Here is a 56,629-nt window from a genome sequence, read left to right on the forward strand (position 1 = left end):
TGCTTCTTTGTTTGCCAGTTCCACAGACATCACCTGTCCAATAAACTCGCACACAGTGCGAATATTGTAAGAAATATATTTGGGCGAAGAATGATGACAGGCAATCAATCCCCAAAGCTTTTTTTCGTGCATCAGGGAAATAGACATAGAGGCAACAACGCCCATATTTTGCATATACTCTAGATGAATCGGAGAAACACTCCGCAACACCGATAGACTGAGATCGAGCGGTTGATTCGTTACCGGATTGTTCACTGGAATTAAGGCGACAGGCTGGTAACTGGCATCTGGAATTAGCCTTAGCCAATTAAGAATGTATAGCTGTCGGGCTTGCTTGGGAATGTCAGAGGGCGGATAGTGCAAGTCCAGATAGGGCGTTTCCTGATTGGTGTCTTCAGCGATGACACTGCCTGCCCCTTCCCGATCAAATTGATAGACCATGACGCGTTCAAAGCCAGTAATTCGCCGGACTTCTGTCACCACAATCTGGCACATTTCCAGTAGCGTGGGTGCTTTTTGAATGCGGGTGATGGTTCCTCTTACCTGTTGATAGAAGTCAAAAAAGCCTATTTGTCCCTTCGCTTGTTTCAGTTCCAATTCCAGAATAACGATCCTATCTAAACGATGTACAATACCATCAAAATAGATTGATTTATTCAGACGCTTGATAGACAAGTTGAGGGGATTGATGCTCTCAAAATCCTCCGCCAGACATTGTTGAATTAGCTTAATCTGCTTGGCATTGAATAAGTATGACAGAGGCTTACCCAGCAATTCTTCTGGTTGACGCGCAACAAATTCCTGGGTATTGCTACTCACCTGAAGAATTTCCAAAGTGGGATTTTGCAAAACCAATAAAACCCCGTGAGGCTGGATCAGATTTGGAATGTGGATCAGTTCGCGATCGCAGTTCGTTAAATCAATCGTCTCATCAGTCATTCTCAGCTTCTCAAACCCCTAATTGGAACTCTGGCAAGTAATCAGAAATGTTTAATTAATTGAAAACGGAGATTTACATTATTTCTTTTTAGCTTTTTAATTATATTTAACTGACTAATTTAACTACTCTGGCTTCTACTCTTCACTCAAAGTTTCAATCAACAAATCCACCTGCTGCTGTCGCTGCTGCAAAAAACTTTCACACTGACGCAAATACTCAACAGCACTTGCAAATTGGTCAAACACCGCTTCCAATTCCAACTCACCCGCCTCAATGCGAGTAATAATGCCCTCTATTTCAGCAACCTTCGCCTCATAATTCCAACCTTCTACTAAATCAGAACTAGAGGGACTTTTACGTTTAACCATTAAACTCTTCGCGTCCTTCGCGCCTTCGCGGTTTGTTTACTTCCACAACCTTTACTTTAACCCCACCCTGCCCCAACTGAATCACTAACTCTTGCCCCACAGCCAACTCCGCCGCAGAACGAGCGATCGCTCCATCTTCCCTTCTCACCACTGCATAACCACGCTGCAACACCGCTTTCGGGTCAAGACTAGCCAACTTTTGCCGTAATAATTCTAAATGCTGCGCTGCTTGCTGCGATCGCCCCGTGGTAATTTGCACTAAATGCTGACGCTTCCAAGCTAACTTTTCCACCTCCTGCTGCACTTGCCGGTCTAACCGCAAACGGCGCAAACGGTTTCGCAATCCTTGCAGTTTATTCTCAGCATTTTCCCAAGATTCATGCACCGCCTCATGTAAAGCCACAACTCGCTGCCGATGCTCAGTATACAACTCTGAAAGGGCTGGCACAACTCTTTCAGCCGCCGCAGTTGGTGTATGCACACATACATCTGCAACTAAATCTGCCAACGATTCATCCCGTTGATGGCCGATACCAGTAATTACCGGAATAGAACAACTAGCCAGCGATCGCACCACTCGTTCATCATTAAAACAAGCCAACTCTTCCACCGCGCCACCACCCCGCGATAAAATTAGCACTTCGGCGCGTCCATCTCTTTCCACCCGCTCAATTGCTTTGACGATATATTCTGGTGCTTGCTCACCTTGTACTGTCGCCGGAGAAAATAAAACGTGTAAACCTGGATACCTTTGCTTGAGAGTTTTTTGAATATCACCCCAAGCAGCAGCCGTTGGGGAAGTGACAACAGCGATCGTTTGGGGGTGGATGGGGAGCGATCGCTTTCTTTGCGCGTCAAATAACCCCTCAGCCAACAAGCGATTTTTGAGTTGTTGATAGCGCAACGCCTGTAAACCAACACCAGCAGGTAAAGTCTGCCAAACTGATAACTGATACTCTCCCCGTTGTGGATATAAGCGAATACTACCCAAAATAATTATTTGCTCACCGGCAACTGGCATTTGGGCGAGTTTTGGCAATTGGCTATTCCATACCACACATTTAATTCCAGCGGTGCGATCGGTATCTTGCAGCGTAAAAAATAAACCACTGCGATGGTGGTTAGCACTAGAAACTTCGCCAGTTACCCAAACTTGCCGTAATTGTTCATCTTGCTCTAACAGCAAGCGGATATAGTCAGTTAATCCAGATACTGAAAGCGCTGTATCGAGAATCAGAGAGTTGGAAAGGTCGAAAGTCATCAAAAATATGTAAAAGCCTAATCAAATCTTAGCAAATAATGTTAATTGATAGCTATTGTGTTGAATTATCAAATTTGAAATATTAAAAAATTCCATTAAACATAAATCATGCAAGGAATTATTTAAGTTTTATAGATTGATAAGAAATTTATTCACCAATTTTTCATTACAAACAAACAACTCTGCACTTCTAACAAATATTTGTGCCCCACTGCACCGCCATTAATGCTGAGTTATACTAGGCTAATTGACCCTAATAATTGATATGGGAGTTTAAAACATCATGGAAAAAATAGAACTTGAACTAGATAGACTCACCTTTGAGCGAGCAAAAACTCTGGCAATAGTCAATCAATCAACTCTATCAGAATTGATTACTTATGTAATTGAGCGTTTAGCAGAAATTCAGGAGAAAAAAGATCCATTAATGGGATTATATGCTGATGTCCCAGAAATTGTTGATGAAATTGTTGCTGAGGCGATGGAAAAAAGAGGATATCCTGGATCAGATGAATAAAGGAGAAAAGTCCCTACTTGATACAGATATTCTTTCAGAAATTATAAAACGAGCAAATCCTCGTATTATTGCCAAAGCCAATAATTACCTAAACCAATTTGATAAATATACAATTTCTGTAATTACAGTTATGGAAATTGTAGAAGGTTGGCAAAAACGTAAGCAATAACAACGCCTTCAGCAATTTTTAACTATCCTGACTTCACAGGAAATATTATCCTTTGATTTGACAGAAGCAGTATTAGCAGGAAAAATCTACGCTGATTTAGAGACAACCGGAAAAAGAATTGGTTATCCTGATTGTATGATTGCAGCAATTGCCATCAGTCATAATCTAACTTTAGTTACTGGTAATTTATCACATTACCAAAGAATTCAAGATTTAGATTATTCACTAAGACTAGATAATTGGCGTTTATAGTAACAATGCTGATGAATGATTTGGTATCAAGTCTCGCCATTAGCTAAATGCTCTAATGCAGATGTATTTTACAACTTAATTTTTATACCCTGTATTACAGTATGGATGGGTTATCTGTCCGTTATCTACACTTGCTAATCCGCCATCTTCCTTGCGCTGTATATGATCAATCGAAATTGAGTTTCTATGGATAAGACCATTGCATATTTTACACTTTGGTGCATTTATTAATGCATCTTTTATATAAATTTCACTCTTTTTGTTTGTATTAAAATCTGTTGCGGATGAATTATTTTCCTGATCTATTGTACGAATAGTCAAATACTGAAAATCATTGCTAGATATAATCTCATTTATAAAATTGTCAATTGCTTTTCCAGCTTGTAAATTAATCACAATTTGCTGAAATAATTTTGACACATCTTTGTAGCTTTTTTGAACAGACTTATATTTTAAATAAATCTGCTGAATCAAATAATCATATTTAATGATGCATTCCTCGAAATATTCTCGTACTTGAATGAAATCATTGATTTTTTTTCTTTTATCCAGTTCCATTACAAAATCAACAACAGCAAGGAAGGATACTGTTCTATATCGCCCATCTTTTGAATAAAAGTATATAACTGGGTGTAAACCCAAAGATGAGGGATGATTACTGTTTAATCTATATACAATCTTTCTGGTATTTTTTAAAATTTGTATTGTTGCTTCACCAGTTACATCATCATTAATTTCCTTGTTATTAAAATCTAGATTATTAACAACATTCACAAAATCTAAAAGTAGTGGTAAAGTTTGAGATGAATAGAGTTTTCCTCCAACTGGTATGTCCAAAGTTTTGATTGGGGTCTGCAACTTAGGTGAAAAAAGTACCTCATTAATTTCCTTAGCTATTTCTTGTATCTGATGCTGTATTTCATCTGAAAAAGATGACCAATATTTATGACCTTTACCACTTCTGATAATTGCACGTGCTGCAATGCTATTAGGCTTTTTCCTGGATTCAATAAGTTTTAGCTCAGTTTTATCAATTGGTGCAGCTTGTTGATTAATCTTGAAAAATGAACTTTCTGCTTTAGTTGCATCACCTTCAACCCATTGAAGCTGAATTGCTGCAGCTGCCAGATTTTTGGCGTATTTGACAACTTCCGGTTTAACTTTATCAGGGTGTATAATAGCCAACTTAAAATCTTCGTATGAGCCGACTGTCTTGTTGACCAATTTTCGTGTTTCTTGAGCAACCTTTATTTGTTCATCAGAAATTACCCCATCATAGAAAAGCTTTGAAATTTTACCATCTCCGTAATCATCATTTACCCAAGCAGATAAAGCACTCAATCTATGGCTACCATCAATTACAAATAGGTAGCCCCCTGTGCTTCGCCACAAAATAATTGCTGGGATTAAATCGCCTTCAATAAAACTCTTAATAAATTCACAAATTCTATTTTTGTCCCATTCGTTAGTTTCTCTTTGAAAATCAGGCTTTCTGATGTTTGAAAAGAAGAATGAGTCTATTTTAAGGTCTTCAATAGAAATTGTTTCTTTTTTCTTACCTAGATTAATATTTTCTTGCACATCAAAATCTTCTCGTGGAATTAGAGCATCTACATTAACTTTAGCCATAAGGTTTTCCCCTGTATTGGTACTGTATAGTGTTTAATTAGTAATTATACGTCAAGCCGATAGGCAGCAAGTAAGACTGAGCATCATAGCCTCTCAAAGCTGAAAGTCACCTAAAGCATTGAAAATCCCTTCACTATTCCCATAGAAGCTTTCTACAGCTTATCCTGATCCCTATGAAGTAGCTGTAGATGATATGCTGACTGGCATAGTGATCGCTCCTAATTGAGCAACCTCCGCAAATGCTCACGAGTCCGATTCTACTTACAGGGTTGTTTAGTTAATTTATTTTTTCTTTGAAAACCCTTGCTTACCCAGCCCAAAAAAGCTATCTCTGAATGCAAGTTGGTATCATTGTGCAAAACTACCCTAATCTGGTAGCGATCGAGTTACGATCTTGTCACACCCCTTTTTTGATTTGAGAAGTCCTATTCCAGAATTTTCTGGTTAAAATAGTATATCTGTTCTACTCAAACTCCGAAACCAACACTCCTTAAAACCATATATTTAGAGGCATTAGAGGCAGAAATGGCTATCAACACCGATACTTCCGGCAAGCAAAAAGCACTGACTATGGTGCTAAACCAGATTGAGCGCAGCTTTGGTAAAGGGGCAATCATGCGCCTGGGCGACGCTACCCGGATGCGGGTGGAAACAATTTCTAGTGGAGCGCTTACCCTAGATTTAGCATTGGGTGGTGGTTTACCCAAGGGGCGGGTAATAGAAATTTATGGGCCGGAAAGTTCCGGTAAGACTACAGTAGCGCTACATGCGCTCGCCGAAGTGCAAAGAAATGGTGGTATTGCTGCCTTTGTTGATGCTGAACACGCCCTTGATCCTACTTATGCTGCGGCATTGGGTGTAGATATTGACAATTTGCTGATTTCTCAACCTGACACTGGCGAATCAGCTTTGGAAATTGTCGATCAGCTTGTGCGCTCTGCTGCGGTTGATATTGTAGTCATTGACTCAGTAGCAGCACTGGTTCCCCGTGCTGAAATTGAAGGCGATATGGGTGACACTCACGTTGGCTTGCAAGCGCGATTAATGAGCCAAGCCCTACGTAAAATTACGGGTAATATTGGTAAATCTGGTTGTACAGTAATTTTCATCAACCAGTTGCGGCAAAAAATCGGTGTTACTTACGGTAGCCCAGAAACTACTACTGGCGGTAACGCATTGAAATTTTACGCTTCGGTACGCTTGGATATTCGTCGAATTCAAACCTTGAAAAAAGGTACAGATGAATATGGTAATCGCGTTAAAGTCAAAGTCGCCAAAAATAAAGTAGCACCGCCTTTCAGAATAGCGGAATTTGACATTATTTTTGGTAAAGGTATTTCTACCTTGGGTTGTGTTGTTGACTTAGCAGAAGAAACTGGCATCATTGTCCGCAAAGGAGCTTGGTATAGTTACAACGGCGATAATATCTCCCAAGGACGAGACAACGCCATTAAGTATCTAGAAGAAAAGCCTGAATTCGCTGAAGAAATTAAGAAACTGGTGCGTGAAAAGCTAGATAAAGGCGCTGTTGTTTCTGCTAACTCTGTAGCTAAAGCCAGTGAAGAAGATGAAGAGGAAGATGTCGATTTAGAGCCAGAAGAATAAGGAATGTGGATTGATTAATCTGCAATTTTGAATGTGTAGTGGGTTACAAAAACAGCTAACCCACTTTTTGTAAGGGATTGATAAGTTATTCGTTAGGTATTTCTAGTTCTAATCGGGTAAATTAGGGGTACAACAATGTTCATTGTTGTGCCCTTACTAATTGTGTGTACTTTACGCAATTAAAAATTGCCATAATTTCCAACTTTTTCACTGAGATTTTATGGTATTTGTCTGCTAAAAAAGCGGTCTAAAATTTCTGATTTCTGTTCTGAACTGAAGTTGTCATAATAATGTTCAAGCTTCTCAAATAGTCGAGAATTTCTAAAAATCTCTAAATTATCATCTGCTTTATCAGGTATATATTTTTGTCTATCACGGGGAAAAGCAAGTATTTCTACTTGATTGTCATTTTGACGATGCACAAGCTGCATCAATAACTCCATTGCTACAGTTGGCAAAACACGGCACGTATAATTCATAAAAAAATCAAAAGTCATATTGCCTAGACGGATGCGATCGCCATCTTTGAGCTTGATCGGAACTAAAGCGCGATCGCCATTCACAAATGAGCCATTGGTGCTGTTGAAGTCTATGAAGTAGAAGCCTTGATCATCAATATATTGAATAGCAGCATGGCGACGAGACATATAATTATCAGCAATGCAAATACCACTGTTCTGATTACGACCTATTGTCCATATCTGCTGTGGCTGTCGTAAACTTTGGGTCTGATTGTCGCACAAGTTAGTTATCAAATAAACAGTAGCCGTATCCACTACACCATGTACGTAACGTACCTTCGCCTTTTTCAACGACGGTTGAGATAGGTTTTCTAGCTGAAGAATTTCATCTAGAAGGCTGCTGTGGTGTTCATACAACTTAAGAAATACTTGATATAAAGTTAATCGCCGTTCTATTTCCGTTTGTGCAAAGTCAGCCATGATATATAAACCTTGTATTGCCTGATTTCGGTTGTGACTATTCTGCTTCAGCCTACAATCAGGGATAATTAATTAATTTTTCACTTTCTGCTGCAATCTGAAAAACTTGAGTGGCTTAAGATTAGATTTTACAGCTTTTACGTGCGAGATCCCCTGTTGTTTATAGCAATAAAAAGCATATAAATACCTATGAAAAATTATTGTAATGCTTTATTGTTTATTGTAAATAATCATTTGTTATTTGTAACAGATGATTACTATAAAGATTTGATTAAGAATTGCCAACCGTCTCCGTATTTTTGCTAGATAATCGGATACTTTTTAATATTTGCAAGAGCTTTGGGTATCGAGCGAAGCAACTTTGAAGAAGAATTCAGAACGGGCTAAACGTCTTGACTCCTGAATTCTGTTCGATAAAAATTCTGAGTTGTTCATGATAAACAAGATCCCCGACTTTTACAAAGTCAGGGATCTGCGGGTTCCAGAATAAATCTGAGTTTTATCGAGAAAAATAATGGTTAATTTATCAAGCTAAAAAGAAAATCGAATTGTGAAATAATACAGTTTAAATTAAGACTTGATTTTCTCTAAGCCTCCTTAAAAAGTAGGGAAATAGTCTGCAAACCAGAGTAAGCCACTGGCTCTAAAATCTAAAATTTCAACTTATAATAAGCCTCGTTTACCATTAGGGCGGATGGTCATCCAATTTGTTTTTGCTAGTGCTAGCTGCTCATCAGAAATCTTGGCACTGGTCAGATTAGCACCACATAGATTAGTTCCTCGGAGGTTGGCATTGCTGAGATAAGCATTACTTAGGTCTGCACCTCGCAGGTCTGCGCCTTCTAAATCAGCATGGTTAAAGTATGCCTTGCTCAAATTAGCATCCTTGAGATTTGCTTTAGTGAGGCTGGCTCTGCCAAAGTCACTATTGTGAAGATTAGCTCCCTGGAGATTAGTTTTTTGCAATTGAGTGGAATGGAAATTTGTTCCTGATAAATCAGCACCTTGCAGGTTCAGTAAACTTAAATTGTGGAGAGCAAAATCTCGTCTTCCCTTTTGATAGGCGGTTAACAAACCTTGGGTATCTAACTTACGCTCAACTTTAGAATTTTGAACTTGCGAACCATTACTGTTGCTGTTAGCTAAAGTCGTTGATTTGCCCATCCCAGAACCCTGATGCAATCCAGCCGCTTCTGCTGTTTTAGCTCGTCTGGCACGAATTGCTGCCGCTACCTGTGCCACTCCTGCACTGGTGACAGCAACAGAAGAGTTGTTACATAAAACAGCAGAATTTTCTAGGTGCTTGTGTGTTCGCTCTTTAGACCCAGTATCTGATTTAATCAGTAAACCCTTTGCTAAACTTTCTAAGTATGGTTCTATTTCCAATGCTCTGAGAACTTCTGCGGCTGACTGATAGCGATTACGTACAGAAACCTCTAACATCTTTCGTAATACATTGCTCAAGTGATCGCTCACTTGCACAATTTGCTCCCACATCATCTCGCCAGTATTGGGATTGTAATCTAAATCTTTAGGAGTTTTGCTAGTTAGTAAATAAATGCATGTCACCCCCAGAGCATAAATATCACTGGCATAGACTGGACGCATAGCCATTTGCTCTGGAGGTGCAAAACCAGGAGTACCAATCGCATAAGCAGTTAATGCTGTTTGTCCTGATTGACTGATCGCACCTTGGGTAACTTGGTTTTTGACGGCACCAAAGTCGATAAGTACCATTCTGGCATCTTGAGTGCGACGAATTAAGTTGGCTGGCTTGATATCACGGTGGATCACCTTTTGCTCGTGGATGTATTGCAGTAGTGGTAGAATCTCGCTTAAGAATTGCTTGACTCCAGTTTCGGTCAAGATGCCGTTAAGTTTGACCTCTTCCTGCAAGGTATCACCACTGATATATTCTTGAACTAAGTAGAATTGTTCATGATCTTCAAAATAGTCTAGCAATCTTGGTACTTGGGGATGATTGCCAATCTTACCTAGAGTTTTGGCTTCTCGTTCAAAGAGTTCTCTGGCCATCTGTAAAACGTGTGGGGCGCTTCCTGATGGGCGTAATTGTTTGATTACGCAACTCGGTTCACCTGGTAAGCCTCGATCGTTGGCTAAGAAGGTTGCTCCAAAGCCACCTTGACCTAATGGTTTGATCACCTGATAGCGATCGCGCAACAGTAGTTGCGAGCCACAAGACTGACAACTTTGGCTATTTACCAAATTTTCTGGATTGGGACAGATAGGATTTAAGCAGTAGCTCATGCACTGTCAACTCGCTGCACGAATAATCACGGGGAGCGTTACACTCTCTTTCAATTATTTAGACATTAATCAATTCTTGCCAGGTAATTTTTGCTGGAAATCCTTTGAAGAGTTCCTAAAGTTTACCTGGTATTACGTAAATACCCGTAAAAACAATGCAATTGATTATACTGAATACTAATAACTAATGTTTGAGCTACTTGTTTACATTGCCAAATCCCAGTTGCACTCTAAACGCCCCAAAGTTGCCATCCAAAATTCAACCAAAATTGGTATTAGAGGGCAGTGCCCATCCTACAAAAATCACTGTAGGATTTTGGATGCCCGAATTTGGAGGCAATTTAGAATCATCTCCATTAGTTTTTAACCGACCATTAGCTGGCTTTCATGTTCACACTAATTAGCTGTTCGATAAGTGCAAAAACATCACTGCGGCTGAGTTTCTCTTTACCATTAGCAAGAGCATCAAGAGTGCCATTAGCCAAGGTTAAGGGAATTTGGCAAAAATCTAAGGCTGGGCCGGTAGGAAGGTCTTTGGTGTAAGCTTCTGCCAAAGCTAGATTGCGGCGTGCATACTCTTGCATATTTTCCGCACTCCAGCCTTCTGGAAAAAAGTCTACCCCACGCCCTAAATCTTCAGTGTGATTACGCAGGATATTAACCGCTTGCAAACCGCGACCAAACCCAATCGCCTGGGTACGGTTCGTTTGCGTTCCATCGTACCAAGTCCATAAGTCTGAAAGTAACAATCCCACTGCGCCTGCAACCCCAAAGGTATAACGATCTAAATCAGATTCTGTATAAATTTTCCAGTTTCTTTCTGCCCAGTAAGCCATTCGGTCTGACATTGCAGCAGTGGCATCCCAAATTCGAGGTGCAATAGTCTCAGGTGCTAGCAGCAACCATTCTCTAATCCTCAGAGTGACTTCTTCTAAGGTATTCTCATACCCGTTAAATCCTGTAAAGAAAGCCTCTACCGCGAAGCCATCAACCCCTGCCTGTAATGTCAGGCTAATGGTTCTTAACAGCTTTGCTTTAGTCGCATTATCTATTTCGGGATGATCTTCAATTTCATCAATGGCACGCATACACAAATATGCTGATGCTACTGCTTCTTGTAATCCTGGCGGTAAAAGACTAATTGGGATATAAAAAGTTCGGCTAGTTTCCTTGAGGATTTGCAATGCATCTCTACGTAAATTCATGTTTCCACTCCCCGATTGATTTTTGCACCACATGAAGTTTGCAGTTTTTTGATGATACTAGATATAGTTTTGACTAAACCTTAAAAACTATAGACTATAAGATACGCTAGTATTTCATCTAAAAATTAATAGTTTTTGGTGTTGCAATTAACAAAACTCTCAAATTTATCAAAGTCTAGTCTAGTATATAGGCTTTTGGTTGCAAAAATATGTGAGGTGTTGTTTGATATAGCTTTCATAAAGTTTTAGTGTAGATATAAAGAATTATGCTAATATTTGGTTAATTAGCACAAAATTTATCCATGAGCAAACATCCCTTTTAGGGATTTATAAAGTCTTTTAAGTCTGCGTTAATCTAACTAACTCAGTGGATTAAATTGCCCTTGCCTCCTCTTTACCGTGCATTTGCTCCAATTAGTGGTAGCAATAAGTTAGTAAAATCGATAAGTGGGGCGTTGTTTTTGCTGTTTGCCCGCTATCAATGGGGCCATCATTCAGCACGACCACTAATTATTTTACCTGCGTTGGTTAAAGCACTTGACATCCATGCTATCCCAACGCTGACAACGCACACATCTGCATGAGTATTTTCGGTAAGCACGCATTGAACTAGGACTACTGCCGTTATCATCCCAATAGAAATAGGTTTACCAAAGTCGTTTTGCATATTTTTTCAGAGTTTTGAGCCTAACTTCTCTGCTGGAAATAAAGTTATGGAGGTAAGAGTAATGAGAAAGTAATCTTAAACAAAAGGATGCTGCACGCTTTACTTTGCTCTACTCTACACCGTATTTGTTTTTTCGCCTTGTTACTGATGGTATTTGATATTTAAATTGCAAAATTGTAAGGGCACAAATATATTGCGCCCCTATGTATGTGATCTATATTTAATTGAAAGTCGATTAATGTTTGGATTACACTTCCACTCAGTTTACCCAACCCAACTATGCTTGAATGATGAAGTCGGAGGCAGTAAGAGTGGGCGCACCTGTAAGTTGTGCAAATTGGCCGCCAGTTCCGAAACCAGCAGCGCTACTATTTTGATTGTATAGTAACTGGCCAGTCATAGAGTCGTAGACAATCACAGCATTACTAACTGCTCCTAAGCTAGTAATTTGAAAATCACTGTTACTAAAACCCGTTCCTACAGCCGAAGTAATGGCACTAAAAGTAGTCTTATCCAGAACAATCTTATCACCACCAGAGTGATTGAAGTCAGCGATGGTATCAATACCCACAGTAGCGCTAGTAAAGGCAGCATTGGTGTTGTAGACGAAAGCATCAGCACCCATACCACCGATGAGAATATCATTACCTTGTCCACCAATGAGAAGATCGTCACCAGCACAACCGCGCAGCAGGTCATCACCACTCTTACCATTGATGGTATCATTGCCACCTTGACCATTAATCACATCGTTGGAGTTGTCAAAACCGACGATGTTATTGTTCAAGTCATTGAGAAAGGTGACGGTATTTTTGTTGAAAATGCTCGTTTGAGTGGAGTTGGCATTAATCACATCAAAGTTGTCTATAACACTGGCTTGTCCGTCAAACAGAATATTACCAATGACGGGTCTTGTTGCCGATGCGCTTAAGTTCTCTAGGTTTTCTAACTGAAAGTTTTGCAGAGTGACTTTGGTATTAGCCACGTCTTCAAAAGTAACTTCTAAGTCATTGCTATTTTGAGTTAATTGCAGATTTCTCGCAGTCAAGCCAGCCCCAACAAATTGCAAGGTATCTACTTTGGCAATCACCGCAGATGAAGGGTTTGAGTTAGTACCTATACCACCAAAGTCTGTGATGATGTCATTGCCATTGTTTAGCTGGGTAATAAAAGTGTCATTGCCAACGGTGCCATTGATAACTTGAATTTTGGGTTTAACTATGCCACTAATAGCAAAGTCAAAGGAGCTTTCATCACTATCATTGTTGCCTAAAACCAGAGTGCCACCATAAGTACCAGGTGTAGTGGTGTTGAGTGCCACCGTAATTGTGGTGGAAGCATTTGCAGCCACACTTGTTGGAAGAGTTTCTACCAAACTAAATCCGTCGGGAAGCTTGAGATTACTAAGGTTGAGTGCAGCTGTACCCGTGTTCTTGATGGTAAAGGTTTTGGTCAGAGAATTACCAGTAATTACATCGCCAAAGTTAATCGCGGTAGTACTACCATCTGCAATGTCAACAGTGCCATTAAGGACTTGAATTTCAGGAGCCGGAGCGGGTTTAACTATGCCACTAATAGCAAAGTCAAAGGAGCTTTCATCACTATCATTGTTGCCTAAAACCAGAGTGCCACCATAAGTACCAGGTGTAGTGGTGTTGAGTGCCACCGTAATTGTGGTGGAAGCATTTGCAGCCACACTTGTTGGAAGAGTTTCTACCAAACTAAATCCGTCGGGAAGCTTGAGATTACTAAGGTTGAGTGCAGCTGTACCCGTGTTCTTGATGGTAAAGGTTTTGGTCAGAGAATTACCAGTAATTACATCGCCAAAGTTAATCGCGGTAGTACTACCATCTGCAATGTCAACAGTGCCATTAAGGACTTGAATTTCAGGAGCCGGAGCGGGTTTAACTATGCCACTAATAGCAAAGTCAAAGGAGCTTTCATCACTATCATTGTTGCCTAAAACCAGAGTGCCACCATAAGTACCAGGTGTAGTGGTGTTGAGTGCCACCGTAATTGTGGTGGAAGCATTTGCAGCCACACTTGTTGGAAGAGTTTCTACCAAACTAAATCCGTCGGGAAGCTTGAGATTACTAAGGTTGAGTGCAGCTGTACCCGTGTTCTTGATGGTAAAGGTTTTGGTCAGAGAATTACCAGTAATTACATCGCCAAAGTTAATCGCGGTAGTACTGCCATCTGCAATGTCAACAGTGCCATTAAGGACTTGAATTTCGGGGGTGGCAATGGTGGTGCGGGGGGCTTCGTATGCACCAATATCAATCACTGCTGTGCTATTACCATCCCCATCTTGGGGAGTTTCATTAGTTATGCTATTGAAGATATTAGAACCAGCATCGATTGCAGGACTTCCAGGTTGGAGACTAAAGTTACCATTCGCTGGATTAACAAACAACGGGTCTTGGTTTAAAATATTCCCTGAACCTGTAACCTTAAAAACTCCGTTGTAAGCAAGGTTATTATTGAATGTAATATTAGTAGACTTATTGTTGGCAATGAGAGACTCTCCCTTACTTCCATACAGAATATTGTTATAGACTCGAACATTTTTAGCGTAGTTAAGAAAAATTTCTCCGTCTGAAAGTACTTTTGAATTTTGGTAAATTGTATTATTCACAATGTCTACAGGGTTTTCTCCTTTGAAAATCTGAATACCTGCCCCGCCATTGTTGTAAGTTAAGTTGTTACTGATTAAAGCTTTACCAGTGTAAGCAACATTTCCGACATAAGAAGTGTCAAGCATTATTCCATGACCTTCAGTTATTTTTCCTACTACCTTCCAAGGAACTAATGATTGATTATCAAAAACAGTGTTACCTTGAATAATTACTTTGTAATCTGCCGTGTTGTTATCGGAATTCCAAAGTCTAAGCATTGAAATTCCTTGGGTTCCAAAAGGTGAGTACCAAGCATTTCCAGAAACGACATTATTCTCTACCTTAATGTAGTCTACTTCTGTTCCTCCAATCCCTGCTCCTGGAAACTTGGAAATATTGTTATTACTAATTGTGATATGACTTGAATGTTGATTTGGATTGTCACTGCTGACTGTAACAAAAATACCATTTCCAGATGTTGCCGGATTATTTAAATTGTCTTTTTGCTTAAGTGCATCTTCTAATTTAATATTGTCCCGATTTCCTACCAATGTTAAGCCTTGAATTACTATGTAGGTCGAGCCTGTAATTGATACAGCTTGCCAATTTTTTGCGTTTGCTTCTAAAACGGGTGTGTGCCCAGGTAGTGCCTTAAATGTGATGGGTGCATTAGCCGTACCCTGCTTATTTGCAATAGTCAGGATATTGCTGTAAGGCGAGGTGTAAGTACCATTCATCACGTAGACTGTATCACCTGCCTTCACCAAGTCGCCAGCTTTTTGGAGGCTGCGAAATGCATCTCCCTGACTCAAGCCATTAGATTTATCATTGCCTGTTCCAGAAACGTAGTATGTAGCCATCTGTTTACTCCGAATGTGTGTAAGGGGAATTGGTAGTACAATCTCAGCAACTTTATTCAGTTGCTAAGTAGTTATTTGAATGAGAATCTATCTAGTCTTTTTAAGACAGTCACAGTTGCCCTAACGCAACTTGAAATCGCGTCGGTTGTAGAAACGCTGTTGTAAAACTGAAGAAATTTCTTTTATTAACCGTTAATGGTTAAATCAGGGATGTTGATATCGTCTATCGTTAGTGTTTTATTAAGGGCAATCGAACGATTAGCACGTGAATACGTAGCACAAAGACGGAGATGTTTCCTATCTTCTTTGAGCTTGTTATTAGACATTCTGTGATTGCTAGGGTTGGAGTCTAATTGAATCGGATCTTCATCTGTAGCAGCCGCGATCGCTGCTCTTTTTGAGCTAGCTTTACTATCTGCTATATTCAATACAACGCTGATAAATTGGCATAATAATTCCTCTGAACTTTGTCCATTATTTGAGATCAGGAGGTTGCTAAATCGGCATGGTAAAATGCATCCCTGGCTGATAACTGGGAACTTAAAGTTACAGTGGTCAAAGTTGAATTGGTTGAAACTTTAGTGAGTTGAACCCTTAATTTAAGGGGACTAATGTAACAACTGAGCCGAACCTGTTCTAAGCGGTGTAACTGAATCGTTGTGAACTTATCTCAATTAAAATTAACCTTTACAAATAGCACTTGATATCAGTGAATGTTCTGAATGTGGTAAGTTTTTTTACAACAAATTCAAAAAAACTATGGAGATGGAATGGTGAAGTCCTGTTAATTTGCAGTGATATGGGAATGAAGAGTCCTTTGTGCGAGGCTATGATGAAGTTTGTCTAAATATTCGGCAGGCTACGCTTACGCCAAGCAACGATCGTCTCGTTAGTAAGTAGGGTAAATTTTTGTTGTTGCGATCGCACATGAAGGAAAAGAGTTTTTCTAAATCGCCAAAATATTAACTAAACTTGCTATTTATAGCGACGATGGCTTTTCTACTACCTTCGCTGCCGGAATTAGTCTCGATCGCAGTTACTACTGTTGATAAATCAAATTACTTGGGTACGATTGATTCATAGTTCTTGTAACGCTGTCATACTTAAGTATTTTTTCTCCTAAGAAGATACCGTTAATTTGGACTCTTTTACTTTACGGATAACCCAAAATCCAACATCTCAAAATCGCCCATGATTGAAATTGACGGTTCCTACGGAGAGGGAGGCGGACAAGTTCTTCGCACTTCCTTAAGTCTAGCCGCCATCACTGGTGAACCCATACGGATTGCAGGCATTCGCGCTGGACGCAAAAAGCCAGGATTAGCAGCACAACACTTAACAGCAGTTCGGGCTGCGGGTAGAATTTGTAATGCCCAAATACGGGGTGATGCTTTGGGTTCAATGCTGCTGGAATTCATTCCAGGTAGTGCTGTGCAAGCTGGAATTTACACCTTTGATGTTAGTAAAGCACAAGAAGGTGGTTCTGCGGGTGCGATCGCTCTAGTTTTACAGACAATTCTTTTACCTTTAGCACTAGCAACGGGTAATTCTCAGGTAACACTAAAGGGTGGAACTCATGTAAACTTTAGCCCGACTGTAACCTACATTGAGCAAGTTTATCTGCCAATACTGCAACGCATGGGAGTAGAAGCCCAAGTTAAATTAGGCGCTTGGGGGTGGTTTCCTCAAGGCGGGGGAGAAATAGAGTTACAGGTGATTGGTGGTACTCAACTCGGCGGGATCAACTTGTTGGAAAGGGGAGAGTTACAACAGGTGCGAGGAATAGCAGCAGTAACGGAACTACCTTCTCATATTCCGCAACGGATGGCGAATCGTGCGGAGAATTTGTTACGGGAAGCGCATTTGAAAGTTCGTGTACAGACTTTGCGAGAAAAAGGTGTGGCACCTGGGGCGGGTATTTTTTTAACTGCTGAGTATCAGAACAGCTTGACTGGCTTTGGTGGATTCGGGCGTTTGCGGTTGTCGGCGGAGACAGTTGCAGAAATTGCTTGTCAGCAACTGCTTGAGTTTCATTACACCGGCGCAGCAGTGGATGAACATTTAGCAGATCAGTTATTATTGCCGGCTACTTTAGCGTCACAAAAAAGTCAGTACCGGGTGGCTGAGATAAGTAGACATTTGACGACGAATGCCGCAGTCATTGAACAGTTTGGGCTGGCGCAAATTACGGTAAATGAAGCTGAGAAGATAGTGTCTGTAAAGAGTTTGACTAGATGAAAGTAGTGATTTGAGAGATAAGAGAACGAACCGCGTAAAGCCAACTCTTAGAGACGCTGCGCGAACGGCATAGCTTCGTTTAGCGCGTAAGCGTCTCGCAGAGAAGACGCGAAGTACGCGAAGGAAGAAGAGAAATTGAAGAATTTATCTAATCGTCAAAGTTGAATTGACAGACCACTAGTGCTATTACTCTAGTATTGCTTTGGGGTCAGGTTCTCTCATTAGAAGTAATTCCACGGATATTCTTTATTGTCTTGTATAAATTAATCGGGCGTTACATATTTGCGGGATGATTTTACTATTTTTGTGGGACGGGCAAGATGCCACTGGTGTCAACTTAAGTTCAAACGCTTATCCCACAAGCATTTTACCCCACCCCGCCAAAGCTATGCTTTGTCTCCCCTCCCCGCACGCGGGGAGGGGATTAAGGGGTGGGGTTCCGAGGACTTAATTGGTAATTAAGTAGGCTTGATATAACGTCATTGCCAGGATTTCACGTTAAGTTGACACCAATGGCATCTTGCCCGTCCCTTGTATTTCCAGGCGGGCAGGATGCCCACCCCACAAGAATCATCCCTTAATTCAGCAACGCCATTAATCGTATTCCAAGAGAACTGTTTTAGTCAGTTGTGTTTTCTTAACACAACTAGACACCATTGAAGTAGCCGTCAAAAAACATGGTAATAAATTTATTGATGAACCTAACATAACTGGAAAAAACCGTGATTGATGAGCAAGAAATAGCAAAGCTGTGGCAAGCTTTCAAGGTATTAGATGTAGACGGCAACGGAGCAATCTCAACCGACGAACTGGGGGAGGTAATGCGATCGCTAGGACAAAATCCCACGGAAACGGGGCTACGTGACTTAATCAAAGAGATTGACGTGGATTTGTCAGGTACTATTGACTTTGAAGAGTTTAAAACGCTGATGATCGCTAAGGTAGGCGATCGCGAAAGCCGCCTCAAGTTAGCATTCAGCGCCTTTGATGAAGACAATAGCGGCCAAATTACTGCCGCCGAGTTGCGGACAGTCATGAGTCAATTTGGGCTGACAGACGCTGAGTTGAAGGAGATGCTACAGGAAGTAGATCATGATGGCGATGGCTCAATTGACTTTGATGAATTCTGTCAGCTAGTACCGGAATCTGAGGGCAAAACAGGCTATAAAGACTCACCAATTTCTCTTGAAAGTTCGCTCAAGACAGTTGCCGACACCACACAGCCTACTTTACAAGAAGCAACCAGCAACACGACTCCAGAGTTGGCACAGCTAAGAGAACAGTTGGTGCAACACCCAAATTCACCAAATCAGAAAAGAAGCGGAACCTCCCGCTTACAAATGCAGATTGGTCTGTTTCGGCTAATTCAAGGAGCAGCCTACCGTTGCTTCCGTGAAAGTTTTTCCGCTAATCATGAGACTCACTTACGCGTCAAAAACCTGCCATACAGAATTACTGACTTTGTGGAATTTGTCAAGCAGGCGATCGCGCTTTACAAAGGATTAGGTGTGGTGTCCGAGGCTTGCTACCCCGTACTGGATGCAGTAGTGAAATCGATTGCAGATGAATATGCCCGATTACAGGAGCGCATCAAAGTCTGGAAAACAGTGGCAAAGACTCCCGAAATGTTGGCAGAGGAGAAAGCAATTTTAGAGGCGCGGAGTAAATTTGCCAATGTCAAAGAAAAATTTGCTGCCGGAGTCGAGTTTGCAATTACCATCAAAAAGAAAAGCCTCAGCTTGGGTGACATCGTAGACGGTGTGCTGGCTATTAACGAGCTTAATCGGCTCAGAGGCATAGAAATGAATGAAGAAATGGCATCACCACCACCTAAATCTGAGGGAAATCCCAGGGACTATTTATTGAAGTGGAACCGTGTCATCCTCTCGCAGGCAACCGAAGAAGTGGATGGTGCAATGATGCCAGTAGCATATTGGTATGAAGATTTCATGCCCAAGTTATTAGCAGCATTTAATGTCTCTACGGCAGCAGATATCCAAAGCAACACCATACCTGACGAGGCGGCTTTGGATGAGTGGTATGACTTGACAAAAAAATCTGGAGAATTTAACCGCTACGGAGCAGATGTTGCCGAAAACTTTCTCCATTGCACCGCAAAAGAGAAACTGATCCTCAAACAAGCATGGCGATTAACACATCACTACCTGAATGGAGTGCAGAAACGGCGCGAACGCCTAGAATTTGGGCGGGAGTCAGGCGCACTCTCGCAATATGTATCATTCATTGATGTCTATCTAAATCGGACTGAGGTGAAGGATTCCCAAATGCGTGTCAGCTTCCCGTATTACATCGGCCCAGCAGTGTGGCGCTTCTTCCACACCACGGCTGAAATCGTCTGTACCAAGACTGACATACAGCAAAAAACCCTGATAGCAATCTTCAAGGAATTCTTCCAACTGTTTGCTACCATGTATCCCTGTCCCTATTGCCGCCACCACCTGAATATGTACGTTGTGCAGAATAAGGAAATAGATATGTATCCCGTAGAATACCTTGTCCTGGGACGCGATCCTAACCTTACAGACTTTGAGGTATCACTGGAGGCAAAATTATCAACCGTAGTCGATGGTTCCTCCCTGCGTTTATTCTTCTGGAAGTTACATAACACTGTTTCTTCATCTATTGCGCGATCGGAAGAGTGGTATCACAAGGATGAGAAGGCGTTTTACACTACCCGCTTTTGGCCCAGCCTTGATTCGGAGCTAGCAAGAGCCAATGCCCTCAAATATACCAGCATCGAAACTGCTCGGATTTACAACATTTATGGAATGCTCAAGCCATTGGCACGCCTAACAGGAGTCAAAACGGAATTGCCAAAGCTGTTACAAAAAGGTGATGAAAATAGCCTTAAGGAAGCATGTATCGTTGCACAGAACCACATCGCGGATTTAGAGGAAGCTGTCATCCGGGGAGAGTTTCTGCAAGAAACATACTATTTTGACCCTGAACTCGCGGATAAAGCTCCACTTTTCACCCCTGAGGAGGAAGAGTTTGCACGAACTGGTATGTTCACAGAAACCACTTAAACATTAAATATAGTTCAGTTAAACCACGTCTATCTTGAAACCTGTAGTTCAACTCTAATGAATAAGGATTTACCCTCATCCCCCAACCTATCCCCCATATTTGGGATTCGGGGAGGTAGAATTTCAAAGTCCCTCTCCCATATCTGGGAGAGGGATTTAGGGTGAGGGCGAAAACTATGGTTCTCAACTTAGATGAGGTTTAAGATAACTTGCATAATCGATAATTTCGTTTAGAGACCTTGCATTGCAAGGTTTCTAAAGTTCTCTAAATCTACATCTCTTTCAGAATGATGATTGAGAGGGTACAGAAACCTGGTAGATTTAGCTATCAGCGAGTAAAAACTGGTGAAGATGAAAGTCCTGGTTATTGGTGGTGATGGATATTGCGGTTGGGCAACTGCTCTTTACCTTTCCAATCGAGGTTATGAAGTTGGAATTTTAGATAGTTTGGTGCGGCGGCACTGGGATAATGAACTAGGTGTCGAAACTCTCACTCCGATCGCACTAATTCAGCAACGTCTCCAGCGCTGGCAAGATTTGACAGGTAAATCTATCGACTTGTTCATCGGCGATATTACGAATTACGAATTTCTCAGCAAAACATTACATCAATTTCAGCCAAATGCCCTAGTGCATTTTGGTGAGCAGCGTTCAGCCCCATTTTCCATGATTGACCGAGAACACGCAGTTCTCACCCAGGTCAATAATGTAGTTGGTACATTGAACTTGTTGTACGCCATGCGGGAAGATTTCCCCGACTGTCATTTGGTGAAGCTGGGAACGATGGGTGAATACGGTACACCCAACATCGACATCGAAGAAGGGTATATCACCATTGAACACAATGGACGCAAGGATACCTTACCTTATCCCAAGCAGCCTGGTTCGATGTACCATTTAAGCAAAGTTCATGATAGTCATAACATCCACTTTGCTTGCCGGATTTGGGGATTGCGGGCAACTGATTTAAATCAGGGTGTAGTTTATGGTGTCTTAACCGAAGAAACGGGGATGGACGAACTATTGATTAATCGGCTGGATTACGATGGTGTGTTTGGTACAGCACTAAACCGCTTTTGTATTCAAGCAGCAATTGGACATCCCTTAACTGTCTACGGTAAAGGCGGACAAACTCGTGGGTTTTTGGATATTCGGGATACAGTAAGATGTGTGGAATTAGCGATCGCTAACCCTGCACAACCTGGTGAATTCCGCGTATTTAACCAATTTACCGAACAATTCAGCGTCGGTGACTTGGCATTGATGGTGAAAAATGCTGGTAATGCTATAGGATTGAAGGTAGAAATCAATCATTTAGATAATCCCAGAGTTGAAAAAGAAGAACATTACTTCAACGCTAAAAACACTAAATTGCTCGATTTAGGTTTACAGCCTCACTTGCTCTCTGATTCTCTACTCGATTCTCTGTTAAACTTTGCTATTAAGTATCAGAAACGAGTCGATCACAAGCAAATTATGCCCAAAGTCTCTTGGCACAGATAATTAGGGTAAACTCCGCGTGCGGCTGATAACAGAACCTTATTTAACTCAAGTCAGTAATTGGCCTGAAAATGGTCGTCATATCTTAGCGCAATATGACGACCATTCAATTGTTGTTTATCAGGCGTATCGTCCATCTATTGGTCACTTCGCCGCCACTTACGGTTATTTTGGTGATGAGTTCAGTTTTGACCGCATGAGTTGGATAAAACCTAACTTTCTCTGGATGATGTATCGTTCTGGATGGGGTACACAAAATGGGCAAGAGGTAGTTTTAGCTATTTGGATTAAGCGTTCGGCAATTGAAGAAATCTTAGCAGCGGCTGTTCATTCCAGCTACGTTCCAGAACTTTATCCTGATAAAAGTGCATGGCAAAGAGCATTGAAGCAATCACAAGTCTGCCTACAATGGGACCCAGACCATCACCCATCTGGGACAAAATTAGAAAGACGCGCTATTCAGTTAGGGTTACGTGGTGAAGTACTAGCTGCTTACGCCAAAGATTGGATTGTGAACATTGAGGATATCTCGGACTTTGTACAACAACAGAGGCAAAATGTTAAATCTGACTGTGCAGAGTTGATTACACCACAGGAGAGAGTCTATTCTGTGTTTGATCTCGAAACGCAAGCAAAGCTGAGATTATCTGCCTGTACTGAATAGTTTTTTATGAGAATTGCCCTATTTACCGAAACCTTTTTACCCAAGGTTGACGGCATTGTAACACGCCTGCGCCATACTGTTGACCACCTACAGCGTAGTGGTAATCAGGTGCTAGTGATTGCCCCTGATGGAGGCATCACAGAACACAAAGGCGCTAAAGTTTACGGCATTACTGGCTTTCCTCTGCCATTGTATCCAGAATTGAAAATGGCACTTCCTCGCCCAGCCATTGGTTATGTTTTAGAAGAGTTTAAGCCAGAGGTGATTCATGTTGTGAATCCAGCCGTTTTGGGTCTAGCTGGCATATTCTACAGTAAAATCCTCAAAATACCCTTAATAGCCTCTTACCATACCCATTTACCCCAATATCTCCAACATTACGGCTTGGGGATGCTGGAAGGTTTTCTTTGGGAACTGCTGAAAGGCGCTCATAATCAAGCAGCTTTGAATCTGTGTACCTCCACAGCCATGATAGAGGAATTGACAGGACATGGGATTGAACGTGTAGATTTATGGCAGCGTGGGGTGGATACGGAATTATTTCACCCCGATTTAGCTAATGTAGAGATGCGATCGCGCCTATCACAAAATCATCCAGAAAGTCCATTGCTACTTTACGTTGGGCGGCTTTCGGCTGAAAAAGAAATTGAGCGCATCAAACCAATTTTAGAAGCAATTCCCGAAGCGCGATTAGCATTAGTTGGAGATGGGCCACACCGTCAAGCACTGGAAAAACACTTTGCTGGCACGAATACTTATTTTGTTGGATATCTCATGGGGCAAGAATTAGGTTCTGCCTTTGCGAGTGCTGATGCCTTTATCTTCCCTTCCCGTACAGAAACACTAGGCTTAGTACTACTAGAAGCAATGGCTGCTGGTTGTCCCGTGGTAGCAGCCCGTTCGGGAGGAATTCCTGATATTGTGACAGATGGGGTCAATGGATATCTTTTTGAGCCAACAGAAGATGTTCAAGGAGCCATTGCTGCTACTGTTCGCCTCTTAGAACAAAAAGAACAACGAGACATCATCCGTCAAAATGCTCGCCAGGAAGCAGAAAGTTGGGGTTGGGCAGCTGCCACCAGTCAGCTACAAGATTACTACCAAAAGGTGATATTTTCTGAAGAGTTGGCATCGGGGAGTAGGGAGTAGGGAGATGAGGGAGATGAGGGAGATGAGGGAGCAGGGAGCAGGGAGCAAGGGAGCAAGGGAGCAAGGGAGAAGAGTTTTCCCCCTACCCCTCTGTCTCTTTTTCATGCCCAAAATCTAAAATCTAAAATCTAAAATCCAAAACTTGTACTGAGCGAAGTCGAAGTATCCAAAATCCAAAATCCAAAATTCCCATGACACTCCCCAACCCTGGCAGCGTCTTGGCTACATTAACTGAACTTACTCAAGTTAATCGTACTCACGCCTTATTACGTCGCGTAAAAGATTTATCTGTTAATGAATTTGTTTGCCTACTCGACTTCATAACTGCTGAGTTCCAGCAATTTCTTAGAGCTATTGAACTAATCAATAATGAAGCTCTAGAAACTATGTTAGAGAAGGTACTAGAAGCTATCACACTTAAAATAGGTCAAATCCTGCAAGCAGAACACACAGCCATTTTTTTAGTTGACCATGACAAAGGTCAACTATGGTCAAAAGTTCCTCAAGATAACAGCCAAAAATTCTTAGAAATTCGTACTCCTATAACTGTGGGTATCCCCGGTCATGTTGCCAGTACAGGTCAATATTTAAATATATCTGAAACTTATACTCATCCTTTATTTAGCCCAGAACTTGAAAAACAAATGGGCTACAAAATCCATAATATTTTATGTATGCCTGTTATCAGCAGCAAAAACCAGACTGTTGCAGTAGTTCAACTGGCTAATAAAACCGGGAATGTTCCGTTTAACCATGATGATGAAGAACGTTTTCGAGACTTTGCCGCTTCTATTGGGATTATTCTGGAAAGCTGCCAATCTTTTTATGTGGCCGCTCGGAATCAACGAGGCGCAACGGCTTTGTTACGGGCAACTCAGACATTGGGGCAAAGTTTGGATTTAGAAGCAACTTTGCAAATAGTCATGGAACAAGCTCGAATTTTAATGCAAGCAGACCGCAGTACGCTATTTTTATATCGTAAAGAGATGAGCGAACTCTGGACAAAAGTTGCGGCGGCGGCAGATGGCACAAATTTGTTAGAAATCCGTATTTCAGCTAACCGAGGCATTGCTGGCTATGTGGCTTCCACTGGTCAAGCCTTAAACATTTCCGATGCCTACAAAGACCCCCGCTTTGACCCAAGTACAGATAGAAAAACTGGTTATGTGACTCGCAATATTCTATGTTTACCAGTATTTAATTCTGCAAATGAATTAATTGGCGTAACCCAATTAATTAATAAGCAACAAAACAGTTTTACTGCTTCTGATGAAGAGTTTATGCGGGCTTTTAATATTCAGGCAGGAATTGCCTTAGAAAATGCTCGTCTGTTTGAAAATGTATTGTTAGAAAAACAGTATCAAAAAGACATTTTGCAAAGTCTGTCAGATGCGGTGATTTCTACAGATATGGCAGGTCGAATTGTCACGATTAATGATGCAGCCCTGGAATTATTGGGTTGTCCTGTAAAAAACACTAATACCAAAAGTAACAAGCTTTTGTGGGAACAAAATTTGATTGGTCGCTTAGTTTGGGAAGTTGTGCCGATTGAAAATCTCCAAATGCGACTCGAAGATAGTTTAAAAACTGGAGCTAAACATTATGTACCAGAGCAAACTTTGATGGTGGGAATTTCTCAAGTTGAGAATGCTGTCAACAATAGCGGGACGTTTAGCGCTCATTACTCAATTTTAGCACTGTGCGATCGCACTAACCCCAATGTATTCATTCCCTGGAATCTCCCCCTCACTCCCGAATCGGAGTTTTTTAGCCCTGATGAGGTGCAAACATTAGAACGTAGTACGAATCTCACTGTCAATCCCCTAACTAACCCAGAAGGCGGCGTTCGGGGTGGTTTGGTGGTGTTGGAAGACATCAGCCAGGAAAAACGGATGAAAACTACCATGTCCCGCTACCTAACGCCTCATGTAGCCGAACAAGTCATGGCTCTGGGAGAAGATGCTTTAATGGTGGGTGAGCGGAAGGAAGTAACCATCTTGTTTTCTGATATCCGAGGCTACACAACACTTACAGAAAATATCGGTGCAGCTGAAGTGTTATCTTTGCTCAATCAGTATTTTGAAACGATGGTGGAAGCGGTTTTTAACTACGAAGGGACGCTTGATAAATTTATAGGTGATGCGTTAATGGCGGTATTTGGTGCGCCACTACCTTTAACAGAAAATCATGCTTGGAGAGCTGTGCAGTCAGCGTTAGATATGCGACAACGCTTAGAGGAATTTAACCAGCGACGAATTATCCAGGCGCAGCCACAAATTCATGTTGGCATTGGCATTAGTTCTGGAGAAGTGGTTTCCGGTAATATTGGTTCCCGCAAACGCATGGATTACACCGTAATAGGAGACAGTGTAAATTTGAGTTCGCGCTTGGAAGCAGTAACTAAAGAATATGGTTGTGATATTCTTTTAAGTGAATTTACATACCAAATGTGCCGCGATCGCATTTGGGTGCGCCAGTTAGATAAAATTAGAGTCAAAGGGAAACATCAGGCAATTAATATATACCAGTTAATTGGCGATCGCAGCACCCCACTAGATGACAATACTCAAGAGTTTTTGTATCACTATCATACTGGACGCGCTGCTTATTTATCGCGCGACTTCTCACAAGCGATCGCTTGCTTTGAAGCCGCCAAATACATCCAACCCAAAGACCAAGCTGTTGATATTCACCTAGAACGTGCGTTTAACTACTTACAAAAGCCTCCTCCAGAGTCATGGGATGGTATTTGGACAATGCTTACTAAGTAGTCATTTGTCATTGGTCATTGGTCATTTGTCATTTGTCATTAGTTATTCTCTCCCTCATCTCCCGGTTGGTGAGCGAAGTCGAACCACATCTCCCTCATCCCCGCCCCGCCTCTCCTTCAACCTTCAACCTCCCCCTGGTCATCCTGAAACGAGTCTTCACCAATTCGCAGTTCTTTCTTTGAGTGTTTCAACTGTTTCCATAGCTCCTTTATTTGTTTGTAAGCTTCACCTGGAGGCAGTTTTCCACCTGTTTCTAAGTTGCAAATGTAGCTTACGCGTTGGGCAAATTCCTGTAGATTCGCATTAAAAACCAGGTTTTCTGGCTTTACCTGACCGTAGTAGCGACCACGAGGGTAAAGAAAATCATCCTTATTCACTATTTTGTTCTCCATTTATCAATTCACCTTTTATTTGAATGTCTGAAGCGAAATCACTAGCTACCTTAATCTTTACTTTCGTCAGACTGGGGAAAAGCAAATCATCCAACTCCTTTTCCAATTGGTTATGCAGGAATTAGTTGATTCAAACTTTGAGACTAGAGGATAAAGCTTGAAATGCTTTTGTTTGTTGTAAATGTTACAGAAAAAATGTCTGTTAAAGTACTTCTACTAAAGTAACTAGAGAGAATATTTGATTTTCCTCCCGGTCGTCAATTTATCTCATCTTAATTTATTAAGTTCAAATTGTAATTAACTTCAATCCAAACCCTGAATTAAAAACTATTAAAACATATAAGTATATCTCACCAAATAATTTTTGCAAAAATAGTTACTGTTTAAAACAGTAATACTACTTAGAAAAAGATACTAGAAACCAGAGTCAATTGTCCTCTGTTAAAAGTTAGAGATTCATTTGTTAATACTTAGCAACTGGCTAGTGAGAGCATTAAAAAGAGGCAGAGGGGCAGAGGGGCAGGGGGAAAACTCTTCTCCCTTGCTCCCTACTCCCCATCTTCCTCATCTTCCTCATCTTCCTCATCTCCCCCTACTCCCTCTACTTTTCTGCTAAATTCTGCATCCTCTTCAAAAATCACCGATGGCTAATAGTTAATAACTAAAGATAAAATAGTGAAGCCCGAAAGGACAAAAATCGTCCATCGCCTAGAACTTTAACTGCCACCATGTCTGTGAATTCCAAGTTATACGAAGGCAAAGCAAAAATTCTTTATACAACAGACAATCCAGAAGTCTTGTTGGCTGATTTTAAGGACGATGCCACGGCGTTTAACGCCCAAAAACGTGGCAGTATCCAAGGAAAGGGAAAAATAAATTGTAGCATTTCCAGCCAGCTTTTTAAACAGTTAGAGGCTTATGGTATAAAGACTCACTTTATCGACAGCCCTACCCCGAATCAGATGCGGGTGAAGGCAGTAAAGATTTTACCCTTGGAAGTAGTTATCAGAAATATTGCAGCTGGCAGTCTGTGTCAGCAAACAGGCTTGCCAGTGGGTACAATTCTGAAACAGCCTTTGGTTGAGTTTTATTACAAAAACGATCAGTTAGGAGATCCTTTGTTGACACGCGATCGCCTTTACCTGCTAAAACTAGCTACTGCGGAACAAGTAGAAGCAATTACACATCTAGCATTGCAAATCAATGAATTTCTCAATAAATTTTGGCAGCAATGCGGCATTACCCTAGTAGACTTCAAACTAGAGTTTGGTTTGGACTCACAACAGCAGTTGCTCTTGGCAGACGAAATTAGCCCCGACACCTGCCGTTTGTGGGATACCACAGAAAAGGACTCAAACCGCCGGGTAATGGACAAAGACCGCTTTCGCCGAGACTTAGGAAATGTAGAGGATGCCTACCAGGAGGTTTTACAAAGAGTGCTAAAAGCAGTAGAAACTACAACTTAAACAGGTAAAAACTAAAAGGTCAGAAGGAATTATATTTTACTTTTGCCTTTTGCCTTTTGCCTTGTAAAGTAAAAAAGCAAAAGAAAAAAATTATATTTTGAATTTTACCTTTGGCATGAGGGCATTATTGCCTTGTGATGGTGTGTGTGGTCGTGAATAGGAATCATAAGTAAAATGCGTTTATCTCCCGTATTGCTGGCAGCAATAGCAATTACAGTCCCTTTGGGCGGCTCATTGAGTGCAAAGGCAGAAACCGCCAAAAGTTCAAAACAGACAACAGAAGTTTTGACACTAGGAACAAATCAGCAACCAGAAAAGGACACCAGTCAGCTTGACTCTAGTAAAAATCTCAAATCTCGATCTAATCTCACAGGGATTATAGAGGCACAGAAATCGCGCATTGTTGCAGTTTATCCCGCTAATCCAGCAGCGATGCCTGCGGTGGTCACTGAGCGCAGCCGAAGTGCGGGCTACGCCTACGCGACACCAGGGGTAATAGTGCCAACCTCCACAACAAAAACTGCACAACAAACCCCTCAAATCAATCCCAGCCCTACTCAACAGCCCTCTCCAGCCCCGGACATCCCACCGCCAGAAATTCAACAACCAACGCCTTCCCCAACTCCTGAGACTACTCCAGTCCCAGAGAATGTCAATCCACCGACAACAGAACCTTTATTACCCACAACTCCAAAACCATCTACCGCTCCAGACGTTCCATTCCCAGATGGTCAACAACGAACACCTGCTCCAAGACCAAGTGCTACACCCAGTCCGCAGAATGTTAACCCGCCCACAACTCCAGAACCATCTATCGCTCCAGACGTTCCATCCCCAGATGGTCAACAACGAACACCTGCTCCAAGACCAGGTGCTACACCCAGTCCGCAGAATGTTAACCCGCCGACAACTCCAGAAAATACTCAACCCAACACAGCCCCAGAAGCCAATGACCCCCGCGTACTGGTGTCGGAAGTACTCATTAGATCGCAGTCTGGGCAACTATCACCAGAACTGGAAGAACAAGTTTACAAAGTAATTCGTACCCAACCAGGACGAACGACAACTCGCAGCCAACTGCAAGAAGATATTAACGCCATCTTTGGTACTGGCTTCTTCTCCAACGTCCAAGCATCGCCAGAAGATACCCCCTTGGGAGTGCGGGTGAGCTTTGTTGTACAGCCTAACCCCATCCTGAGCAAGGTACAAGTGCAAGCCAATCCTGGCACTGGTGTTCCCTCTGTACTCCCAGCTACTACTGTGGATGAAGTATTTAAGGAGCAGTATGGCAAAATCCTCAACTTGCGTGACTTGCAAGAAGGCATCAAGCAGTTAAACAAGCGGTATCAAGATCAAGGTTATGTTCTAGCCAACGTAATTGGAGCGCCCCAAGTCTCTGAAAACGGAGTTGTTACCTTACAAGTAGCAGAAGGTGTAGTAGAGAATATTAGAGTCCGGTTCCGCAATAAAGATGGTCAAGAAACAGACGAGAAGGGACAACCAATTCGCGGACGGACACAAGATTACATCATTACCCGAGAATTGGAGTTAAAGCCAGGACAAACATTCAACCGCAACACGGTGCAAAAAGACCTACAGCGCGTGTATGGACTGGGACTTTTTGAAGATGTGAATGTCTCCCTAGACCCTGGTACTGACCCCAGCAAGGTGGATGTAGTCGTGAATGTAGCGGAACGCAGCAGTGGTTCTATTGCGGCTGGAGCAGGGATTAGTTCTGCTAGCGGACTTTTTGGAACAGTTAGCTATCAACAGCAAAACCTGAACGGTAGAAACCAAAAACTGGGCGCAGAAGTGCAGGTGGGAGAACGGGAACTGCTATTTGACGTGCGGTATACAGACCCTTGGATTGCGGGAGATCCTTACCGGACTTCCTACACAACCAATCTTTTTCGCCGCAGTTCCATTTCATTGATTTTTGATGGCAAAGATCAAGATATTAGGACTTTTGACCCAAATAATCTCACTAATACAAATGCTCAGGATCGCCCCCGTATTCTCCGTCTAGGTGGCGGTGTCACCTTTACCCGTCCTCTTTCTTCTAATCCTTACAAAACCTCCGTTTGGACTGCCTCAGCTGGTTTACAGTATCAACGAGTTTCCGCCCGTGATGCCGATGGCAATCTCAGAAAAACAGGAGCGGTATTCAATGATAATGGAGTTCCTATCGACGAGAATGGAAACCCCACCGCCAATGGTCAACCACTCGAAATTCCACTTACCTCGTCTCCGGGAGGTGAAGACGATTTACTACTGCTGCAACTGGGGGCACAGCGCGATCTCCGTAATAACCCATTGCAACCGACAAGCGGTTCTTATCTTCGCTTCGGGGTTGATCAGTCAGTTCCCATCGGACTAGGAAACATTCTCCTCACCAGATTGCGGGGTAGCTACAGTCAATATTTACCCATCAAGCTGATTAGCCTTAGCAAGGGGGCGCAAACCTTAGCATTTAACCTGCAAGCCGGAACCATCCTTGGTGACTTGCCTCCTTACGAAGCCTTTACCATCGGCGGTAGCAACTCCGTCCGGGGTTACGAAGAAGGAGCATTAGGTAGTGGACGCTCTTACGTGCAAGCATCAGTTGAATATCGGTTTCCAGTTTTTTCAGTAGTCAGTGGCGCACTATTTTTTGATCTCGGCAGTGACCTGGGAACTAGTACCAGAGCGGCTGAAGTATTGAACAAAAATGGTAGTGGCTACGGTTATGGTCTTGGCGTTCGCGTCCAGTCTCCACTGGGGCCAATTCGTATTGACTACGGTATCAACGATGATGGAGATAGTCGGATTAATTTCGGTATTGGCGAAAGGTTTTAGTTTGTCATTAGTCATTGGTCATTGGTCATTAGTCATTGGTCATTAGTGAATCACAAAGGACAAAGGACAAAGGACAAATGATAATTAGCTTGCTAATTTTTACATTTACCTCAATACTGTTCCGATAAAGGGATTAATGACATTTTTAGGGGAATATCAGGGACTTTACCAAAACAGACGATGAACAATAGTAAACAAAATATATTGACTTTTCGGCTATGCAACAGCACACTCTAGCAGCCGAAATCACCCAAATAGGGGTGGGATTGCATAGCGGTGTGAATACCCAGGTGCGGATACTACCAGCTGAAACGGGAAGTGGACGCTACTTTGTGCGGGTAGATTTACCGGATTTGCCGATTATTCCAGCCCAAGTTGCGGCAGTTAGTCACACTGTTCTTTCAACTCAGTTGGGGAAGGGTGAGGTATATGTTCGCACGGTAGAACATTTGTTGGCAGCACTTGCGGGTATGGGTGTGGATAATACCCGGATTGAAATTGATGGGCCAGAAGTCCCGCTTTTGGATGGTTCAGCAAGTGTGTGGACAGCCAACATTGCCGAAGTCGGACTAGTATCACAACCCGTTAACAATCAAGTTCCTTTGACTGTTACAGAACCAATGTGGGTCTATGAAGGGGATGCCTTTGTTTGCGCCCTCCCAGCACCAGAAACTCGCTTTAGTTACGGTGTTGATTTTGACCTGCCCGCCATTGGTAATCAATGGTATAGTTGGTCACTAACCACTGACCTAGAAAAAGCTTCTGCTAGCTTTGCTGCCGAAATTGCTCCTGCCCGTACTTTTGGGTTACTGCATCAAATTGAACACTTACAAAAAACTGGGTTAATTAAAGGTGGTAGTTTGGATAATGCACTTGTTTGCGGGCCAGAAGGGTGGCTAAATCTCCCATTGAGATTTGCAAATGAACCAGTTCGTCATAAAATCTTGGATTTAGTAGGAGATTTAAGTTTACTAGGAACTTTTCCTCGCGCTCATTTCTTAGCGTATAAAGCCAGTCATAATTTACACATTCAACTGGCTCAGAAAATTTTAGATTTTGAACTTCGACTTCGCTCAGTCGAACGATTTTAGATTTTGGATTTGCTCTAAAGCTTAAAATCCAGGATTATTAAGGTTTCGATCTACGCCTGCCTGCTAAACTTTCAGATGAAAAATTAACCACAGGGCCAATGTCAATCCTTACTGAAGTGAATACCATCGATCCAACTACATCTACATCTACCGAACTACAGGCTATAAATGAGACTACTATCATCTCTGAAATTAAAACAACTTTCACATCTGAAGAAATTCAAGAATTGCTACCCCACCGCTACCCATTTTTACTTGTAGACAGAATAATTGACTACGTTCCAGGTAAAAAAGCTGTTGGCGTTAAAAATGTCACTATCAACGAACAGTATTTCCAAGGACATTTCCCCGGTCGTCCACTGATGCCAGGGGTGCTAATTGTCGAAGCAATGGCACAAGTTGGGGGTATTGTTCTCACTCAAATGTCTCCGGTAGCAGACGGACTGCTAGTTTTCGCTGGTATCGATAAAGTTCGCTTTCGCCGCCAGGTTGTACCGGGGGATCAACTAGTCATGACAGTGGAACTGTTATGGGTAAAACAACGTCGTTTCGGTAAGATGCAAGGTCGTGCCGAAGTTGACGGTCAACTTGCTTGTGAAGGGGAATTAATGTTTTCTCTAGTCAACTAAAAGTTTGCTTTCGTGGTGTGGGCATAGCCGTGAAATGCCCTTACTGATTCCTGCAAAAGGATAACAGTTAAAAAAAATCCACAACAGCATCTGATAATTTCTTGATTTTCGACGCCCTCTTTACGAGATGCTACTCGAACACACTTAACTTGCTTTGCCCGACACTTTCGTTCACTGAAATACTTCACGCTCTACCAGTCGCCTTGATGGGGCGGCAGTTTGTACAAATCTCTTAATTAGAGTAACACGCTGCCTCAGAAACCCTACCTGGCGCTGACTTATCAAGACAGTTCTGGAGATTCACCCTTGAAAACGCTAATTCATCCAACTGCTGTAATTCATCCTAAATCGGAACTCCACCATACAGTGCAAGTCGGTGCCTATGCTGTGATTGGAGCGCATGTCAAAGTGGGCCCTGAAACAATAATCGGCGCTCATGCTGTGTTAGAGGGGCCTTGTGAAATTGGGGCGCAAAATCAGATTTTTACAGGTGCAGCCATCGGTATGGAACCCCAGGATCTCAAGTTTGTGGGAGAACCAACTTGGGTCAAAATTGGTGATAACAACTTAATTCGTGAGTACGTTACCATTAACCGCGCGACTGGTGCTGGTGAAGCAACGGTAATTGGCGATGGTAATTTGCTGATGGCTTATGTCCATGTGGCTCATAACTGCGTAATTGAAGACCAGGTAGTGATTGCCAACTCTGTGGCGTTGGCGGGTCATGTGCATATAGAGTCACGCGCTAGGCTAAGTGGAGTTTTAGGTGTCCATCAATTTGTGCATATTGGTAGACAGGCAATGGTGGGAGGCATGGCACGGATTGACCGGGATGTGGCCCCATATATGCTAGTAGAGGGAAATCCGGCACGAGTGCGAACCCTCAACATTGTGGGACTCAAACGGTCTGGCATGGACTCAGCAGATTTGCTTTTGCTGAAAAAAGCCTTCCGCATTCTCTACCGTTCTGATTTGTCCTTTAAGGATGCCTTGGAAAAACTGGAATTGTTAGGGGATAGCGAACAATTACAACATCTGCGCCGTTTCTTGCTACTTTCTCAGATGCCAGGGAGACGTGGCTTGATTCCCGGTAAAGGGAAAAAAGGCGCGAGTGATGAATCGTGAGTTATGAGTTAGGAGACGCGATGAATCGCGTCTGTACAAAAGGTGGGAGTAAAGACGCGATTCATCGCGTCTTTACAGGAGTTATTAATTGATGAATTAAATTTTTAACTCCGCATTCCTAAGTATTCACTCCTAACTATTCATTCCTAAGTTTTTAATAATTACCAATTATCAAATGCGGATTTTTATCAGCACTGGCGAAGTATCTGGCGATTTGCAAGGGTCGCTGCTAATTACAGCGCTGAAGCGTCAAGCTGTGGCGATTGGGTTGGAATTAGAGATTGTGGCGCTGGGTGGGGAAAAAATGGTGGAGGCTGGGGCAACTCTGCTGGGCAATACTAGTAGTATTGGCTCAATGGGTATTTTAGAAGGGCTGCCCTATCTTTTACCTACTCTCCAGGTGCAACGTCAGGCGATCGCTTCTCTAAAACAAAATCCACCGGATTTAGTGGTGCTGATCGATTATATGACTCCCAATCTGGAAATTGGGACTTATATGAAACAGCAGTTACCAGATGTGCCTGTAGTGTATTACATTGCTCCCCAAGAGTGGGCTTGGTCATTAAGTTTGCGTAGAACTAACCGGATTGTTGGTTTTACAGATAAGCTGTTGGCTATTTTTCCACAAGAAGCCCGTTACTTTCGGGAGAAAGGGGCAAAAGTTACTTGGGTAGGGCATCCTTTGATTGATCGGATGGAAGACGCTCCCAGTCGCCAAGCAGCGCGTGCAACACTGGGGATTGCAGCAGAACAAATTGCGATCGCACTTCTCCCCGCTTCTCGCCGCCAAGAACTAAAATATCTTTTACCAATTATTTTTCAAGCTGCCCAAACTCTTCAAGCTAAATTACCGGAAGTTCATTTCTGGATTCCCCTATCTTTGGAAGTCTATAGAAAGCCAATTGAAGAGGCTATTAGGCGTTACGGTTTGCGGGCTACAGTTTTATCAGGTCAACAAAAGCAAGTTTTTGCTGCGGCTGATTTAGCCATTAGCAAATCTGGTACTGTCAACTTGGAGCTTGCTCTGTTAAATGTGCCGCAAGTTGTAGTTTACCGCCTAAGTTCCCTGACTGCTTGGATAGCTCGTAAAATCCTCAAAGGTTCTATCGCCTTCGCATCACCACCTAATTTAGTCGTGATGAAGCCAATTGTGCCAGAATTTTTACAAGAGCAAGCCACAGCAGAGAATATTATCCAAGCCGCGATGGAACTGCTACTCAATCCCAGTCGCAGAGAGCAAACTTTGCTAGATTATGAAGAAATGCGGCGAAGTTTGGGAGAAGTTGGAGTGTGCGATCGCGCTGCTCAAGAAATTTTGCAAATGCGACCAAATAATTCGTAATTCGTAATTCGTAATTCGTAATTGAAAATAGAGGATCAATTAGTTTATTTATGAATAAAATAAATGTGAAGCACCTGTTTTTTCTAGAACCCGCATTTTTCCGTGCGTTAATTACGAATTACGAATTAGAAATTACGAGTTAGATTGGGGTTTCATGGCTTATGAGATGAGAAAACAAAGAGCGATCGCAGTTGACTTATTCGCCGGTGCGGGGGGTATGACTCTTGGCTTTGAACAAGCTGGCTTTGATGTGCTGGCCTCTGTGGAAATCGACCCGATCCACTGTGCAACACATGAGTTTAACTTCCCTTATTGCTCAGTGTTATGTAAAAGTGTTGTGGATACTAGCGGGGAAGAAATTAGGAGTCGGTCTAAAATTGGCGATCGCGAAATTGATGTGGTAATTTGTGGCTCACCATGTCAAGGATTTTCTCTAATTGGTAAACGGGTTGTTGACGATCCGCGAAATTCTTTAGTGTTTCACTTTCATCGGCTGGTTTTTGAGCTAAAACCGAAATTCTTTGTCATGGAAAATGTTCGGGGAATCACAGTTGGCGAACATAAACAAATCCTCAAATCTTTAATTAGTGAGTTTAAAATTTACGGCTATAAAGTAGAAGAGAATTATCAAATTCTCAACGCTGCAAATTACGGAGTACCACAGTCCCGTGAGAGATTATTTCTTATAGGTGCAAGGGAGGATGTAGACTTACCGAAATATCCTCAGCCGATTACTAAACCAGCATTACCAAACAATTTAACTTCTAAAAAAATATCTAATATCCCATTGAGTCCTACAGTATGGGATGCAATTAAAGATTTACCTGAAATAGAAAACTATCCTGAGTTAGTAACAAGAGATTGGGTTATAGCAGAATACGAAAAGCCTAGTAGCTATGCTCGTGTACTTCGCGGTCTTAAATGCCCGAATGATGATTATTCTTATAAACGTGAATATGATTTGCGAATCCTTTCTTCAAGTTTAAGAACAAAACATTCTGCGGAAACTATTCAACGTTTTCATGAGACTCTACAAGGCGATAGAGAAAAAATTAGTCGTTTTCATAAGCTACATCCTGCTGGTGTCTGCAATACTTTAAGAGCCGGAACAGACAAATATAGGGGTTCTTTCACATCCCCAAGACCGATTCATCCATTTACGCCTCGTTGTATTACAGTCAGGGAAGCGGCGAGATTGCATTCTTACCCTGATTGGTTTAGATTTCATGTAACTAAATGGCACGGTTTTCGGCAAGTTGGTAACTCTGTACCACCGCTACTAGCAAAGGCTGTGGCGGGTGAAATTATTCGTAGTTTGAATATTTCGCCTTTTAAACCGAGATTGCGATATAAGTTGGGAGATGAGAAGCTATTACAATTTAACATATCGCAAGCGGAACAATATTATCAGCGTGACTATTAATAATACACTTTGTAATATGTGCAAGCTTGGCTAAGTCCAAGTACGGAAAAATGTACTATCTTCCCAGATATTAGCAGCCGCCAGTGCGATCGCAGTCAATTCTTCCTTTTTAAGAGGCACAAAAGCCCGCGCTATCTTGACATTATTCTCTAATTGTAAAACAGTCTCTGCCGCAATTACACAACAATGAACTCCAGGCTGAGACATTGTGTAACCTAAAGCTTGCTCCATACCTGTCAATCCACCTGGTTTAAATAGCCGACCATAAGCCGGGACTTTCATCGCAATCACACCGACATTTTTTTCTTGAGCAACTGGTAGAACCACCGGGATAAATGGATGTGGGTGGTGTTGGTCGGCTGCATTCACAGGAATCAGTGTAGTGTGGAAAGGATAGCGACGTAACCCTTCGGCAATCACTTGAGGGTCGTGATGTCCGGTAATACCTGCAAAGCGCACCAATTTTTGTTCTATGGCTTCTTCTAAAGCCTTAATTACACCCGATGGACTAAAGATAGTGTCGAGTTCTTCAGAAAAAGAAACGTGATGCAACTGCCACAAATCGAGATAATCTGTATTGAGACGTTTAAGCGATCGCTCCAATTCTCGCCAGGCTCCATCCCGATCTCTTTGATCGGTCTTGCTTGCTAGAAACAGCTTTGAGCGATGGGGTGGTAGCACTTTGCCTAAATAATCTTCACTGGGGCCATAACTAGCCGCAGTATCAAAGTAACGAATGCCAAGTTCCAGCGCTCTTTGAATTATTGCCGCAGCATCATCTTCTTTTCCTTCCCAGGATAGCGGCGTTTGTCCTGCTCCTCCTAACCCGAAGATAGGGAGTTTTACTTCCGTGCGTCCCAGCAACCGTTCTGGCATAGTTGCTGGAGGTGTTGCTGTGTTGGTAGTATTTTGCTGTAAAGCATTAGTTGCCATAATACCGCCAGTCACAGCAATGCTGGTAATTAGGAAATTACGCCGCGTTTTTCCTTCTATCATGATTGGCTTTGGGGGCAAAATTACTTTTATTATAAATTTTAGCTAGGGAGAATTAATCTCAGAAAGCAAGGCAATCTAGGCATAACTAACCTCTATACTTGTTACAAATCTGGGACTAGCATCAGTGTCGAGTAAAGGACATTCTTCCAAGAATAGCCTTGTAGCTTCTTTAAGATTAGCAAGAGCTTCTTCAATTGTTTCACCTTGGTCAACTGTGCCGACTTCAGGACATTCAGCAACATACATATCTTCTTCTTTGTGAACAATGGCAGTTAATGTTTTGGTCTTCATAGGATTTTATTTTGATAGGGATAGTTGAGCTATCGCACTGCTTTTTCTAGTTTAATGCTGAGGTGCGATCGCATTACTTGCCACCGACGGCATTTTTCTGAGCGTAGTTAAGATTTTTTTGATATTCTATGATTTTTTGCTGGGCTATGGCATAATTTGGGCTGTAAGATGGCACACTTTTCATAAGTGCGATCGCAGTTTCCCACTGACTCACAACTGTTTTCCACTCATCTGGAGATTTTGCTGATTGGGTTAATTTGGCAGCACTGATTGCTTGATTAACAGCCTCTCGGAATGTATTAGTTTGAGGTGTGAGCGCTGCTGCGAATGGAGTTGGTGAAGTAACTTGAGAAGCTATAGAAGTTGTTGATTGTTCTTCCATTTTTGGAATTGTTGCCAATAAATATATTCCGATCGCAACCAAGGAAATGAGCATAATTATCAGCAGCTTTTTATTTAAATTTATAGGCGTTTGGTAATGAGATTGAGATAGTGATTTGATGGGCAAATGCTGTTTTTTGCCTTTTTTGATTTGGGTTAGACCCATATCACCACGTAATCTATCAATTTCTAAATCTGCGCGATCAACACTGTAGCTCTTATGTCTAGTTTGCAAGCTTTGTAGTAGAACTTTCAGCTTAGGAATGAAGCGTTTTATTACTAAGTGTTCTAATTGATATAGATATGCGGCAGTGAACATCCAAATCATGAACCAACGTTGACTTAAAAAATCATTGTTTTCAATGCTGTAAAAAACTCCGTTTGTTGCGCGTCCTGTTAAATGCCCCGTACAACCATTAAAGTATTCCGGTATTTTATTGTACAAGTTGCAACTAGAAAAAGCTACTTCTGAAAAGATAGTTAGGATTAGCATAAAAGATAATCCCATAACTACTGTGCCATAGAAACCTGCCCATAAACTATTCAAAGTAGGTATCCATTTTGGTAATTTATTAGATGATTTAGGCTTTTGCCAAATAAACCAGAAAATATGATAGACAAAGGCTAAGAAAGCCGTTGGTATTAATAAGCCGAATAAAATAGAAAATATGAATATTATAGGGCTGTTGCCGAGAACTGATATAAACACTCCAGCTAATCCAAAGACTATTAAACGTGTGCCAGGAAATGCTATTGGAACTAGAATAATCGCCCTGAGCCAAGAACTAGGATAAGGAAACCAAACTGGCCATATTTGAGAGAGTGTTTCGTATTTTCCCTGTTTAGCTAGTTCTAAAATACTGGAATTTTTTTTAGTCTCGTCATTCACAGAATTCAAATTTAAATCATCTATCCAGCTTACTGAGGTTTGTCCTTTCTTTTTTCCATAGATTTTCACAGATTTAATAGGTTTAGCTTCCAACTTTATTATTAGTTTACGAATAAAAGTGACTGATGATTCTTGCTCCGGTACTTGTAAAGATTCCAGGATTATCTGTAAGCAGCCATTTTTCAAGATTGCTTTGGCAGTAATATCTTTGGGTCGCAAAAGGTAATTGATTACTGAAGCGATCGCTTGTGCATCTCCCTGTTTAGCAAGTTCTAAAAGATTCGGCTGTGTCATAACCAATAAATCCAAAAAACTGAGAAAATATCTTCTATCTCAGGTTTCCCTATTCAAAAGTAAAAACAACATTTTCAAAATTTTTCAAATTCTTTATTAGAATTTCACTGTATTTATTATAATTCTTGCAAAAACCCCGATTTTAGACTCTTTTTCTACGTTTCTAGGTGAGGTAAATTAAACACTAACGTTCCTTTGTAATCACAGAGCTACCATTACTAATACTTACTTTTTGAATAAAAACGTCAGTACAAGATGATAAAATATCAGAGCTTATTTGATTAGCAATAAATTCAAAATCTTGGTTTGTTAATCCCCGTGCAGTATCGCCACTTAAGTTAATGGAAATAGTCAAAGGTTGAGGATTACTGGAAGAATTTTCACTATCTACTTCTTCTAGTTCATCTTCTACTATACCTAGATTAAACTCTTTAGTCCAAGCTGGAAACTTCTTACCCGTTTGTTGTCCGTAAATTTTCACGCTTTCAATAGATGCAGCCCCTAAACCAGTTAAACCTTTGCGGATAAATGCAACTAAAATTTTCTGATTTGGTACTTGAGCAGATTCTAGCGTTACCTCTAAATAAGCATCTTGAAAGGCAACTTTTGCAGCGATCCCTTTGGGGTGTAGGTGGCGGTTCATCAGAGATGCGATCGCATCTACATCTCCCTGTTTTGCAAGTTCCAGAATATTTGGCTGTGTCATAACCACTAAAAGAGAAAATCTAGGAAAATAAACTTATATTCTTAGAATTCCCTCTTCACAGCCTTAAGTAACATTATGATGCAAAATATCAATTAATTTAGGTTAAAATATTTAGGATAAAGATAGTCTTTCACAGACTTTTGTAAAAAATATATTTTCCCTCGATCAACATCTGTTTTTGCCGTTGCCAAATTAACAGGATTAATATTAATCAGTTTAATTCCGATTTTAAATATGAAAATTTATCAAGAGCATACTTGGCCCTCAACGCTGGAGGAAGCCATAGTTATCCAAGAAAAGCTGCGAGATCGAGTAATTACTGAGGATCAACTACAAGAACCTATCCAGTACGTTGCTGGAGTAGATATGGGTTTTGAAGCGGATGGAACTATTAGCCGTGCAGCTGTGGCTGTACTGAGTTTTCCTGATTTGCAAGTAATCGAAACCAGCCTAGCATACCGTCCTACGACCTTCCCTTATGTTCCTGGGTTCCTCTCATTTCGGGAAATTCCAGCTGTTATTGATGCCCTAGAAAAGATTACAACAATACCAGATATCATCCTGTGTGATGGCCAGGGAATTGCTCATCCCCGGAGATTAGGTATAGCTTGCCATTTAGGGTTACTTATAGATATACCAACAATTGGTGTAGCTAAGTCCAGGTTGGTTGGTAAGCATGAGGAATTGCCAGAAGCAAAGGGTAGTAAGCAACCACTGATATATAAGGGTGAAACGATTGGGGCAGTTTTGCGATCGCGCACAGGAGTAAAACCTCTATATATCTCCAGTGGCCATCGAATTAGTTTACCTACAGCAATTGACTATGTATTACGTTGCACGCCAAAATATCGGCTGCCAGAAACTACACGCATTGCTGATAAACTAGCATCAGCAAAATAAAGCTTATTGAAGTTTTTTCTAAATACTTGCTTCCATATACTCAATCGTGTTAGGAATCGCACAGAAGGAAGTTGAAGTAGCTAAATACGATTTACGAAGTTAGAACAATGAACGCACTAACTTTACAGTGGCACGATGCAGGTCAAGAGAAAACTCAGAACATTTACGAACAACAGTCAAGTCAAAATTTTGGTACTGTCCGCATTGGTCGCGATCCCCTCCGGTGCGATATTGTTTTGAGTCATCCTACTGTATCTGGTCTGCACGTTGAAATCTTTTTTCATCACCAGCAACAGCGCTTTTATATCAGGAATTTGCGATCGCAAAATCCCCCCCTGATTGATGGACGGCAATTAGTCCAAGGTGAAATGCCTTTAACTGAGGGCACTAGTATCTCTCTGGGACAAGTAAAACTCAACGTTACTAGCATTTCCACAGGCAGCATTCCAGCAACAATTTTAATGCCACCGCATCCCGGACATCACCACCATTCACCAATACCTCCCGCACCAGCGCTAGGAATTTATGGTTTAGAATGCCCCAAATGTCATAAAGTTTCCCCAGGAGAGAATCTACAAATTGGCTGTCATTGGTGTGGGACATCTTTGGCTGCGGCTGTGAGTGTGTTGGTAGCACGGAATTAGGGAGTGGGGATGAGAGGGATGAGGGGGATGAGGGAGAAATCAATTCAAAATTCAAAATTCAAAATTCAAAATTCAAAATCAAAGAACTCCTGCCTTCTGCCTCCTCTTACCCAATGCCCTGTTTGGCCAATGCCCAATGCCCAATGCCCAATGCCCAATGACAAATGACAAATGACAAATGACAAATGACAAATGACTTACAAATCCAATTGAGTTGGGAAGAACCAGCAACAGGAGAACGGCGAGAACCACTGTTGAATATGCCGATCGCTTTTGGTCGAGAATTCGCTCGTTTACCTGCCGAACTTAGGGGAGTGCGGGTTTCTCGGATGCTGCTTAACAGTAACGAAGTTTCTCGCTACCATGCCCTAATTGACTGGGAACAAGACCATCTAGTAGTTATTGACCAAGGCAGCGTTAACGGTGTGTATGTCAACGGTAAACCACAAACGCGCAGTGTTTTGGCTAATGGCGATACATTGCAAATTGGCCCTTATGTAATCACAGTGAAATTTGGTGCTAGCGTCTCTGAACCAGATACCAGCCCCCCTTCAACGATTCACTTCAACGCAAAGACCAATCTTCCAGACCCCAGATTGCCTGTAGCACAGCCGCTAACGCCGTTGGCAAGTAATTTCCCGCCACTAGCGTTTCAGGCGGAAAATGTCGCTATTCAAGCGCTTCATGCTACAGGTCTATCAGTAGATGAATCTGATTATCTAGCGATCGGGGCGGGACTGGGTAGCTTTTTCTGGGCTGATTTGCTGCGACTTAGTGGTGTGCGTCCTGACAAAATTGTAGCTTTGGGATTGGAGGGAGAACCTTATGCTCGTTACAAGCGCCTTTGTTTGAATTCGCAAATTCCCTTACATGAAAGACTGCGTTCTAATTCTGACTCTTGCCCTGATAATATTTGGGGCTGGCCTAGTTATGCCTTGCGCGAGGCTTGGCACGATTGCAGCAAAGGACAGATAAACTCAGCATTGAAGTATTTGTGGCAAGTATTTGCTGAACCAACATTTGCCGAAACTTATACACCCCGCGCAGGTAATGTCTTTGATTCCATAGACAGGGAAGCGAAGCGCATTGGCTGGAATCAAATTTATCGCTATGGGCGAGTTAGGGCAATTCGCAAAACTGATGATGGCAGATATTGCGTAGCCTATTCTCGCGCCCCAGGAAATTATGCTTTTTTAGTTAGTCGTTATTTACATTTAGCTACTGGGTATCCAGCAATTCAGTTTCTTCCAGATTTGCAAGCTTATAGAGAAAAATATCAAGATTTTAAATCTGTCGTCAATGCTTATGAAGCACACGATCATGTTTATGAACAACTAGAGCGACAAGGTGGTACGGTATTGATTCGGGGGCGGGGAATTGTGGCTTCGCGGATTATTCAACGTATTTATGAAGCCAGAAAGCGAAATCGGAATATTGCAGTTTTGCATTTAATGCGATCGCCTAAACCCCAAGGTAACAAATTTCAAAATACCCAGCGCCTAGTCAAAAATCATTACGAATTTCAACCCTTTAACTGGCCAAAAGCCTGTTGGGGCGGCGAACTCCGGGCAATGTTAGAAAAAGCCACCCCCGATGAACGCAAACGTTTACTAGCAGATTGGGGTGGAACTACCACCGCCGATCGCCACGACTGGCAGCAAATTACTGCCCAAGGGATAAGCGAAGGCTGGTATCAAATTACCTTCGGAGAGGTTTTGGATGTAGAACGAGATGCCCAAAACCGGACTATTACCAATATCCGAGAACAAAGCTTTGGGGAAATGAAATTGCTAGCTGATTTTATTGTTGATGCTACTGGACTGGACGCTAAAGTAGATGCCAATCCTTTGATAGCAGATTTAGTGAAACATTACAATCTCCCAGTGAATCATCTGGGGCGATTGACTGTAGCAAACAATTTTGAACTAGTAGAAATGCGTAGTGGCAAAGGTCAAATGTATGCTGCTGGGGCTATTACTTTAGGTGGTCCTTATGCAGCAGTCGATAGTTTTTTGGGCTTGCAATATGCTGCATTAGTCGCCGTTGATGGACTCGCCGCCACCCGTGCGCCTGGAGTTAATCGTTTGAATACTATAAGTTCCTTTAGGCAGTGGTTGAAGTGGGTGTTAAATCAGTCACCTTAGTTTAAGAAATTGCAGTAAATATGCTCAATGAAGGAATGGCGATCGCTCTTGTTGATCCCATTGCCAACAAACCAGCTATAAACGCGATAGGATCAATGCTTATAGATTAATATTTAATCATATTGATAATGTCTTATAGCGACTTCTCGCTCTCAAAAGTAAAACGCGACTTTATCTCTATTATGTAGAAATCGAATACTCTAGGGAACGTGGATTATCGATTCTCCTGGAAGCGTCTAATATTTCTAGCCCGATAATATTTCCATCTTCATCGGAATCTAAAATTACCCCTGGCTTTTCTTCATCACTATCTTCTATGGGTACATCACTCAATATAATCTTTAATATATCTACTTCTGGGTCATAGGTAATTTTCATATTTCTCTCCAATTTAATTCATCTTCCAAATAATCGGGATTTTCCGAAGTGGGAATGCAAACTTTAATATCAATAACTAATTGATTATTTTCAATATTTATATTAGTTACATTAACAATTGTTTTCTCTGGCGATAAATCTAACCCTGGAACCTTTATTGACTGATTTTTATACCCTGCATCATCAAGCCATTCAGAAATATTTCGCCAATTTTCTAGCTTTTCATCAGACTTATCCAACAGACTTTTTACATACCTGTATACGGTTGCACAGAGGTCAGTTTCTACACCCTTCCCATTTTTACCAAGTTTCTCAGCTATTTCAGCTGGACTGAAGCCACAAAGCAAACCCCGCAAGTGTCGCTTTTCAACTGGTGTCAAACGCTTATTTTTCACTGATGACAAATCAGAGTAAAGGGTTTCCAAGTCCCAGTGGTTTTCTGCTTGCATAAAGGGTTCATTGCTAGATACCATAGTCAAATTTTGAAGATTGTCTTAAATTTCCTGATGTAATTTTACCATTATCCCTGATGGCAGCTAGGGGATGATTAGCTTTTAATTGCAGGATACTGAGATGAAAGCAACAAAAATTACATTAATTTTAGTGATCTATTATGGATAAGCTAGTTGACAAAATCGCGGCATTAGGTGTGCCTGGTCTTGTACTTTTGGTTGCTATGGCTGTGACAGGATGGGCTGGAGCAGCTGCAATAACAACAGCTTTAGCAGTGCTTGGTGGGCCATTCGGAATGCTTGGAGGAATTGCTGTACTTGGCTTGCTTGCTCTAATGTCACAAGGATTAGCTGAGTATGGATTTGAAGCAATTTTTAAGTCTACGGTAGATCAACTTAGAACAAGAGGGAAATCTAAATCAGATATAGAACGCGAGATTGAATCTTACCCTATTTCAAGCGATTTGAAATTGAAGATAAAGGATTATTTGAGAAAACTTGCATAGTTGAGATACTGCTCCATATCTTATTAATCGATACTTCAAACAACAAAATTGACTATGAACACTAATCAAGAACAAGAATTAACTCAAAATCCTGTATCTGAATCAGGTGAAGATAATCAAACGATTGAAGAAGGACAAAAAGGAGAGTTTTATAAAAAGATAATTTCATTTTTACAAACTATACCATCAAGCTTAAATAATCTGTTTACTGTCCTATTTAAGCCTAATTCTCCATCCAAGCCTGTTGATGAAGGGACTTTTTCTCAGAAGACAGAGCGTATTCATGCCTATAGTGATTTTATTAAATCTGCATCTAAATTCATTTGGATTGGTGTTGTTTTCATAATCATTATTCAACTATGGGGTAATTTTTCGCTCAATCACATCAGCGATACATCTAAACGTAAATCAAATACTGTCACCATTACTATTCCTGAACAAAAGCTATCTCAAATGTCTGATGATGTTGCAAATGCTCTTGGCAAGGCATTAGTTAGTGCCAGAGCATCTGCATCGAATAATCTGGAACAATGGCATGATGAAGTAATGCAACGTGTAGACCATCCGTTTCTTGATTGGTACTACAATTATTTTACTCAGTGGGGTGTTGGTGTAGAAGCTATTTGGGTAAATATTAGTGCTACTTCAGAAGAAGAAAAAGCTGAAAAATTAATTGGAAACTTCCAAAATGAATTTACTAAAAAGGTTTTGCAGCCATCATCAATGCAACTTGAAATGGAACGTTTTACAAGAGAAGCAATTGATAAATATGTATCTGAAGCTAATCAAAAATTAGCAGGAATCAAAAGTCAGTATCAGATTCCCCAACCTGTTTGGGAAGAATTTATAGAAGGTCTAGGAAGTACAACATATAATACAGGTAGCAAAGAGCAAAATCTCTCTATTCGCGCACTTTCGCGTGGTACAGGTTATGTAGCCGCCAGTGCAATGATGAAAGCTGTTAGTGTTATTGGTACTAAAAAAATTGCTACAGCAACTGTGAGTAAAGCAACTTCTAAAGTAGTTGCTAAGATAGCAACTAAAACTGCAACAAAGGTAGCAACAGAAGGAACAGGTGAGGTTGCTGCTGGACTTTTAGGTTTAGAGCTACTTAATCCTATTGCCGGTTTAGGAGTTTTAGCATGGGATATCTGGGATCATTATCATACAGTTAAAGTAGAAAGACCAATTCTAAGAGAAAACCTCAACAATTATTTGAATGAGGTAAAAGATTCATTGCTAAATGATAAAAAAAATGGAATTTTGTCTTCAGTGAATAAATTCCATGACGGAATTCTGGATACTTTAAATAGCAAGCCAATATTAGCTAAATAAAAGTTGCTTGCTCGTAAGCAGATACCAAGTTTCTGTTGTTTGGTGTTGATAATCCAATACGATTCATATAAGACTAAAACCCTGATCCATCGGACAGTGTAGAGACGCGAAATTTCACGTCTCTACAGGTCTATCTATGGTTCTCCAAAAAATCCTTAACTGAACTGTATTCATTGATAATTTCTTGATTTAACCCGAAAGAAACTCTGTCTCTCTGCTATTTAGTATAATTAGCAACTATATAATGTAAGTCTATCTATGCTGAATAAAAAATATTTAGTTAGTATAACCAAAGTTTTGTAACTAGATTAAAATTGCTGAATAGTTATTTAACTATAAAACTAATAAAATTAGTAACAAAAAATTTACAAATAAGTGAGCCAATACTTTTAGTTAGAGTCAACAATTACAAAGAAATATTTCGTTTTTTATATCGATTTGTGTCATATAGGCGATAAAATGCCTACTGGGTAAGCGTTTTCTGATAAAAAACAGATATTGCCTAAAAGATCACAAGTTACCTGTGGCTGATGATGCCGCTAGGAACTTCCTTCAGAGAACACGCATCAAAGGAGCCGAAGAAGCATGTTCACACACGTCAAGTCCACCATTAGACACATTGCGCCTGATAACTTACGCGGACGTAGTTTAATCAAGGTGGTCTATGTCGTGCTTGAGTCCCAGTACCAGAGTGCATTGTCGCAAGCGGTTCGCACGATTAACGCGAACAATCCCAACTTGGCGATTGAAATCAGTGGGTACTTGATTGAGGAACTCCGCGACCCAGAGAATTACGAGGAGTTTAAACGAGAAATTGAGAGTGCGAATATCTTCATCGCTTCGCTCATTTTCATCGAAGACTTAGCACAGAAAGTTGTAGCAGCAGTAGAACCACACCGCGATCATCTCGATGTTTCCGTTGTCTTTCCCTCCATGCCAGAGGTAATGCGCCTGAGTAAAATGGGCAGCTTTTCTCTAGCACAGTTGGGTCAGTCAAAAAGTGCGATCGCACAATTCATGCGGAAACGCAAAGAAAAATCCGGTGCGGGTTTCCAAGATGGGATGCTGAAGCTTTTGCGAACCCTGCCGCAAGTGCTGAAGTTCCTCCCAATGGACAAGGCACAGGATGCCCGAAATTTCATGCTCAGTTTTCAGTATTGGCTAGGTGGTTCTCCAGAAAACCTGGAAAACTTCTTGTTGATGCTAGCTGATAAATATGTATTTAAAGGTTTAGAGAAACAAAATTTTGCACCTTCTACATATCAACAGCCGGTGGTTTATCCCGATTTAGGGATTTGGCATCCTTTGGCTCCTAGTATGTTTGAAGATGTTAGAGAATACCTCAATTGGTATACAGCTCGTAAGGATATTTCTAGCGATCTAAAAGATCCCCTAGCTCCTTGTGTCGGCTTAGTATTGCAACGCACTCACCTAGTTACAGGGGATGATGCCCATTATGTAGCAATGGTGCAGGAGTTGGAAGCACTAGGCGCACGGGTATTACCTGTGTTTGCTGGTGGTTTGGATTTCTCCAAGCCTGTGGATGCTTACTTCTATGAACCAACTACCAATATACAGTTGGTAGATGCAGTGATATCGCTGACTGGTTTTGCTTTAGTGGGTGGCCCAGCCAGACAAGATCATCCCAAAGCAATTGAGTCACTCAAACGCTTAAACCGTCCTTATATGGTGGCGTTACCCTTAGTTTTCCAAACCACAGAAGAGTGGATGGATAGCGATTTAGGCTTGCATCCAATTCAAGTAGCTTTGCAAATTGCGATTCCTGAATTGGATGGGGCAATTGAGCCGATTATCTTATCGGGTAGAGATGGGACTACAGGGAAAGCGATCGCACTGCGCGATCGGGTGGAAGCTGTAGCCGAACGCGCCTTAAAATGGGCTAACCTCCGCCGCAAGCCGAAGCTGGATAAGAAAGTTGCCATCACCGTTTTCAGTTTCCCGCCAGATAAAGGCAATGTGGGAACCGCCGCTTACTTGGATGTCTTCGGCTCAATCTACGAGGTAATGAAAGCCCTTAAAAATAACGGCTACGACTTACCAGAATTGCCAGAATCCGCCGAAGCGTTGATGCAAGAAGTCATTCATGACGCACAGGCGCAGTACAACAGTCCAGAACTGAACGTTGCTTACAAAATGTCGGTTCCTGAGTATGAGGCACTTACCCCTTACTCTCAACGCTTAGAGGAAAACTGGGGCCCACCTCCCGGACATCTCAACAGCGACGGGCAAAACTTGCTAATTTATGGTAAGCAATTTGGTAACGTCTTCATCGGTGTGCAACCCACATTTGGTTACGAAGGCGATCCGATGCGGCTGTTGTTCTCCCGTTCCGCTAGTCCTCACCACGGTTTTGCTGCTTACTACACTTACCTAGAGCAAGTTTGGAAAGCTGACGCTGTACTGCACTTTGGTACACACGGTTCCTTGGAATTCATGCCAGGGAAACAGATGGGGATGTCTGGCGATTGTTATCCAGATAACTTGATTGGCTCAATTCCCAATTTGTATTACTACGCAGCTAATAATCCGAGTGAAGCGACAATTGCCAAACGTCGGAGTTATGCCGAAACAATTTCTTACTTGACACCGCCGGCAGAAAATGCTGGTTTATATAAAGGTTTGAAGGAACTGAGCGAATTAATTGCTTCCTACCAAACCTTAAAAGATAGTGGACGCGGTGTTTCCATTGTCAACAGCATCATGGATAAATGCCGGATCGTGAATCTGGATAAGGATATTAACCTGCCAGAAACCGATGCCAGAGATATGAGTACCGACGATCGCGATAATATTGTTGGCAACGTCTACCGCAAGTTGATGGAAATCGAGTCACGGTTGTTGCCTTGTGGTTTGCACGTCATTGGGAAACCACCAAGTGCAGAAGAAGCGATCGCAACTCTCGTCAACATTGCTAGTCTAGATCGTCAAGAAGAAGGACTTCAAGGCTTACCGGGAATTATCGCTAATAGCATTGGGCGTAATATTGACGATATTTATCAAAGTAATGACAGAGGCATTTTAGAAGATGTCCAGTTATTGCAAGATATCACTTTGGCAACCCGTGCAGCAGTTACCGCCCTTGTCCAAGAGCAAATCGACGCTGAAGGACGAGTTTCTCTAGTTTCCCGGTTGAATTTCTTCAACATGGGTAAAAAAGAACCTTGGGTAGAATCATTGCATAAATCAGGCTATCCCAAAGTTGACACCGCAGCTCTAAAACCCCTACTTGAGTATTTGGAATTCTGCCTGCAACAAGTTTGTGCCGATAACGAACTAGGAGCATTACTCAGAGGCTTGGAAGGCGAGTACATCCTACCCGGTCCTGGTGGCGATCCCATCCGCAACCCTGATGTATTGCCCACAGGTAAGAATATCCATGCACTCGATCCGCAATCCATCCCAACAACAGCAGCAGTCCAATCAGCCAAAATTGTCGTAGACAGGCTTTTGATCCGCAACAAGGCTGAAAACGATGGAAAATGGCCAGAAACCATCGCCTGCGTCCTTTGGGGAACCGATAACATCAAAACTTACGGTGAATCCCTAGCGCAAATTATGTGGATGGTGGGCGTGCGTCCAGTTCCCGATGCCTTGGGACGGGTGAACAAGTTGGAATTGATATCTTTAGAAGAGTTGGGACGACCTAGAATTGATGTTGTCATCAACTGTTCTGGTGTATTCCGCGACTTGTTCATCAACCAAATGAACCTGTTAGACCAAGGCGTGAAGATGGCAGCTGAGGCAGATGAACCCTTAGAAATGAACTTTGTTCGCAAACACGCTTTGCAACAAGCCCAAGAAATGGGCATTAATCTGCGTCAAGCAGCGACTCGCGTTTTCTCCAATGCTTCTGGTTCCTACTCGTCAAATATCAACTTGGCGGTAGAAAACAGCACTTGGGATAGCGAAGCCGAGTTGCAGGAAATGTATCTCAACCGGAAATCCTTTTCCTTCAATTCCGATAACCCCGGAATCATGGATGAATCCCGGCAGATTTTTGAAAGTACATTGAAAACTGCTGATGCAACCTTCCAAAATTTGGATTCTTCCGAGATTAGCTTAACGGACGTTTCCCACTACTTCGATTCAGATCCCACTAAGTTAGTTGCAAGTCTGCGGGGTGATGGTAAAAAACCAGCATCTTATATTGCAGATACAACCACAGCTAACGCTCAAGTGCGGACATTATCAGAAACTGTGCGTTTGGATGCCCGTACTAAATTATTAAATCCCAAATGGTACGAAGGGATGCTGTCTCACGGTTACGAAGGTGTGCGCGAACTCTCCAAGCGGTTGGTGAATACAACAGGTTGGAGTGCGACAGCCGGCGCTGTGGATAACTGGATTTATGAGGATACTAACGAAACCTTCATCAAAGATGAAGAAATGCAGAAACGGTTGCTGAACCTTAATCCCCATTCTTTCCGCAAGATTGTATCAACTTTGTTGGAAGTGAATGGACGCGGTTATTGGGAGACTAGCGAGGATAATTTAGATCGCCTGCGCGAGTTGTACCAAGAGGTTGAAGACCGGATTGAAGGGATAGACTAGTCGCTATAGGGCAGGCGAGATGCCTGCCCTAATCTTCAATCTAAAATGCCCCAATGGATGCTTTAACCGTCAACCTTAAACCTGTGCTGGAATTGACAGATGAGCAGTTTTTCCAGCTTTGTCAAGCAAACCGCGATTTGAGATTTGAACGCACTGCAACCGGAGAACTAATTATCATGCCACCAACCGGGGGAGAAACCGGAAATCGTAACGCTGGGCTAACTGCTCAACTTTGGATTTGGAATGAGCAAAATAAACTGGGCATCGCCTTTGATTCTTCTACAGGTTTTAAACTTCCCAATGGTGCAGACCGTTCACCTGATGCTTCTTGGCTGAGACTGGAACGCTGGAATGCACTTACTCAAGAAGAAAAAACAAAATTTATACCACTTTGTCCTGATTTTGTTGTTGAGTTACTTTCGCCAAGTGATAGTTTGAAAGTAGCTCAGGAAAAGATGAGGGAATACATAGATAATGGTGTGCGTTTGGGTTGGTTAATTAATCGTAAATCGCGGCAAGTGGAAATTTATCGGCAAGGCCAAGAGGTTGAGGTGTTGGAATCGCTTGTTACTTTGTCAGGAGAAGATGTTTTACAAGGTTTTGTGTTGAATTTGGGAATGATTTGGTAATATTTACAGTTATTCAATATATCAACTTACCTAATATTGCCAGCTATTTTTTTGATTAGCAACTCCCATTTTTTATTCGTATTTTCCACAAAATTATAGAATAAACCTATTATTACAAACATGAAAAATCCACCTAGTAATACCAGAAAAGAATTCATAAACTCTGCTCTAAAAAATAATACTAAAGAAGCAATCAGTATTATTAAAGTAACTATTAATAATAGGTAATTTATACCAGTTAAAAATGCTGTAATCATATTTTTAACAACTATTTTTTTATATAAAAACTTCATCAATCTAGAATCTGTAAATGATTTGTGAGCTACATCTTTGATATTCTCAATATAAAATATAGTAGGCTCAATTTTTTTCTGTAAAGAAACACATTTTTGGCGTATGCTTTTTATTTTATCTTCCTTATGATTATAATTATTTGCGGCTTCTCCTGCTAAATCTAACCCCAATCCAGAGACAGTTCCTCCGAATAGGGCTAATAAACCTCCAGCAATACCAGCAATTATGGAAAAATCATTTTTTTCTACTTCAGTCGCTCTAATTATTTCATTGATTTTTATTTTTATTTCTTCCAGTTTAGATTGATAGTTATTAATTGACTTTAATTGTTTTCTCATAAGCTGCTCATTACCAAAATCAACTTTAATATCAGCAGATATTTTGTCGATTTCAGTTTCTAGATTGTATAGAACACTATCTATGTTATCCATTATTTTTGAATAAATTAATGAAAGTATCTTAACCTTCATATATGTTTCCCAAAAAATTACTCTGATTAACAAAGATATTTAATAAATTTTGCACCTGACTATTAACGGTAAGTTCTCAATCCACAACAGGCGATCGCATTATTTTTGAGGTTTTCTGAAAGACGATCGCTTACAATGCAATCATAGAATCAGCGATCGCTTTTGGGAATGTGGAGAGGTGCGTTAGCGTAACTCACCGTAGGTATCGCCTATAGTGGTATCGTGTGTGTTATGTATAACTAGAAGCAAAAAAATGGATGAAGGGGATAGAACAATCTGTAGGCTAGGCATCTTTCCTGACTTAATCTTTCAATCTGGAATATCATCATGAATGCTTTAACCGTTAACCTTCAATCAGTATTGGAACTGACAGATGAGCAGTTTTTTAATCTATGTCAGGCAAACCGTGACTTGAGGTTTGAACGCACTGCAACTGGAGAACTAATTATCATGCCACCAACCGGGGGAGAAACTGGAAATCGTAATGGTAGACTAAATCAACAATTATTTAATTGGTCAGATACCGATGGTACTGGCATCGCTTTTGATTCTTCTACTTGTTTTAAATTACCTAATGGTGCAGATCGTTCACCTGATGCTTCTTGGATAAAGTTAGAACGATGGGATGCTTTAACTGAAGAAGAAAAACAAAAGTTTCCCCCCATTTCTCCTGATTTTGTGATTGAGTTACTTTCGCCAAGTGATAGTTTGAAAGTTGCTCAGGAAAAGATGAGGGAATACATAGATAATGGTGTGCGCTTGGGTTGGTTAATTAATCGTAAATCGCGGCAAGTGGAGATTTATCGACAAGGGAAAGAGGTTGAGGTGTTGGAATCGCCTGTTACCTTGTCAGGGGAAGATGTGTTAAATGGCTTTGTGTTAAATTTTGGACTAGTGTGGTAAGAGAATGAAGGTATCCATTGTCAAATAATTTATGTAGGTTAGGAAGATCAAAATTGAAATGATTCAAACATTTCAAAATAAAGCATTAGAAAATTTATTTAGAGAAAATTTTAATAAAGGAGTTCTTGCAAACTTAGAAAAGAAAATTAGAATCAGACTTGAAGTTATAGACTCAGCGTTAATTGTAGAAGATATTAGATTACCGGGTTATGATTTACATGAATTAAAAGGAGATAGGAAAGGAACTTGGTCAATTAAGGTATCAGGAAACTGGCGTATAACTGCAGCAGGGCTAAATGTGCCTACAGCACCCTGTGCTATTAGTACCTTTAAAAATTACGAATTACGAACTTGTACTGAGCGACTTGTGCCGAGCGAAGTCGAGGTAAGTCGAAGTATTACGAATTACGAATTATTTTGACGCGCTACTATATCCCCTATTGCCTTCGTGCAATGTATGTGAGGAGTAGTGCAGGTTAAACAGATGACAGAAGAATTTAATACACAACGTGCAGATAATTTGATTGCGATCGCAGATCAATTCGCCCAACCGGGAAAGGTTACAGGCGTTAAAGCCTTTGGAAGTGGTAATATCAATGACACCTTCTTAGTCACTCTAGATTCCTCAAAAGAACAACATTTTGTCCTGCAACGTATCAACACGCTGGTGTTTCGTCAGCCAAAACTGATTATGCAGAATATGCGTATCTTCACTGAGCATGTTCATAAACGGTTACAGCATATCCCTCTCAATCGTCGCTGGGAAGTACCGCGCGTACTATTAACTCAGGATGCTCAAGACCATTGTCAGGATGCAGACGGCTCTTTTTGGCGGGCGATTAGCTTTATTGAAGGCTCCCAGTCTTTTGATACTATGCGCGATCGCTCACAAGCGAAAGAAATCGGTTATGCCTTGGGGATGTTCCACAACCTAATCAGCGATTTGCCAGCAGAAAAACTCGCTGACACTCTTCAAGGATTCCATATTACACCGCTTTACCTCCAGGATTACGAAAAGGTGTTGGCGAAAACTATTGCGCATCGATCTTCAGAAGTTAATTATTGCTTACAGTTTGTTAGCGAGCGCCAAGCCTTTGCACATATCCTAGAAAATGCCAAAGCTGAGGGCAAACTACCTCTGCGTCTGATGCACGGCGATCCAAAAATCAATAACGTTATGTTCGACACTGTTACCCAGCAAGCCGTCAGCGTCATCGACCTCGACACCGTTAAACCGGGTCTAGTACATTACGATATTGGCGATTGTTTGCGATCTGGCTGCAATCAGGCTGGAGAAGAAATCGAAAATTGGAAAAGTGTTCATTTCGATACCGACCTCTGTCAAGGAATCTTACAAGGCTATCTCTCTGTAGCAAAGGCGTTTCTTACCGATAATGACTATGCGTACATATATGATGCCATCCGTCTAATTGCCTTTGAATTAGGATTGAGATTTTTTGCTGATTATTTAGCTGGAAATGTCTACTTTAAAGTTAAGTACCCAGAACATAACTTGGCAAGAGCGATCGTGCAGTTTAAGCTCACCGAAAGTATTGAATCTCAAGAAACGCAGATTCGTAACATTATCAAAGATATGAAATGAACTACCAGACATTTTCCCTACAACCCTTCCCTTCTCATAAATCGCTGCCTAATTTGAAAATTGCAGGCAATATCAGCCGAAATGATAATCAATTTGCCATCCGCTATATGCTTGAAGGCGATTTAAAAGAAATTGCGATTGCCCTGCCATCAAACACACTTTCACGCAAGCATGAATTGTGGAAAGACACCTGCTTCGAGTTCTTCCTTGGCATCAAAAATTCTCAACAGTATTGGGAATTCAACCTCTCCCCAACTGGACACTGGAATGTCTATCGTCTTGATGGGTATCGTCAAGGAATCCAAGAGGAAACAGCTTTTGAAAATCTCCCGTTTAATGTTCAAAATCAAGCTGATAGTTTAGCACTAGCTTTAAATGTTGATTTAGATAAAATTATTTTTGTGGAGCAACCAATTGAAGTTGCCATTACTACCGTTATTAAAGATAGATATGGTGAAGTGACTTACTGGGCGTTAACTCATCAAGGCACAGAGGCTGACTTTCATCTGCGAGACAGTTTTATCGTTGAGTTGTAAATATAGCGGTTCCCAGTTGAGTGAGGTACAAAAACCCCACCCCCAACCCCCTCCCCGCTCTTCGATAGGGGGCTATGAAGTACCTCATTTAATTAGAAAAAGCTATATTAGGAGTCTTATTTGATATTTGAATAGTGAGGAAATCAAAGGTAGTGTGTCTAATAAACGTCGGTATTGGGTTAAGGAATGGATAATCCAAATAAGGAATGATCTTAATCGGATTGCGAGGTATCGCTGTACACCGATTTTACTTCCCTTAAATAATACTATCTATCGCAACTTGGTATTAAAAAATAAAGCGCCCTCCCGAATTTGGAGAGCGCTTTATTATTCAGTTAAACCACGTCTATCTTGAAACCTGTAGTTCAACTCTAATGAATAAGGATTTGCCCTCATCCCCCAACCTATCTCCCATACAGCACTTCCGGCAGCTATGAGGTACATCCTAAAAGCTGAAAGCAATGATAGGAGAGGGGCAAGGAGAAAACTATATTGCATAATAGCCGGAAGCGCTGTATCTGGGATTCGGGGAGCTAGAATTTCAAAATTCCTCTCCCAGATATGGGAGAGGGATTTAGGATGAGGGCGAAAACTACGGTTCTCAGCTTAGATGAAGTTTAATTCAGTTAATGTTAGAGAACTAACCGTTGATAGCAGGAGCAGTAAGAGCAACAGGAGCAACATCACCAGCAGCCAAATCTAGAGGGAAGTTGTGAGCATTGCGCTCGTGCATTACT

The 56,629-nt window shown here is 41.5% G+C and carries 46 protein-coding genes and 1 pseudogene (1 of these 47 only partly in view); 28 read left to right on the top strand and 19 right to left on the bottom strand.

Features of this window, described 5'->3' with window-relative positions; genetic code table 11:
• The 3 genes from HWQ36_RS06285 to xseA form a co-directional block, all read right to left on the bottom strand.
• A protein-coding gene (locus HWQ36_RS06285) for an ATP-binding protein (protein ID WP_292699212.1) crosses the window boundary here: on the bottom strand, nucleotides 1-939 show its 5' end (the start). It extends 1,320 nt beyond the left edge of the window; 939 of the gene's 2,259 nt are visible here — the first part of the coding sequence; its start codon is at nucleotides 937-939; the stop codon falls past the left edge of the window.
• A gap of 135 nt (nucleotides 940-1,074) precedes the next feature.
• The gene (gene xseB / locus HWQ36_RS06290) at nucleotides 1,075-1,308 is read right to left on the bottom strand and encodes an exodeoxyribonuclease VII small subunit (RefSeq protein WP_292699215.1); all 234 of its coding nucleotides are present in this window, start codon (nucleotides 1,306-1,308) and stop codon (nucleotides 1,075-1,077) included.
• The gene (xseA, locus tag HWQ36_RS06295; RefSeq protein ID WP_292699218.1) at nucleotides 1,301-2,569 is read right to left on the bottom strand and encodes an exodeoxyribonuclease VII large subunit; all 1,269 of its coding nucleotides are present in this window, start codon (nucleotides 2,567-2,569) and stop codon (nucleotides 1,301-1,303) included. Before xseA ends, xseB begins: the two co-directional genes overlap by 8 nt.
• 283 nt (nucleotides 2,570-2,852) lie before the next feature.
• On the opposite strand from xseA, the gene HWQ36_RS06300 reads away from it, so the two are divergent.
• From HWQ36_RS06300 to HWQ36_RS06310, 3 genes are read left to right on the top strand one after another with little or no spacing between them, the layout of a single operon-like run.
• Nucleotides 2,853-3,086 (top strand): hypothetical protein, encoded by a 234-nt coding sequence (locus tag HWQ36_RS06300; protein ID WP_292699221.1) that lies wholly within the window; start codon nucleotides 2,853-2,855, stop codon nucleotides 3,084-3,086.
• Nucleotides 3,079-3,255 carry a hypothetical protein gene (locus HWQ36_RS06305; protein WP_292699224.1) on the top strand — a complete coding sequence of 59 codons (177 nt, stop codon included), beginning with the start codon at nucleotides 3,079-3,081 and terminating at the stop codon, nucleotides 3,253-3,255. The genes HWQ36_RS06300 and HWQ36_RS06305 overlap by 8 nt, the downstream gene beginning before the upstream one ends.
• Nucleotides 3,256-3,282: 27 nt before the next feature.
• Entirely contained in the window at nucleotides 3,283-3,507 is a 225-nt protein-coding gene (locus HWQ36_RS06310) for a PIN domain-containing protein (RefSeq protein ID WP_292699378.1), read from the top strand.
• Between the two features lie 75 nt (nucleotides 3,508-3,582).
• Here the strand turns inward: HWQ36_RS06310 and HWQ36_RS06315 are convergent, their stop codons facing one another.
• Entirely contained in the window at nucleotides 3,583-5,136 is a 1,554-nt protein-coding gene (locus tag HWQ36_RS06315) for an HNH endonuclease (protein ID WP_292699227.1), read from the bottom strand.
• 525 nt (nucleotides 5,137-5,661) lie between these two features.
• Here HWQ36_RS06315 and recA point away from each other — a divergent pair.
• A complete protein-coding gene (gene recA / locus HWQ36_RS06320; RefSeq protein ID WP_292699229.1) occupies nucleotides 5,662-6,741 on the top strand; it encodes a recombinase RecA in 1,080 nt (359 codons plus the stop codon).
• 218 nt (nucleotides 6,742-6,959) lie between these two features.
• Here the strand turns inward: recA and HWQ36_RS06325 are convergent, their stop codons facing one another.
• The 6 genes from HWQ36_RS06325 to HWQ36_RS06350 all read right to left on the bottom strand — a co-directional run bounded on the left by HWQ36_RS06325 (nucleotide 6,960) and on the right by HWQ36_RS06350 (nucleotide 15,725).
• Complete coding sequence (locus HWQ36_RS06325; RefSeq protein ID WP_292699232.1) at nucleotides 6,960-7,682, bottom strand: FHA domain-containing protein; 723 nt, start codon at nucleotides 7,680-7,682, stop codon at nucleotides 6,960-6,962.
• Nucleotides 7,683-8,345: 663 nt separating this feature from the next.
• Nucleotides 8,346-9,950 (bottom strand): serine/threonine-protein kinase, encoded by a 1,605-nt coding sequence (locus HWQ36_RS06330; RefSeq protein WP_292699235.1) that lies wholly within the window; start codon nucleotides 9,948-9,950, stop codon nucleotides 8,346-8,348.
• Between the two features lie 374 nt (nucleotides 9,951-10,324).
• Nucleotides 10,325-11,155, bottom strand: coding sequence for a phytoene/squalene synthase family protein (locus tag HWQ36_RS06335; protein ID WP_292699238.1), 831 nt, complete (start codon nucleotides 11,153-11,155; stop codon nucleotides 10,325-10,327).
• Between the two features lie 490 nt (nucleotides 11,156-11,645).
• On the bottom strand, nucleotides 11,646-11,822 hold the full coding sequence (locus tag HWQ36_RS06340) for a hypothetical protein (protein WP_292699240.1): 177 nt from the start codon (nucleotides 11,820-11,822) through the stop codon (nucleotides 11,646-11,648).
• 277 nt (nucleotides 11,823-12,099) lie between these two features.
• Nucleotides 12,100-15,297 carry a choice-of-anchor D domain-containing protein gene (locus tag HWQ36_RS06345; RefSeq protein WP_292699242.1) on the bottom strand — a complete coding sequence of 1,066 codons (3,198 nt, stop codon included), beginning with the start codon at nucleotides 15,295-15,297 and terminating at the stop codon, nucleotides 12,100-12,102.
• A gap of 185 nt (nucleotides 15,298-15,482) precedes the next feature.
• Entirely contained in the window at nucleotides 15,483-15,725 is a 243-nt protein-coding gene (locus HWQ36_RS06350; RefSeq protein ID WP_292699245.1) for a hypothetical protein, read from the bottom strand.
• A 763-nt stretch (nucleotides 15,726-16,488) separates the two neighbouring features.
• Here HWQ36_RS06350 and rtcA point away from each other — a divergent pair.
• The 6 genes from rtcA to HWQ36_RS06380 all read left to right on the top strand — a co-directional run bounded on the left by rtcA (nucleotide 16,489) and on the right by HWQ36_RS06380 (nucleotide 26,666).
• Nucleotides 16,489-17,535 (top strand): RNA 3'-terminal phosphate cyclase, encoded by a 1,047-nt coding sequence (rtcA, locus tag HWQ36_RS06355; protein ID WP_292699247.1) that lies wholly within the window; start codon nucleotides 16,489-16,491, stop codon nucleotides 17,533-17,535.
• Nucleotides 17,536-18,257: 722 nt separating this feature from the next.
• Nucleotides 18,258-20,582, top strand: coding sequence for an EF-hand domain-containing protein (locus HWQ36_RS06360; RefSeq protein WP_292699249.1), 2,325 nt, complete (start codon nucleotides 18,258-18,260; stop codon nucleotides 20,580-20,582).
• Nucleotides 20,583-20,933: 351 nt separating this feature from the next.
• The gene (locus HWQ36_RS06365; RefSeq protein ID WP_292699251.1) at nucleotides 20,934-22,085 is read left to right on the top strand and encodes an NAD-dependent epimerase/dehydratase family protein; all 1,152 of its coding nucleotides are present in this window, start codon (nucleotides 20,934-20,936) and stop codon (nucleotides 22,083-22,085) included.
• 16 nt (nucleotides 22,086-22,101) lie between these two features.
• The gene (locus HWQ36_RS06370; RefSeq protein ID WP_292699254.1) at nucleotides 22,102-22,746 is read left to right on the top strand and encodes a DUF4291 domain-containing protein; all 645 of its coding nucleotides are present in this window, start codon (nucleotides 22,102-22,104) and stop codon (nucleotides 22,744-22,746) included.
• A 6-nt stretch (nucleotides 22,747-22,752) separates the two neighbouring features.
• Nucleotides 22,753-23,895 carry a glycosyltransferase family 1 protein gene (locus HWQ36_RS06375; RefSeq protein WP_292699259.1) on the top strand — a complete coding sequence of 381 codons (1,143 nt, stop codon included), beginning with the start codon at nucleotides 22,753-22,755 and terminating at the stop codon, nucleotides 23,893-23,895.
• Nucleotides 23,896-24,086: 191 nt separating this feature from the next.
• Entirely contained in the window at nucleotides 24,087-26,666 is a 2,580-nt protein-coding gene (locus HWQ36_RS06380; protein WP_292699262.1) for an adenylate/guanylate cyclase domain-containing protein, read from the top strand.
• A 116-nt stretch (nucleotides 26,667-26,782) separates the two neighbouring features.
• Here the strand turns inward: HWQ36_RS06380 and HWQ36_RS06385 are convergent, their stop codons facing one another.
• A complete protein-coding gene (locus HWQ36_RS06385; protein ID WP_292699266.1) occupies nucleotides 26,783-27,058 on the bottom strand; it encodes a hypothetical protein in 276 nt (91 codons plus the stop codon).
• 728 nt (nucleotides 27,059-27,786) lie between these two features.
• Here HWQ36_RS06385 and purC point away from each other — a divergent pair.
• The 7 genes from purC to HWQ36_RS06420 all read left to right on the top strand — a co-directional run bounded on the left by purC (nucleotide 27,787) and on the right by HWQ36_RS06420 (nucleotide 36,969).
• On the top strand, nucleotides 27,787-28,524 hold the full coding sequence (purC, locus tag HWQ36_RS06390) for a phosphoribosylaminoimidazolesuccinocarboxamide synthase (RefSeq protein WP_292699269.1): 738 nt from the start codon (nucleotides 27,787-27,789) through the stop codon (nucleotides 28,522-28,524).
• A 174-nt stretch (nucleotides 28,525-28,698) separates the two neighbouring features.
• Nucleotides 28,699-31,359, top strand: coding sequence for a BamA/TamA family outer membrane protein (locus tag HWQ36_RS06395; RefSeq protein WP_292699272.1), 2,661 nt, complete (start codon nucleotides 28,699-28,701; stop codon nucleotides 31,357-31,359).
• Nucleotides 31,360-31,577: 218 nt separating this feature from the next.
• Nucleotides 31,578-32,450 (top strand): UDP-3-O-acyl-N-acetylglucosamine deacetylase, encoded by an 873-nt coding sequence (lpxC, locus tag HWQ36_RS06400; RefSeq protein ID WP_292699275.1) that lies wholly within the window; start codon nucleotides 31,578-31,580, stop codon nucleotides 32,448-32,450.
• Nucleotides 32,451-32,548: 98 nt separating this feature from the next.
• Nucleotides 32,549-33,079, top strand: a complete 531-nt coding sequence (gene fabZ, locus HWQ36_RS06405) for a 3-hydroxyacyl-ACP dehydratase FabZ (RefSeq protein WP_292699277.1) — start codon at nucleotides 32,549-32,551, stop codon at nucleotides 33,077-33,079.
• A 306-nt stretch (nucleotides 33,080-33,385) separates the two neighbouring features.
• Nucleotides 33,386-34,204: an acyl-ACP--UDP-N-acetylglucosamine O-acyltransferase gene (gene lpxA, locus HWQ36_RS06410; RefSeq protein WP_292699280.1), complete on the top strand. Its 819-nt coding sequence runs from the start codon at nucleotides 33,386-33,388 to the stop codon at nucleotides 34,202-34,204.
• A gap of 175 nt (nucleotides 34,205-34,379) precedes the next feature.
• A complete protein-coding gene (gene lpxB, locus HWQ36_RS06415; protein WP_292699282.1) occupies nucleotides 34,380-35,546 on the top strand; it encodes a lipid-A-disaccharide synthase in 1,167 nt (388 codons plus the stop codon).
• Nucleotides 35,547-35,700: 154 nt separating this feature from the next.
• Entirely contained in the window at nucleotides 35,701-36,969 is a 1,269-nt protein-coding gene (locus HWQ36_RS06420) for a DNA cytosine methyltransferase (RefSeq protein WP_292699285.1), read from the top strand.
• Between the two features lie 30 nt (nucleotides 36,970-36,999).
• On the opposite strand, the gene HWQ36_RS06425 is transcribed toward HWQ36_RS06420, so the two are convergent.
• From HWQ36_RS06425 to HWQ36_RS06440, 4 genes are all read right to left on the bottom strand, one after another.
• Nucleotides 37,000-37,965 carry an aldo/keto reductase gene (locus HWQ36_RS06425; protein ID WP_292699287.1) on the bottom strand — a complete coding sequence of 322 codons (966 nt, stop codon included), beginning with the start codon at nucleotides 37,963-37,965 and terminating at the stop codon, nucleotides 37,000-37,002.
• 75 nt (nucleotides 37,966-38,040) lie between these two features.
• Nucleotides 38,041-38,256, bottom strand: coding sequence for a type II toxin-antitoxin system HicB family antitoxin (locus HWQ36_RS06430; protein ID WP_114083861.1), 216 nt, complete (start codon nucleotides 38,254-38,256; stop codon nucleotides 38,041-38,043).
• Between the two features lie 73 nt (nucleotides 38,257-38,329).
• Nucleotides 38,330-39,820 (bottom strand): hypothetical protein, encoded by a 1,491-nt coding sequence (locus tag HWQ36_RS06435; RefSeq protein ID WP_292699294.1) that lies wholly within the window; start codon nucleotides 39,818-39,820, stop codon nucleotides 38,330-38,332.
• 184 nt (nucleotides 39,821-40,004) lie between these two features.
• Entirely contained in the window at nucleotides 40,005-40,526 is a 522-nt protein-coding gene (locus tag HWQ36_RS06440) for a hypothetical protein (protein ID WP_292699295.1), read from the bottom strand.
• A 234-nt stretch (nucleotides 40,527-40,760) separates the two neighbouring features.
• On the opposite strand from HWQ36_RS06440, the gene nfi reads away from it, so the two are divergent.
• From nfi to HWQ36_RS06455, 3 genes are all read left to right on the top strand, one after another.
• A complete protein-coding gene (gene nfi, locus HWQ36_RS06445; RefSeq protein ID WP_292699298.1) occupies nucleotides 40,761-41,426 on the top strand; it encodes a deoxyribonuclease V in 666 nt (221 codons plus the stop codon).
• A 107-nt stretch (nucleotides 41,427-41,533) separates the two neighbouring features.
• On the top strand, nucleotides 41,534-42,070 hold the full coding sequence (locus HWQ36_RS06450) for an FHA domain-containing protein (RefSeq protein WP_292699300.1): 537 nt from the start codon (nucleotides 41,534-41,536) through the stop codon (nucleotides 42,068-42,070).
• A 185-nt stretch (nucleotides 42,071-42,255) separates the two neighbouring features.
• Nucleotides 42,256-44,214 carry an FHA domain-containing protein gene (locus tag HWQ36_RS06455; protein ID WP_292699302.1) on the top strand — a complete coding sequence of 653 codons (1,959 nt, stop codon included), beginning with the start codon at nucleotides 42,256-42,258 and terminating at the stop codon, nucleotides 44,212-44,214.
• Between the two features lie 180 nt (nucleotides 44,215-44,394).
• Here HWQ36_RS06455 and HWQ36_RS06460 read toward each other — a convergent pair whose 3' ends face one another.
• Entirely contained in the window at nucleotides 44,395-44,592 is a 198-nt protein-coding gene (locus HWQ36_RS06460; RefSeq protein WP_292699305.1) for a DUF2283 domain-containing protein, read from the bottom strand.
• Complete coding sequence (locus HWQ36_RS06465; protein WP_292699309.1) at nucleotides 44,589-45,065, bottom strand: helix-turn-helix domain-containing protein; 477 nt, start codon at nucleotides 45,063-45,065, stop codon at nucleotides 44,589-44,591. Before HWQ36_RS06465 ends, HWQ36_RS06460 begins: the two co-directional genes overlap by 4 nt.
• A 140-nt stretch (nucleotides 45,066-45,205) precedes the next feature.
• Here HWQ36_RS06465 and HWQ36_RS06470 point away from each other — a divergent pair, with 140 nt between their 5' ends.
• The 4 genes from HWQ36_RS06470 (at nucleotide 45,206) to HWQ36_RS06485 (ending at nucleotide 52,086) form a co-directional block, all read left to right on the top strand.
• The gene (locus tag HWQ36_RS06470) at nucleotides 45,206-45,550 is read left to right on the top strand and encodes a hypothetical protein (protein WP_229462062.1); all 345 of its coding nucleotides are present in this window, start codon (nucleotides 45,206-45,208) and stop codon (nucleotides 45,548-45,550) included.
• A 54-nt stretch (nucleotides 45,551-45,604) separates the two neighbouring features.
• Nucleotides 45,605-46,885, top strand: a complete 1,281-nt coding sequence (locus tag HWQ36_RS06475) for a hypothetical protein (RefSeq protein WP_292699315.1) — start codon at nucleotides 45,605-45,607, stop codon at nucleotides 46,883-46,885.
• A gap of 585 nt (nucleotides 46,886-47,470) precedes the next feature.
• On the top strand, nucleotides 47,471-51,457 hold the full coding sequence (locus tag HWQ36_RS06480) for a magnesium chelatase subunit H (RefSeq protein WP_292699318.1): 3,987 nt from the start codon (nucleotides 47,471-47,473) through the stop codon (nucleotides 51,455-51,457).
• 53 nt (nucleotides 51,458-51,510) lie between these two features.
• On the top strand, nucleotides 51,511-52,086 hold the full coding sequence (locus HWQ36_RS06485; RefSeq protein ID WP_292699322.1) for a Uma2 family endonuclease: 576 nt from the start codon (nucleotides 51,511-51,513) through the stop codon (nucleotides 52,084-52,086).
• Nucleotides 52,087-52,112: 26 nt separating this feature from the next.
• Here the strand turns inward: HWQ36_RS06485 and HWQ36_RS06490 are convergent, their stop codons facing one another.
• Entirely contained in the window at nucleotides 52,113-52,811 is a 699-nt protein-coding gene (locus HWQ36_RS06490; RefSeq protein ID WP_292699325.1) for a hypothetical protein, read from the bottom strand.
• A gap of 366 nt (nucleotides 52,812-53,177) precedes the next feature.
• On the opposite strand from HWQ36_RS06490, the gene HWQ36_RS06495 reads away from it, so the two are divergent.
• The 4 genes from HWQ36_RS06495 (at nucleotide 53,178) to HWQ36_RS06510 (ending at nucleotide 55,892) form a co-directional block, all read left to right on the top strand.
• On the top strand, nucleotides 53,178-53,753 hold the full coding sequence (locus HWQ36_RS06495; RefSeq protein ID WP_292699328.1) for a Uma2 family endonuclease: 576 nt from the start codon (nucleotides 53,178-53,180) through the stop codon (nucleotides 53,751-53,753).
• A 58-nt stretch (nucleotides 53,754-53,811) separates the two neighbouring features.
• The gene (locus tag HWQ36_RS06500; RefSeq protein ID WP_292699331.1) at nucleotides 53,812-54,174 is read left to right on the top strand and encodes a type II toxin-antitoxin system RelE/ParE family toxin; all 363 of its coding nucleotides are present in this window, start codon (nucleotides 53,812-53,814) and stop codon (nucleotides 54,172-54,174) included.
• 63 nt (nucleotides 54,175-54,237) lie between these two features.
• The gene (locus HWQ36_RS06505; protein WP_292699334.1) at nucleotides 54,238-55,356 is read left to right on the top strand and encodes an aminoglycoside phosphotransferase family protein; all 1,119 of its coding nucleotides are present in this window, start codon (nucleotides 54,238-54,240) and stop codon (nucleotides 55,354-55,356) included.
• Nucleotides 55,353-55,892 (top strand): DOMON-like domain-containing protein, encoded by a 540-nt coding sequence (locus tag HWQ36_RS06510; protein ID WP_292699337.1) that lies wholly within the window; start codon nucleotides 55,353-55,355, stop codon nucleotides 55,890-55,892. The genes HWQ36_RS06505 and HWQ36_RS06510 overlap by 4 nt, the downstream gene beginning before the upstream one ends.
• A gap of 640 nt (nucleotides 55,893-56,532) precedes the next feature.
• On the opposite strand, the pseudogene HWQ36_RS06515 reads toward HWQ36_RS06510, so the two are convergent.
• Nucleotides 56,533-56,629 (bottom strand): annotated as a pseudogene (locus HWQ36_RS06515) (photosystem II protein D1); the annotation flags it as partial.

Origin of the sequence: Nostoc sp. NMS2 (genome assembly GCF_017115105.1) — a bacterium.
In the GTDB taxonomy this organism is placed as follows: domain Bacteria; phylum Cyanobacteriota; class Cyanobacteriia; order Cyanobacteriales; family Nostocaceae; genus Nostoc.

Coding starts and splice junctions, on each gene's coding strand:
- HWQ36_RS06485 (WP_292699322.1), top strand. CDS start 51,511: ATGGATGCTTTAACCGTCAACCTTAAACCTGTGCTGGAATTGACAGAT.
- rtcA (WP_292699247.1), top strand. CDS start 16,489: ATGATTGAAATTGACGGTTCCTACGGAGAGGGAGGCGGACAAGTTCTT.
- HWQ36_RS06420 (WP_292699285.1), top strand. CDS start 35,701: ATGGCTTATGAGATGAGAAAACAAAGAGCGATCGCAGTTGACTTATTC.
- HWQ36_RS06395 (WP_292699272.1), top strand. CDS start 28,699: ATGCGTTTATCTCCCGTATTGCTGGCAGCAATAGCAATTACAGTCCCT.
- HWQ36_RS06380 (WP_292699262.1), top strand. CDS start 24,087: ATGACACTCCCCAACCCTGGCAGCGTCTTGGCTACATTAACTGAACTT.
- HWQ36_RS06500 (WP_292699331.1), top strand. CDS start 53,812: ATGATTCAAACATTTCAAAATAAAGCATTAGAAAATTTATTTAGAGAA.
- HWQ36_RS06460 (WP_292699305.1), bottom strand. CDS start 44,592: ATGAAAATTACCTATGACCCAGAAGTAGATATATTAAAGATTATATTG.
- nfi (WP_292699298.1), top strand. CDS start 40,761: ATGAAAATTTATCAAGAGCATACTTGGCCCTCAACGCTGGAGGAAGCC.
- HWQ36_RS06330 (WP_292699235.1), bottom strand. CDS start 9,950: ATGAGCTACTGCTTAAATCCTATCTGTCCCAATCCAGAAAATTTGGTA.
- HWQ36_RS06480 (WP_292699318.1), top strand. CDS start 47,471: ATGTTCACACACGTCAAGTCCACCATTAGACACATTGCGCCTGATAAC.
- HWQ36_RS06345 (WP_292699242.1), bottom strand. CDS start 15,297: ATGGCTACATACTACGTTTCTGGAACAGGCAATGATAAATCTAATGGC.
- HWQ36_RS06490 (WP_292699325.1), bottom strand. CDS start 52,811: ATGGATAACATAGATAGTGTTCTATACAATCTAGAAACTGAAATCGAC.
- HWQ36_RS06475 (WP_292699315.1), top strand. CDS start 45,605: ATGAACACTAATCAAGAACAAGAATTAACTCAAAATCCTGTATCTGAA.
- HWQ36_RS06385 (WP_292699266.1), bottom strand. CDS start 27,058: ATGGAGAACAAAATAGTGAATAAGGATGATTTTCTTTACCCTCGTGGT.
- recA (WP_292699229.1), top strand. CDS start 5,662: ATGGCTATCAACACCGATACTTCCGGCAAGCAAAAAGCACTGACTATG.
- HWQ36_RS06425 (WP_292699287.1), bottom strand. CDS start 37,965: ATGATAGAAGGAAAAACGCGGCGTAATTTCCTAATTACCAGCATTGCT.
- purC (WP_292699269.1), top strand. CDS start 27,787: ATGTCTGTGAATTCCAAGTTATACGAAGGCAAAGCAAAAATTCTTTAT.
- HWQ36_RS06305 (WP_292699224.1), top strand. CDS start 3,079: ATGAATAAAGGAGAAAAGTCCCTACTTGATACAGATATTCTTTCAGAA.
- HWQ36_RS06315 (WP_292699227.1), bottom strand. CDS start 5,136: ATGGCTAAAGTTAATGTAGATGCTCTAATTCCACGAGAAGATTTTGAT.
- HWQ36_RS06505 (WP_292699334.1), top strand. CDS start 54,238: ATGACAGAAGAATTTAATACACAACGTGCAGATAATTTGATTGCGATC.
- xseB (WP_292699215.1), bottom strand. CDS start 1,308: ATGGTTAAACGTAAAAGTCCCTCTAGTTCTGATTTAGTAGAAGGTTGG.
- HWQ36_RS06340 (WP_292699240.1), bottom strand. CDS start 11,822: ATGCAAAACGACTTTGGTAAACCTATTTCTATTGGGATGATAACGGCA.
- HWQ36_RS06510 (WP_292699337.1), top strand. CDS start 55,353: ATGAACTACCAGACATTTTCCCTACAACCCTTCCCTTCTCATAAATCG.
- HWQ36_RS06375 (WP_292699259.1), top strand. CDS start 22,753: ATGAGAATTGCCCTATTTACCGAAACCTTTTTACCCAAGGTTGACGGC.
- HWQ36_RS06440 (WP_292699295.1), bottom strand. CDS start 40,526: ATGACACAGCCAAATATTCTGGAACTTGCAAAACAGGGAGATGTAGAT.
- HWQ36_RS06325 (WP_292699232.1), bottom strand. CDS start 7,682: ATGGCTGACTTTGCACAAACGGAAATAGAACGGCGATTAACTTTATAT.
- HWQ36_RS06430 (WP_114083861.1), bottom strand. CDS start 38,256: ATGAAGACCAAAACATTAACTGCCATTGTTCACAAAGAAGAAGATATG.
- HWQ36_RS06455 (WP_292699302.1), top strand. CDS start 42,256: ATGACAAATGACTTACAAATCCAATTGAGTTGGGAAGAACCAGCAACA.
- HWQ36_RS06435 (WP_292699294.1), bottom strand. CDS start 39,820: ATGACACAGCCGAATCTTTTAGAACTTGCTAAACAGGGAGATGCACAA.
- HWQ36_RS06365 (WP_292699251.1), top strand. CDS start 20,934: ATGAAAGTCCTGGTTATTGGTGGTGATGGATATTGCGGTTGGGCAACT.
- xseA (WP_292699218.1), bottom strand. CDS start 2,569: ATGACTTTCGACCTTTCCAACTCTCTGATTCTCGATACAGCGCTTTCA.
- lpxC (WP_292699275.1), top strand. CDS start 31,578: ATGCAACAGCACACTCTAGCAGCCGAAATCACCCAAATAGGGGTGGGA.
- HWQ36_RS06465 (WP_292699309.1), bottom strand. CDS start 45,065: ATGGTATCTAGCAATGAACCCTTTATGCAAGCAGAAAACCACTGGGAC.
- HWQ36_RS06470 (WP_229462062.1), top strand. CDS start 45,206: ATGGATAAGCTAGTTGACAAAATCGCGGCATTAGGTGTGCCTGGTCTT.
- HWQ36_RS06300 (WP_292699221.1), top strand. CDS start 2,853: ATGGAAAAAATAGAACTTGAACTAGATAGACTCACCTTTGAGCGAGCA.
- HWQ36_RS06450 (WP_292699300.1), top strand. CDS start 41,534: ATGAACGCACTAACTTTACAGTGGCACGATGCAGGTCAAGAGAAAACT.
- HWQ36_RS06495 (WP_292699328.1), top strand. CDS start 53,178: ATGAATGCTTTAACCGTTAACCTTCAATCAGTATTGGAACTGACAGAT.
- HWQ36_RS06335 (WP_292699238.1), bottom strand. CDS start 11,155: ATGAATTTACGTAGAGATGCATTGCAAATCCTCAAGGAAACTAGCCGA.
- lpxB (WP_292699282.1), top strand. CDS start 34,380: ATGCGGATTTTTATCAGCACTGGCGAAGTATCTGGCGATTTGCAAGGG.
- fabZ (WP_292699277.1), top strand. CDS start 32,549: ATGTCAATCCTTACTGAAGTGAATACCATCGATCCAACTACATCTACA.